Here is a 57,132-nt window from a genome sequence, read left to right on the forward strand (position 1 = left end):
CCGAAATCGAAGGCGAAATGGGCGACAGCCTGCCGGGTATGCAGGCCCGCCTGATGAGCCAGGCGCTGCGCAAGCTGACGGCTTCGATCTCGAAGTCGAACTGCATGGTGATCTTCATCAACCAGATCCGCATGAAGATCGGCGTCATGTTCGGTTCGCCGGAAACGACGACGGGCGGCAACGCGTTGAAATTCTACGCCTCGGTTCGCCTCGACATCCGCCGTATCGGTTCCGTCAAGGAGCGCGAAGAAGTCGTCGGCAACCAGACGCGCGTCAAGGTCGTCAAGAACAAGATGGCGCCTCCGTTCAAACAGGTCGAGTTCGACATCATGTATGGCGAAGGCGTCTCCAAGACCGGCGAACTTGTCGATCTCGGCGTCAAGGCCGGCATCGTCGAGAAGTCCGGTGCCTGGTTCTCCTATAACAGCCAGCGCCTCGGCCAGGGTCGCGAGAACGCCAAGACGTTCCTCAGGGACAATCCGGACCTGTCGCGCGAGATCGAGACGGCTCTGCGTCAGAACGCCGGCCTGATTGCCGACCGGTTCCTCGAGAATGGCGGCCCGGAAGCCGACGACGGCGACGACGCCGCCGAAGCATAATCAGCAAGCAAAGCTTTGAGCTTTCAAAAACCGGTCGCCCTCGTCGGCGGCCGGTTTTTTGCTGCCGTCTGGACAGCATGATACGCGAACGATAAAAGCCTGTGGTTCCGGCGACCGAGGGCGTTGGAGGGCGCAGCCGTCAGGGACGGCTGCGGGGTTGAAGGACAACGGCGAGTGGCGCGGCAAATGCCGGGGCTTGGGCCTGAATTGGTGCACAGATAGGACGCAAGATGAGCGGCGTGAATGAAATCCGGTCGACGTTTCTCGACTATTTCCGCAGGAATGGTCACGAGGTGGTGTCGTCGAGCCCGTTGGTGCCGCGCAACGACCCGACGCTGATGTTCACCAATGCCGGCATGGTGCAGTTCAAGAACGTCTTCACCGGGCTCGAGCAGCGTCCCTATTCGACGGCCGTAACCGCACAGAAATGCGTGCGCGCCGGCGGCAAGCACAACGACCTCGACAATGTCGGCTACACCGCGCGCCACCACACCTTCTTCGAGATGCTCGGCAACTTCTCCTTTGGCGATTACTTCAAGGAGAATGCCATCGAATTTGCCTGGAACCTGATCACCAAGGAATATGGCCTCGACGCCAAGCGCCTGCTGGTCACGGTCTATCACACCGACGACGAGGCTTTCGGCCTGTGGAAGAAGATCGCCGGCCTAACCGACGACCGCATCATCCGTATTCCGACCAGCGACAATTTCTGGGCCATGGGCGATACCGGCCCTTGCGGTCCTTGCTCGGAAATCTTCTACGACCACGGCGACAAGATCTGGGGCGGACCTCCGGGTTCTGCCGATGAGGACGGCGACCGCTTCATCGAGATCTGGAACCTCGTCTTCATGCAGTACGAGCAGATCACCAAGGAAGAGCGCGTCGACCTGCCGCGTCCGTCGATCGACACCGGCATGGGTCTCGAGCGCCTGGCAGCCGTGCTGCAGGGCCAGCACGACAACTACGATATCGATCTCTTCCGCGCGTTGATTGCCGCGTCTGAGGAAGCGACCGGCGTCAAGGCCGAAGGCGACCAGCGCGCCAGCCACCGCGTCATTGCCGACCATCTGCGCTCGTCCGCCTTCCTGATCGCCGATGGCGTGCTGCCGTCGAACGAGGGCCGCGGCTACGTCCTGCGCCGCATCATGCGTCGCGCCATGCGCCATGCCCAGTTGCTCGGCGCCCGCGATCCGCTGATGTGGAAGCTGCTGCCGGCGCTTGTCGGCCAGATGGGGCGCGCCTATCCGGAACTGATGCGCGCCGAAGCGCTGATCTCGGAAACGCTGAAGCTCGAGGAAACCCGTTTCCGCAAGACGCTGGAGCGCGGCCTCAACCTCCTGTCCGAAGCCTCGGCCGACCTTTCCGAAGGCGACCAGTTCAACGGCGAGACCGCCTTCAAGCTCTACGACACCTACGGCTTCCCGCTCGACCTGACCCAGGACGCCCTGCGCGCCAAGGGGATTTCCGTCGACACCGACGCCTTCACCTCCGCCATGGAGCGGCAGAAGGCCGAGGCCCGCGCCAATTGGGCCGGCTCCGGCGAAGCGGCAACCGAAACCATCTGGTTCGAGCTGCGCGAAAAGCACGGCGCGACCGAATTCCTCGGGTATGACACCGAGGTCGCCGAAGGCGTGATCCAGGCGATTGTCCGCGATGGTACTGTGGCTGCATCGGCCACCAAGGGTGAAACGGTCCAGATCGTCCTCAATCAGACGCCGTTCTATGGTGAATCGGGTGGCCAGATGGGCGATACCGGCACCATCACCACTGACGGCGGCAAGCTGACGGTCACCGACACGCAGAAGCGCGGTGAGGGCCTGTTCGTTCATTTCGGCGTGGTTGCCGAAGGCACGATCAAGACCGGCGACGCGGCTCAGCTCGAAGTCGACCACGCCCGCCGTTCGCGCCTTCGTGCCAACCATTCAGCCACCCACCTGCTGCACGAGGCGCTGCGCGAAGTGCTCGGCACTCATGTGGCGCAGAAGGGCTCGCTGGTTGCGCCTGAGCGTCTGCGCTTCGACGTATCGCATCCGAAGCCGATGACGGCCGAGGAGCTGAAGATCGTCGAGGAGATGGCAAACGAGATGATCGTTCAGAATACGCCGGTCACCACCCGTCTGATGAGCGTCGACGATGCGATCGCGGAAGGCGCCATGGCGCTGTTCGGCGAAAAGTACGGCGACGAAGTGCGCGTCGTGTCCATGGGCCAGGGCATTCACGGCTCCAAGGCCAACCGTCCGTATTCCGTCGAGCTCTGCGGCGGCACCCACGTTTCGGCGACCGGCGACATCGGTCTCGTCCGCGTCGTTTCTGAAAGTGCCGTTGGCGCCGGCGTGCGCCGCGTCGAAGCGCTGACGGGCGAGGCAGCCCGCGCCTACCTCAATGAGCAGGACGAGCGGGTAAAGACGCTTGCCAACACGCTCAAGGTTCAGCCAGGCGACGTGCTCGGCCGCGTCGAGGCGCTTCTCGACGAGCGCCGCAAGCTGGAGCGCGAACTGACTGAAGCCAAGAAGAAGCTGGCGCTCGGTGGCGGCGGTCAGGCGGGATCGAGCGATGCCGCGCGCGATATCGCCGGCATGCGTTTCCTCGGCAAGGTCGTTTCCGGTGTCGAACCGAAGGATCTGAAGAGCCTGGCCGACGACGGCAAGAAGAGCCTCGGATCCGGTGTGGTTGCCTTCGTCGGCGTTTCCGGCGATGGCAAGGCAAGTGCTGTCGTGGCCGTTACCGACGACCTGACGTCCAAGGTGAGCGCCGTCGATCTCGTGCGCATCGCCTCGGCGGCGCTGGGCGGCAAGGGTGGCGGCGGCCGCCCTGACATGGCGCAGGCCGGCGGCCCTGATGGCGAGCGGGCGGCGGAAGCGATCGAGGCCGTTGCCGTGGCATTGTCCGGTTAAGGCAACTGCATAATTCCTTAAATCGGATCCGATTTAAGGACAAAATCATGCAGCAAGTTTAGAGCGTTACGGCGCCGCGCGTCATATCTGACGCGCGGCGCCGTAGGCGCAGAAACGTAAAATTGAAAAGGGCGTCCGTTTCGGGCGCCTTTTTTTGTGGCTGCGATTGGCCTTCGGTCCGGCAGTCGCAAAACTCCGCAGGATTTGTCAAAGTCGTCTATGGTCTACCGACCCGTGAGCAAAACGCAAAAGGTTCGACATGGACGAGCAGGCGACCTGGGCAGCTTACGAAAGACGGCTGCACAGGGTGAGCGACTACATCTACGGCCATCTCAACGAGGAGCTCGATCTCGATCGGCTCGCAGAAATCGCCTGCCTGTCGCCGCACCACTGGCACCGGATCTACCGGGCCGTCCACGGCGAGACGCTGGCGGCAACGGTCAAGCGGCTTCGGCTACAGAAGGCCGCCGCCGATCTCGTGCAGTCCGATCTTCCTGTCGAAGCGATCGCGCAGCGCTCTGGCTACCCCAATATTCAATCCTTCAACCGCACCTTCAAGGCAGTCTACGGATTGCCGCCGGCGCGATATCGGAAGGAGGGCAGCCACAAAACCTTCGAAACCGCTTCATCGGAAGGAATTGCGGACATGTATGAAGTCACCCTCAAGGAGATCGATAGCTTCGATCTCGTCGGCGTCGCCCACACCGGTTCCTATATGGGCATCGGCAAGGCATTCGAGACACTCTACGGCACGCTGTTTTCGCGCAATCTTTTTCGCCCCGACATGGAGATGGTCGGCATCTACCAGGATGATCCGGAATTGGTGCCGGTGGACAAGCTGCGCTCCTTTGCCTGCGTCACGGCCAAGCAGACCCTGCCTGCCGAAGCGCCGCTGACACCCCAGACGCTCGACGGCGGCCGCTATGCCGTGCTGCGCCACAAGGGGCCTTATGCTGATATGCCCTTGGCCTATCAATGGCTCTACGGCACCTGGCTGCCACAATCGGGCCGCGAAGTGCGCGACAGCCTGATGTTCGAGAAATACCTCAACAACCCGCGCGACGTGCCGCCGACCGAGCTCTTGAGCGAGATCTACCTGCCGCTGAAATAGCCGGCCCTGGGGCGCAGCATGCAGAGAGCAAAAAGAAACCCGGCACGAGGCCGGGTTTCGCATTCAGTCCATGGCTGATGCCGGTCAGGCAGCCATTGCCTTCTTCAGGTTCTCGTCGATCTTGTCGAGGAAGCCGGTGGTCGAGAGCCACGGCTGATCGGGGCCGATCAGCAGCGCCAGGTCCTTGGTCATGAAGCCGGCTTCGACGGTGTCGACGCAGACCTTTTCGAGCGTTTCGGAGAATCGGGCGAGCTCGGCATTGCCGTCGAGCTTGGCGCGGTGTGCAAGGCCACGGGTCCAGGCGAAGATCGAAGCGATCGAGTTGGTCGAGGTTTCCTCGCCCTTCTCGTGCTGGCGGTAGTGACGGGTCACGGTGCCGTGGGCGGCTTCGGCTTCGACAGTCTTGCCATCCGGCGTCATCAGGACCGAGGTCATCAGACCGAGCGAGCCGAAGCCCTGGGCCACGATGTCGGACTGGACGTCGCCGTCATAGTTCTTGCACGCCCAGACGTAACCGCCGGACCACTTCAGCGCCGAAGCGACCATGTCGTCGATCAGGCGGTGTTCGTACCAGATCTTCAGTTCCTTGAACTTGTCGGCGAATTCTTCCTCGAAGACCTTCTGGAAGATGTCCTTGAAGCGGCCGTCATAGACCTTGAGGATGGTGTTCTTGGTCGAGAGGTAGACCGGAACCTTGCGCTGGATGCCGTAGTTGAACGAAGCGCGGGCGAATTCGGTGATCGAATCGTCGAGGTTGTACATGCCCATGGCAACGCCGGCCGACGGTGCGTCGAAGACGTCGTATTCGATTTCCTTGCCGTCCTCGCCGACGAACTTCATCGTCAGCTTGCCCTTGCCCGGGAACTTGAAGTCGGTGGCGCGGTACTGGTCGCCGAAGGCGTGACGGCCGACGATGATCGGCTTGGTCCAGCCCGGAACCAGGCGCGGAACGTTCTTGCAGATGATCGGCTCGCGGAAGATGACGCCGCCGAGGATGTTGCGGATGGTGCCGTTCGGCGACTTCCACATCTTCTTCAGCTTGAACTCTTCGACGCGGGCTTCGTCCGGGGTGATCGTGGCGCACTTGACGCCGACGCCATGCTTCTTGATGGCGTTGGCGGCATCGATCGTCACCTGGTCGTCGGTGGCGTCGCGGTTTTCCATGCCGAGGTCATAATACTCGAGATCGATGTCGAGGTAGGGATGGATCAGCTTGTCCTTGATGAACTGCCAGATGATGCGGGTCATCTCATCGCCGTCGAGTTCGACGACCGGATTGGCGACCTTGATCTTTGCCATGAATATGCCTCGTAGCTTAGCGGGACAGCGGGAGCGATGTCCCTTCCTCTTTAGAAAAATCCAGAGCCCTATAGCATTGTGAAACGGCAAGGCAAAGCATGCTTGGCTGAAACTTTGGGTGGAGACTCGATCGACCGGCGGGCAGGGGCCGAGGCCGCGTTTTTGATCGGTTCAAGCCGGCCGCCGCCTTGAAAAGATCGGGGGCAGCGTTAAGCAGGAAGGAGCAGTGAAGCGGCGCCGGTCGATGGTCGCCGCAGCAGGCAAAAGGCATCCGATGGAAATTCGCTCCCGCGTGCGCGATTGGCTCCTGGCCAACGATCCTGCCTTTTCCCGGCTGCGCCAGGCGACGCGCATCACCGCGACGATCGTTTCGTCGGTCTGCCTGCTAATGGCGTTCCACTTTCTCGTGGCGCCGCTGCCGCCGGCGGCCTACGGCCTTGCCGTTTCCCTCTCGATCCAAGGCGGCCTTGCCGTGCTCGATCGCACGCACGGCGAACAGCTGGTGACCCGCGCGATTGCCGTCATCGTCGGCGTCTCGATGGTTGCGCTGGCCTCGGTGCTGGAAGACCACCGCTATGTCTCGGATGTCGTCTTTTTGTCGATTATCTTCCTGGCGGTCTACTGCCGCTCGTTCGGAGCCAGATGGTTTGCCGTCGGCATGTTCGCCTTCATGTCCTATTTCATCGGAGCCTATCTCCGGCCGACGGTCGACCAGTTGCCTGCGCTGTTTTTCGGTGCTGCGGTTTCGGCATTGGTCGCTCACCTTGTCCGTACCGTGCTTCTGCCCGACAACCGCTACCGCGACCTCATGCGCGCGGCCGCCAGCGTCCAGCAGCGCGTCGACGAGATACTGGAGGAGCTGGCCGATATCGCGCGCAGGCCGGCGCTGCTCGAAACGGATCGCGCCCGGCTCCACCGGAGGGAGGAGCGCCTCAAGGAGGCGGTGCTGATGGCGGAAAGTTTCATTCCGACCGAAAAGCGACGCCCGGAACCCGAACCCGGCCTTGCCTCGTCGGATGTGGTGATCAACCTTTTCGACCTGCACCTGGCGGCCGAGAGCGTGATCGTTCTGAGCCTGCAGGCGATGCCGCCGGTTTCATTGATCGACGCAATGCTTGCGCGAAATTCCGCCCTTATCGAAGCGGAGTCGGCGCGCATCGACCGCACGAATGAGAGGCTTGTCGAGACCGTCAAGGCACTCTCATGGCTGCGCAATGTTCGGCAGCGCCTTGCCCAGAGCCTCGAAAAACTCGACGCAGACGATCTGGATGATCCGGTCGGACCAGCGATTGGCCAGCCGTCCGCACGTCCAAAGCTGACCGTGTCCAATCCGGCGCTCAAGGCGGCCATCCAGATCACGCTTGCCTCAGGCATCGCCATGGTCTTCGGGCTGATGCTGTCGCGCGACCGCTGGTTCTGGGCGGTACTGGCAGCCTTTCTGGTCTTCACCAACACCCGCTCACGCGGCGATACGGCGGTCAAGGCGCTGCAGCGCTCGGCCGGCACGCTGTTCGGCATCGTGGTTGGCATCGTCGTCGGCACGCTGGTCGCCGGGAACATCTACCTGGTGCTGCCACTGAGTGCGCTCTGTGTTTTTCTCGGCTTCTATTTCCTTGCGGTTTCCTATGCGGCGATGACCTTCTTCGTCTCTATCGTGCTCTCGCTACTTTACAGCCTCATGGGTGTGCTGACCCCACACCTGCTTCAGCTGCGCCTGGAGGAAACCCTGATCGGCTCCATCGCCGGTGCCGCGGTTGCCTTCGTGGTTTTCCCGACCCGCACGCGAACCTCGCTCGATCTGGCGATCAAGGCCTGGTGCGGTGAGCTGACAGGGCTTCTGCAAGCGGCGAAGGACGGCGGCTCGGGCATGGCGCTGATCATGCGGTCACAAGCCCTCGACCGCGCCTACCGTGATCTTGCCGCGGCGGCCAAGCCACTTGGCGTTTCCTGGCAGCTCGTCACGCGCCCCGGCCATGTGAGGCAGACGCTGGCGATTTTCATGGGCTGCACCTATTGGGCGCGCGTCTTTGCCCGCCGCGTCGTCGATGAGGCCGACGCGGTCGGCTCGACCTTTCATGGCGGCATCGACGACAATCTGGCGCTGGTTCGCTCGATCACGGCAAAGGGGGCCGGCTATTTCTACGACGTCGGCCGCGTCGCCGGGCCCGTCGATCGACATCTGCCGATATCGAAGGACGATGCGGAACTGGGGCTGGAGATGATCGGCATCTCCCTCAATCGTCTGCATCCGGCAAAACCGTGAAGCCCGCAGTCGCCGGAATGTCGGCCGGACTTTAATTTTCCGGGCTTTTGTGCGAGGGAAGCGCCGAACAGAAGGCGAAGGCGAAAGACATGGCAGGCACCAACAGCGAACGAGAACTCCTGACCGAAGGACCGGCGATCATTCTCGCCTATCCGCAGCTCGGCGAGAATATCGGCATGGTCGCCCGCGCCATGGCCAATTTCGGCCTGTCTGAACTGCGCCTCGTCAACCCGCGCGACGGCTGGCCGAACGAAAAGGCGCAATCTGCCGCCAGCCGTGCCGACCATGTCATCGAAGGCGCCAAGCTCTACGGCTCGCTGGAAGAGGCCATTGCCGACCTCAACTTCGTCTATGCGACGACGGCGCGCGACCGCTATGGCTACAAGCCGGTCCGCTCACCGATCGTGGCAGCGCGCACGCTCCGACAGCGCTTCCGCACCGGCGAGGCGACCGGCATCATCTTCGGCCGTGAGCGCACGGGCCTCACGAACGAGGAAGTCGCGCTTGCCGACGAGATCGTGACCTTCCCGGTCAATCCCGCCTTTGCCTCGCTGAACCTCGCCCAGGCCGTCCTGCTCATGTCCTATGAGTGGATGAAGACCGGCATGGAGAGCGAGGACGAGACGTCTTTCCAGGCGCTGGAGCAGCGTCCGGCGAAGAAGGACGATCTGCAGGGCCTGTTCGATCATCTCGAAGATGCGCTGGAAGCGCGCAACTATTTCCGCTCCGCCGACAAAAAGCCGAAATTGGTCGAAAATCTGCGCACTGTTCTGACCAGACCAGCCTTTACCGAAACGGAAATCCGGGTGCTGCGCGGCGTGATCTCGTCGCTGGATCGGTTTTCGCGCGAACATCCCCGGGGTTCCGGCGCTCCCGCTGATCACAGCAGGGCCGAGCACAACAAGAAAGTATCGGACAGCGGTGACAGCGACTGACCTGAAACCCATCCTCGTCTTCGACAGCGGCATTGGCGGGCTCACGGTTCTGCGTGAGGCGAGGGTGCTGATGCCGGAGCGGCATTTCATCTATATCGCCGACGATGCCGGCTTCCCCTATGGCGGCTGGGAGGAAGGGGCGCTGCGCGCACATATCATCGCGCTCTTTGGCCGGCTGCTGGCCGAGCACGATCCGGAAATCTGCGTGATTGCGTGCAATACTGCATTCACCCTGGTCGGTGCCGACCTGCGCGCCGTCTTTCCGGAGATGACCTTCGTTGGCACCGTGCCTGCGATCAAGCCGGCAGCCGAGCGCACGCGCTCGGGACTGGTTTCCGTTCTGGCAACGCCGGGCACGGTCAAGCGCGCCTATACGCGCGACCTCATCCAGTCCTTTGCCAGCCAATGCCATGTCCGCCTCGTCGGCTCGGAAAACCTCGCCAAGATGGCCGAGGCCTATATTCGCGGCGAGAAGCTGGACGATGCGGAGGTGTTGGCCGAGATCGCGCCTTGCTTCATCGAGATGGATGGCCGCAAGACCGACATCGTCGTTCTCGCCTGCACGCATTATCCCTTCATGGCCAATCTTTTCCGGAAACTGGCGCCGTGGCCGGTGGACTGGCTGGATCCGGCCGAAGCGATTGCCCGGCGTGCCCGTTCGCTGGTGCCGCTGCCCAACGGGTTCGAACCGTTGAACGGTGAGGACCCGGCGATCTTCACCTCGGGAAAACCGGATTTTTCGACGCGCCGGCTGATGCAGGGCTTTGGCCTGACAGTGCGGTAAACGAGCACTTCTTATCTGTGGGTTTCTCGCTTTGTACCGGGAAAACTTCGGGGAAGGGTGCTAGACCTCGGGGCTTGCGGGCGCTCGCCCGAAATCAGCTAAAGCATGTCCAGGAAAAGTGCGACGCGGTTTTCCGTCAGGAAATGCGTAAAAACTAAAGAGATAGAGCGCTTCTGCGACTCTGTCTGAACCAGAATCGCTCTAAAGGCAGGATGAGGTACGGATGAAAGTCGGCATCGACATGGGAGCGACGTCCGAAGGGACTTCGGCCTCTCTCGATATCGAGGAGCTTCTGGCGACCCGTCTCCTGGTGCAGGGCAATTCCGGCTCCGGCAAGTCGCACCTCCTGAGAAGGTTGCTCGAGCAATCTGCGCCGTGGGTGCAGCAATGCATCATCGACCCCGAGGGCGATTTCGTCACGCTTGCCGACAAGTTCGGCCATGTGGTCGTCGAGGGCGAACGCACCGACGCCGAGCTGATCGGTATTGCGACGCGCATTCGCCAGCATCGGGTTTCCTGCGTGCTGTCGCTCGAAGGCCTCGACATCGAACAGCAGATGCGTAGCGCCGGCGTGTTCCTCAACGCCATGTTCGATGCAGATCGGGAATACTGGTATCCCGTGCTCGTGGTGGTCGACGAGGCGCAGATGTTTGCGCCGTCTGTCGCCGGTGACGTCACCGAAGAGGTCCGCAAGATCTCGCTCGGCGCCATGACCAATCTCATGTGCCGCGGGCGAAAGCGTGGGCTTGCGGGCGTGATCGCCACCCAGCGCCTGGCAAAGCTTGCCAAGAACGTTGCGGCGGAAGCATCCAACTTCCTGATGGGCCGCACCTTCCTCGATATCGACATGCTGCGCGCCGCCGACCTGCTCGGCATGGACCGTCGCACAGCCGAAATGTTCCGCGATCTGAAGCGCGGTTCCTTCGTTGCCCTTGGCCCGGCACTGTCGCGCCGTCCGCTGAAAGTGACGATCGGCGCCGTCGAGACCTCGGCGCGCTCGACGAGCCCGAAGCTGATGCCGCTGCCGGAAGCGCCGCAGGATGTGGAAGATCTGATCTTCACTCCCGACGCCGACGAGCTGACACGGCCGATCACGCGCCGTGCCGCGCCACCGCCGCGCCCGGCGACCGATATTCTCGCCGAACTGTCGCGACCGCGTCCGGAGCCGATGGCTCCTGCGGAAGCCAAGCCGGCCCAACCGGAAATGTCGGCGGAAGAGCGGGGCGCACTGCTCGACAGCCTGTTTGCCGAGATCCTCGCCAATCCAGACGCCGCGTTCCGGCCGGATGCCGAGCTGTTCCAGGATTTTCTCGTGCGCTGCCGCATTCGCCGTGTGCCGGGCGCGGCACTCTCCCTGAACGCGTTCCGTCGCAAGATGGCAATCGCCCGCTCCGGCGTCGATGCCGAGACTGCGGCGACAGACGCCTGGGCGTCGGCGCTACGGCTTGCCGATCGCGTCACCGAGGATTTGCAGGGCGTGTTCCTGATGATGGCACAGGCGGCGGTGCGTGGCCTTGCCTGCCCGTCGGACGCGATTATCGCGCGCGCCTATGGTACGCACTCCGCGCGTCGCGCCAGACGTCTGCTCGGCTATTTCGAGGAGAATGGGCTCATCGTCGTCCATGCTGACTTCGCCGGCAAGCGTATAGTCGCATTCCCTGACCTCGGCCACGAGACTGCGCCGGGCGACGCCAACGGCCCCGACATTACCGATACGGGTCGCGCCGCAGCGGAGTAGCTGATATGCCGGAACGATATGCGGGCAAATCCCTGCATTTCCTGTCATATTCCGTTGACATTCCGTCATTCTCTCAGTAAACACCCGCCCAACGCCGGGCAGAAATGTCCGGTGTTTCATTTGACATGTCCCGTGGTTTCTCCGGCAGCGTGATCGTGAGAATCCTGTCAGAACTCTAAAAATGGGTTCAGAGGAGGGCGTGTTTCCTTGATCCGGTTTGGCAACAAACCGGTGTAACCGACTGAAAGGAAATGCGATGAGCAAGCGCGAATCGTCCAAGTACAAAATTGACCGCCGTATGGGCGAAAACATCTGGGGCCGTCCGAAGTCGCCGGTTAACCGCCGCGAATACGGCCCGGGCCAGCACGGCCAGCGTCGCAAGTCCAAGCTTTCGGACTTCGGTGTGCAGCTGCGCGCCAAGCAGAAGCTCAAGGGCTACTACGGCGACATCCGCGAAAAGCAGTTCCGTGCGATCTTCGCCGAAGCTGACCGCCGCAAGGGCGACACCCCGGAGAACCTGATCGGCCTGCTCGAATCGCGCCTCGACGCGATCGTCTACCGCGCAAAGTTCGTTCCGACCGTTTTCGCTGCACGTCAGTTCGTCAACCATGGCCACGTCAAGGTTAACGGCGTTCGCGTCAACATCGGTTCCTACCGTTGCAAGCCGGGCGACGTCATCGAAGTCAAGGAAAAGTCCAAGCAGCTCGTGACCGTTCTTGAATCGGTTCAGCTCGCTGAGCGCGACGTTCCTGACTACATCGAAGTCGACCACAACAAGATGGTTGCGACCTACGTCCGCGTTCCGGTTCTCTCCGACGTTCCTTACGCCGTCGTCATGGAACCGCACCTGGTCGTCGAATTCTATTCGCGTTAATCCGAGGCCCTGGCCTTGTGAACGATCGAAAGCCGCCCGGAGACGGGCGGTTTTTTTGTCTCTTCAGATATCTGGCTCTTTTGATCTGCCGCGCGACAGTACGGCTCTATGAGCCAGGCGCAGGCCGATGACTTGCGCGGTGAAAGGGAAGTCGCATGCCGGAGCAGAAGACGCCGCAGGACCTGCAGGCGATCATCGAGGACATTCACCGCGAACTGACGCCACGGCTCGGCGAGGGCAAGGTCGCGGATTACATCCCGCAGCTCGCGCGCGTCGATCCCAAACACTTCGGCATGGCGATCGTCACCACCGACGGGCAGGTGCACCGGGTCGGCGATGCCGAGGTGCCTTTCTCCATCCAGAGCGTCTCCAAGGTATTCACACTGACGCTGGCGCTCGGCAAACACGGCGAGAACATCTGGCATCGCGTCGGGCGCGAACCGTCAGGCTCTGCCTTCAACTCGATCGTCCAGCTCGAGCAGGAAGGCGGCAAGCCGCGCAATCCGTTCATCAATGCCGGCGCCATCACCATCAGCGACCTGATCCTTGCCGGCCACACGCCGCGGGAGCTGATCGGCGAAATCGTGCAGTTCGTCCGCTATCTCGCTGACGACGATGCCATCGTCATCGATCATGAGGTCGCCCGCTCCGAGACGGCGACGGGATACCGCAACTTCGCGCTTGCCAACTTCATGCGCGCGTTCGGGCGGCTTGATCATCCGGTCGAGCACGTGCTCGGCGTCTATTTCCACCATTGCGCGCTCGCGATGACCTGTGGTCAGCTCGCCAAGGCCGGCCTGTTCCTTGCAGCCGCCGGCACTAACCCGCTGACCGGACATTCGGTCGTGTCGCGGCAACGGGCCCGGCGCATCAATGCGCTGATGCTGACCTGCGGTCATTATGACGGCTCGGGTGATTTCGCCTATCGCGTCGGCCTGCCCGGCAAGAGCGGCGTCGGCGGCGGCATCCTTGCCGTTGCGCCCGGCAAAGCCTCCGTGGCCGTCTGGTCGCCCGGGTTGAACGAGAACGGCAATTCGCTGCTGGGATCGCTGGCGCTCGAGATGTTGGCCGCGCGCACCGGCTGGTCGGTGTTTGGCTCCTGATTTCGGTTGGAAGGCCGTTTTCCCTTGATCTTGCTGTGGGAACGGGGCAAGTGCTGGCCGTGACGTGCCGAGCGCTCATTTGTCCTGTGCCGGCCCCATTCCAGGATCGTTGCCATGGATCATTCGCCAGCCATTTCGCCTGACGCAATCGACATTGCCATTGAAGACAGCGACATCGAGACGGGTCTTCATCCGATCTTCGAACGCATGCCGTCGTCCGTCTCCTTCAACAAACTGCGCAAGCGGCTGCTGCGGCAGACGCGGCAGGCGCTGGACGATTTTGGCATGTTGAAGGGCGCCAAGCGCTGGCTGGTCGGGATCTCCGGCGGCAAGGACAGCTACAGCCTGCTGGCACTGCTGATGGACCTGCAGTGGCGCGGGCTGCTGCCCGTCGAGCTGGTCGCCTGCAATCTCGACCAGGGGCAGCCGAATTTTCCGAAGCATATCCTGCCGGAATATCTCGCCTCGATCGGCGTGAAGCATCGCATCGAATATCGCGATACCTATTCCATCGTGAAGGAGAAGGTACCGACGGGCGCCACCTACTGCTCGCTCTGTTCGCGTTTGCGCCGCGGCAATCTCTACCGGATCGCGCGCGAGGAGGGCTGCGACGCGCTGGTCCTCGGCCACCATCGGGAAGACATTCTCGAAACCTTCTTCATGAACTTCTTCCATGGCGGCAGGCTCGCCTCGATGCCGGCGAAGCTTCTGAACGACGAGGGCGACCTGATGCTGCTGCGGCCGCTGGCCTATGCGGCGGAAGACGATCTGGCGAAATTTGCCGCTGCCATGGAATTCCCGATCATTCCTTGCGACCTCTGCGGTTCGCAGGACGGGCTGGAACGCAACGCGATGAAGGCGATGCTTGCCGATCTCGAACGGCGCATGCCCGGCCGCAAGGATACGATGCTGCGGGCACTCGGCCACGTGAACCCGTCGCATCTGCTTGACCCCAAGCTTTTCGACTTCCAGTCCCTCTCACCGGAGCCCAAAGAATGAGCCATTCCGTCGACATCGCCGCCCTTGCCAATCTGCTGCAGGAGGCCGCGGTCAAAGAAATCCTGCCGCGGTTTCGCAATCTCGGTGCGGGCGATGTCCGGATGAAGTCGGAAGCGATCGATCTCGTCACCGAGGGCGACGAGGCGGCCGAGCGCCTGATCAAGGCGCGCATGGACGAGATTGCGCCGGGCGCCGTATTCATCGGCGAAGAATCCGTCGCTGCCGATCCGGCGCTGCTCGACAAGCTGGCTGATGCCGATCTCGCCGTCGTCGTCGATCCTATCGACGGCACTTTCAACTTCGCGGCCGGCCTGCCGCTGTTCGGCGTGATGGCGAGCGTCGTTTCCAAGGGCGAGACGGTTGCCGGCATCATCTACGATCCGCTCGGCAACGATTGGGTGATCGCCGAAAAGGGCTCGGGCGCCTGGATGTGCCGCCCTGACGGCTCGCAGGAGCGCATGTCGGTGACCGTAGGCGTTCCGCTTGAAAGCATGGTCGGCGGCGCCTCGACGGGCTTTTACAAGCAAGAGGCACGGCGCGAGGTCATGGCCAACATGGCCAAGGTCCGGATCGCCACCAGCTACCGTTGTGCGGCGCACGAATACCGCATCCTTGCCGGCGGCTACATCCACTTCCTGATGTACCAGAAGCTGATGCCCTGGGATCACCTGGCCGGCACGCTGATAGCGCTGGAGGCAGGCGCCTACGCCGCTCGCTTCGACGGTTCGCCCTATCTGCCTGCCCATCTCAATGGCGGCCTGCTGCTGGCCACCGACAAGGACAGTTGGGAAACGCTGCGCCGCGAAGTCTTCACCGTCTAACAAGACGAAATCATAGAAACACAAAGCCCGCCGGGATCGCTCCAGGCGGGCTTCTTGTTGGTCCGGTTTAAATCTACATATGGCCGCCGCCGTGGTCGAGCGAGACGTCCTTGTCGCCGGGATGGGTGAAGAGCTTGCCCTTCTCGGCCCAGAGCGTCGCCAGGACCGTCACGAGGCCGAAGACGGCGAAGCCCCCGAACAGCGGCTGCAGCGTGCCGTTGAACAGTTGGCCTACGGCGCCGCCGAGCAGCGCGCCGCCGGTTGTCGAGACGAAGCCGGTGATGGCGGTCGCCGTGCCGGCAAGGTGACCCATCGGCTCCAGGCTGATCGCGGTGAAGTTGGTCGCGATCACCGCGAAGAACATCAACAGCACAGAGAACATGAGGTAGCTGACGACGAAGGCCGGCGTACCCCAGAGCGACATGACAAAGCCGATCACCGAAAGCAGGGTGAACAGGATCATCGACACATGCGAGATGCGACGCATGCCGAAGCTGCGCACGAAGAAGCCGTTGGCGAAGTTTGCAACGGCGATGCCGCCGGCGGTGCCGGCAAAGGCGATCGGCAACCAGTCGCCGAGGCCATAGACCTCGCCGAAGATCTGCTGGACGGTGACGATGTAGGCGCAGATCACGGCGGTGAACAGCGTCATGCCGATCATGTAGCCGCAGGTGATGCGGTTGGTCAGCACAGTCTTGAAACCGGTTGCGACCGACGATACCGAAAGCGGCAGCCGCTCTTCCTTCGGCAGCGATTCCTTCATGCGGGCCAGTGCCCAGACGAAGAGGACTGCGCCGATGATCCCGATCAGGATGAAGATCCAGTGCCAGTTGGCATAGAGGATGACGAGTTGGCCGATGGAAGGCGCGACGATCGGAACGATCATGAAGACGATCATGACGTAGGACATCACCCGCGCCATCTCGCGACCGCCGAAGCAGTCGCGCACGATCGCCATGGTGGTAATGCGCACGGCGGCTGCACCAATACCCTGGACGAAGCGCAGGACGAGCAGCATTTCGAAGCTCTGCGTGAGGGCGGCGGCAAACATCGACACGGTGAAGAAGGCAAGGCCCCCGAGCAGCACGGTGCGCCGTCCGAATGTATCGGAAAGGCTACCGAAGAAGATCTGCGAAAGGCCGAAACCGAGGAAGAACACGCCGATGACGAGCTGGGTGTCGTTGGAGTTGGCGACGCTGAGCGACTGGCCAATGCTCGGCAAAGCCGGCAGCATACTGTCGATGGCAATCGCCACGCTCGCCGTCATGACGGCAATGGTGATGATGAACTCGAGGAGGCCCATGTTGAGGCGCGCTGCGCCCGAAACCCCGTCGACATGGTCGGATTGTGTGGTGATTGAGGTCATTGTGCGTACCCGTAAGAGCAGATCTGGGAGGAGAAATCCGGTTGGCAAGGCTGTTTGGCAGGCTGTGATCAGCCCGCCGGGTTGTGTGCCTTGAACAGCTTTCCGCGTTCGGCGATGAGAACGAACACGACACCGATCGCCGCAACGGTGAAATAACCGATCGCAAGCGGTGTCGCCGTGCCGTCGAAGGCCTGACCGATGATGGCACCGATGACGCCGCCGCCGATGGTCTGGGTAAAGCCGAGCACCGAGGAGGCGGTGCCGGCGACGTGGCCGAGCGGCTCCATCGCCATCGCGTTGAAGTTCGACGCGATCAGCCCGAACTGGAACATCGCAGCACCATAGAGAACCACGAAGAGCGGGAAGGGCACCGGGCCATAAAGCGACGCCACCATCCAGAGGAGGCTCGCCAGCATGAAGCCGAGCAGTGCGGCATGCGACAGCGCCCGCATGCCGAAACGCCGAACGAGCTGCGAATTGGTGAACGACGCGACCGCCATCATTCCTGCAAATGCCGCAAACACGACCGGGAACCACAGACCCAGCCCGTAGACCCCAACGAGGATCTGCTGGGCGGAGTTGATGAAGCCGAAGAGCGCACCGAGGATGACCGATGTCCCCAGCGTGTAGAATAGCGACAGACGGTTCGTCAGGACGATCTTGAAGCCGCTGAGGATGACCGCCGGCGTGAAGGCCCGGCGATGATCCGGGTTCAACGTCTCCTGGAGCCGGAACACGACGAGCGTTGCTATCGTGAAGGCAAAGAGCGCGATGACGACGAAGATCATGTGCCATTCGGCAAAGATCATGATCAGCTGTCCGACGCTTGGCGCTATGACCGGTACGATCATGAACACCATCATGATCAGCGACATCACTTCAGCCATGCGACGGCCACCATAGACGTCACGCACGATCGACACGGTGATGACGCGCGTGGCGGCGGCGCCGATGCCCTGGACAAAGCGAAGCGCGAGCAGGGCGCTGAAGGTCGGTACAATGGTGATTGCGACCGCGCAGACACCGTAGATACCGAGACCTGTGAGCAGCGGCGCCTTGCGGCCGAAACGATCTGACAGCGGGCCGAAGAACAGCTGCGCCACGCCCATGCCGATGAGATAGGCAGTGATGACATACTGCCGATGATTTTCATCGGTGACGCCGAGGCTGGCGCCGATCTGCTGCAGACCCGGCAACATAATGTCGATCGACAAGGCATTGACTGCCATCAGCATGGCCATCAGGGCGATGAACTGAAATTTGCTGAGGCCGGGAGCGGCCGCTTCGTCTGTCGTGCTCGTCATAGGCAAAATCCTTGCGGCGCGCCGGGCGCAACCGTAATAGGTCAAGACCGGAGTTTGTTCCGGAAAGAGGCGACGTCGGCTGGCAAAATGCCGGTCGGCATGTCGAGTGTCGTTTGAGAGGACGGGCCTGGTCCGGCAAAGCGGTGCAAGCGGCATCCGATGTGAAGCGAAAGGGACTTTCGGCGATGGGCAGCCGGGCCAAGCCGGAGCATGGGGACGGGCGAACGCCCTTTCAGGCTGCTTATGCCGATTTATCGCGACCGCTTCATGACAGAACGAGAATGTGTTCCACCTAGAAAAGAACAACGAAAATTAGACGATCCGGATTTATTTCCGGAATCAAAAAAGGCGGTCGCCCGCCTTTTCCGACCAGATCGGAGTTGGCGGCCTGACTTAGGCAGCAGCGCCCTTGACCGAAATTCCCTGTTCCTGCAGGTGCGACTGGAGTTCGCCAGCCTGGAACATTTCGCGGACAATGTCGCAACCGCCGACGAATTCACCCTTTACATAAAGCTGGGGAATGGTCGGCCAGTTCGAATAGTCCTTGATGCCCTGGCGCAGGTCCGCGTCGGCAAGAACGTTGATGCCCTTGTAGTCGACGCCGATGTAATCAAGAATCTGGACCACCTGGCCGGAGAAACCACATTGCGGGAACTGCGGCGTACCCTTCATGAAGAGTACCACGTCGTTGGTCTTGACTTCGTTCGCGATGAATTCGTGAATTCCGCTCATCTTTTCATCCTTCCTGCGCCGGTTTCAAGGACCGGATATCGATTGGGCCTTAGATAGCATGCATATCAGTGATTTTCATCACCCAAATGCAACAAATATTGATGGGCCTCAAGATGTGGTTTTAATACAACTGCTCAGGCCGAACGGCGGCGTGCCTTGCTGCGTGCGCTGGCGGTTCGCCGCCGGCTCACCTGTTTCTTGGCCGGCTTGCCGATGGCGGCTTCCAGGAGATCGCCCAGAATGCCGCCCGTCGCTGCCTTGCGTGTCCGGCGTTTGGTCCGCTTTGTCGCGGTCCGCTTGACGCCGGTCTTCTTCAGGATTTCCTTCAGCGCGCTGTCGACAACGCCACTGACCAGTTCCTTGATCAGATCGGCCATTGCCTGCTTACTCCGGCGCGCTGGTCTGAAGGGCGAGGGCGTGCAGAACGCCGCCCATGTTGCCCTTCAGCGCGTTGTAGACCATCTGGTGCTGCTGCACCCGGGTCTTGCCGCGAAACGCTTCGGCCACGACTTCGGCGGCATAGTGGTCGCCGTCACCGGCCAGATCGCGGATCGTGACCTTGGCGCCGGGAATTCCTGCCTTGATCATGTCTTCGATGTCGCCTGGTGTCATGGGCATGTTACGCCAACTCCTTGTTATTCTGCAGTGCCCGCAGCGTTGCCGACACTGTCCATACACTCAGGGAACCACGATTCAGGGGCGAAACGCAATTGCTGAATTGATCGCAACGGAAACTCACGCAGCCCTGCGCGTGCGGCAATTTCGAATTGCCGCCGCACCCGGCCGCCGTCGCGCAGTCTCAGTTTTCCGGTGCCAGGTCGCCCTGCATGAATTCCGGGAACCACGCCTCGTGGGCGGAGCGCAACTGCCCGATCGAGACCGCCTTGGCGTCGCCAAGTTTGACCGCATCGCCGCCGGTCTTGCCGATCGCCGGCAAGGAAACGCCAGCGGTTTTCGCTCGTGCGAGGACGGCATCGAGCGCGCCGGCAGCAACCGTCACGACGTAGCGGCCCTGATCTTCGCCGTAGAAGCTGGCGATCGGATCATGACCCGTGACCGCGCCGACCGTGGCGCCGATGCCCGATGCCATCGCCATCTCGGCGACCGCAAGAGCCAGGCCACCCGACGAGCAGTCATGAACGGCGGTCGCAAGGCCGTCGTGGATCAGGCCGCGGACGAAGTCGCCGACTTTGCGCTCATGCGCCAGATCGACATGCGGTGCCGGGCCGTCGGTGCGGCCATGGACGTCACGCATATAGACCGACTGGGCGATGTGCGAGCCGAGACCATCAGGCGCACCGGCAAGAAGGATCGTTTCGCCGGCAGCGGCAAAACGGATGCGCGCCATCTTCGACCAGTCCTTGATCAGGCCGACGCCGCCGATGGTCGGGGTCGGCAGGATTCCCTGGCCGTTGGTCTCGTTGTAGAGCGACACGTTGCCGGAAACGATCGGGAAGTCGAGCGCCGTGCAGGCTTCGCCGATGCCCTTAATGGCATGAACCAGCTGGCTCATGATTTCGGGGCGTTCCGGATTGCCGAAATTGAGATTGTCAGTGGCCGCCAGCGGCAGAGCGCCTGTCGCCGTCAGGTTGCGCCAGCATTCGGCAACCGCCTGCTTGCCGCCTTCGAACGGATCCGCCTCGACATAGCGCGGCGTCACGTCGGAGGAGAAGGCCAGCGCCTTGGTCGGGTGCCCCTCAACGCGCACCACGCCGGCGTCACCGCCCGGCAGCTGCAGCGAATTGCCCTGGATCAGAGTGTCGTACTGTTCGTAAACCCAGCGCCGCGAGGAATTGTTGGCCGAACCGACCAGTTGCACGAGCGCGTCGGCAACATCCGTCTGCGGAATGTCGTTGGTCGCAAGTGCCGTCGGAACCTTGGCCGGCGTCCAAGGGCGGTCATATTCCGGCGCTTCGTCGCCCAGTTCCTTGATCGGCAGGTTTGCGACTTCCTCGCCCTGATGCAGGATGCGGAAGCGCAGGTCGTCGGTGGTCTTGCCGACGATCGCAAAATCGAGACCCCACTTGACGAAAATCGCCTTGGCGACTTCTTCCTTGGCCGGCTCCAGCACCATGAGCATGCGCTCCTGGCTTTCCGAGAGCATCATCTCATAGGCGGTCATGCGTTCTTCGCGCACCGGCACGGTGTCGAGGTTGAGTTCGATACCGAGGTCGCCCTTGGCGCCCATTTCAACGGCCGAGCAGGTGAGACCGGCGGCACCCATGTCCTGGATGGCGATGACGGCGCCCGTCTGCATCAGCTCAAGGCAGGCTTCGAGCAGGCACTTTTCGGTGAAGGGGTCGCCGACCTGGACGGTCGGGCGTTTTTCCTCGATCGATTCGTCGAACTCGGCCGAGGCCATGGTTGCACCGCCCACGCCGTCACGACCCGTCTTGGCGCCGAGGTAAACGACCGGGAGACCGACGCCTTCAGCCTTGGAGTAGAAGATCGCATCGCTCTTGGCGAGACCGGCGGCGAAGGCGTTGACGAGGATGTTGCCGTTGTAGCGGGCATCAAACTCGACTTCGCCACCGACGGTCGGAACGCCGAAGGAATTGCCGTAGCCGCCGACGCCGGCAACGACGCCGGAAACGAGGTGGCGGGTCTTCGGATGATCGGGCGAACCGAAGCGCAGGGCGTTCATCGCCGCAACCGGGCGAGCGCCCATGGTGAAGACGTCGCGCAAAATGCCGCCGACGCCGGTCGCTGCCCCCTGGTAGGGCTCGATATAGGACGGATGGTTGTGGCTCTCCATCTTGAAGACGACGCAGTCGCCGTCATCGATGTCGACCACGCCGGCATTTTCGCCAGGCCCCTGGATGACGCGCGGACCCTTGGTCGGCAGCGTGCGAAGCCACTTCTTCGAAGACTTGTAGGAGCAGTGCTCGTTCCACATCGCCGAGAAGATGCCGAGCTCGGTAAAGGTCGGCTCGCGTCCGATCAGGCCGAGAATGCGCTCGTATTCATCGGGCTTGAGCCCGTGCGAGGCGATGAGTTCCGGGGTGATGGGGCGGGTGTTGGAAATCGTCATCGTCGACCGTCAAATCCTTCGGGCGGCGCGCAATCCTTCCACGGGATATGGCGCGTGCGAACCGCAACAGACACAGGGGGCGCTTTGCGGCTTCTTTAGCGTATGCTGCGGCGCGGCGCGACAGAAAAATACGGGCGATCAACAACGGTTGCCGCCCTTTTTCGAGGCGCCCCGGCGTCTCGCTGGTGCTGACCTGTCAGAACTTGTAGCCGAGCGCGAGGCCGGCGCGGGTCAAGCCGTCGTTGGGACCGTCGCAAAGCTCGGCATGCGAGGCATGCTCCACCGTCGCCGACAGGTTCCAATGCTCGTCGAACCTCAAGCCGGCCGCGGCATATTCGCGGAAGAGCAGGCGGCAGCCGAGCTTCGGCCCCAACGTGCCGTCAGCGTGCAATTCGCCGTCATGCACCGTTCCGCCGGCGCCAAGCTCGACGAAGAACCGCTTCGTCACATCGAAGGTCCAGCTCAAGCCGCCATAGACTTCGTTGACGCCTTCGGACGAGGTTGCGATGGCGGCCCCTGCATGAATGCGCGGTCGCAGCAGCTGCTCGCCAAGATCCTTGGCGCCGTCTGCATCGAGCGGATCGAGGAAGACTGTAACGGAAGGGAAGACGCCGTGTTCGCGCTTGTCGCCGTTGCTGATTGAAGCGGTCGTACCGAACCGCATCTCATCGAAGATGCCGTCTCCGGCGATCGCAGGAACACTGGGCAGTAGACTGGCGGAAAGAAGAGACAATGCCGCGAGGCGGCGCGACAAACGAAAAATAAGCAATGACGGCATCCCGAATCTCTGGAGCGAATCGATCTACGCAAGACTGCTAAAACATATGATGCTCAGCCTTGCGCGAAAGTCACCCCGCGGATCCGGGTTGTCAGTCGAAACTATCGTAGCCCGCTCGCCCGCTGTCGAGCAGCCGCCTCAGCGTCTGAAAGCCACGGCGCACTTCGGCACGGTCGGCCGGCGAGGAAAAGCCGATGCGAATGCGGTGGAAGACGCGGTCCGCCCGGCCGGCCTTGAACTCATCCTCATCGTCGACGAGCACGCCTTCCTGTAGTGCTGCCTGCTTGAACGTTCCGGAAAGCCAAGGCTCCGGCAGCTTCATCCAGAGGAAGGGAACGCTCGGATGCGAGCTGAACTCGATACCGTCGAACACTTCGCGCGCCATCGCCTCGCGCGCCCGGATCTCTTCGATACCCTTGCTTCGCAGAATGGTGGCCGAGCCAGAGAGAACAAGCCGCGCGCAAAGCTCCGCCAGGATGAACGGCAGGCCGCCGCTGACCATCTTGTGGGCAATGCGGATGCGCTGGCTGAAATGGGGAGGGCAGGCAACCCAGCCGCCGCGCACGCCAGCGGCGACGGACTTTGAAAGGCCGCCGACGAGAAAGGTTCGCTCGGGCGCAAGCTCCGCCAATGGCGGCGTCGGATCGCCGGTCATGGCACCATAAAGATCGTCTTCGACCAGCCAGACGCCGTATTTACGGGCGATATCGGCAATCGCCTGGCGCCGGGCAAGCGGCATGACGGCAACGGTCGGATTTTGCGCGCTCGGCATCAGGAAGGCGAGCTTGGGATGCTGCTGGGCACAAACCCGCTCGAAGTCCTCGGGAATCAGCCCGAATTCATCCGATTCCATCAGCGTCGTGCGACGCCCGATCAGGCCAGCGCTGCGGCTGACTTGGGAGTAGGTCAGCGTCTCGAAGGCGATACGATCGCCGGGCGAGGTCACGGCGGCGATTACGGCGATAACCGCGGCATGCGCACCCAGCGTCGGCACGATCGTTTCCGGCGAGGGACGAAAGCCGCCACGTGCCAGCCATTGGCATCCGGCCTCAAACCAATGATCCGGGAAGTTGCGGGCGTAGCTGGCAATATCGGCGTGGTGGTCGCGGCTGATCTCGCTCAGCAGTTCACTCAAGACATGGCCCTGGCCGATATCCGGTGCCGCGGTGCTGTCGAAGCGCAATTTTCCGGCGGGCGCAATCAGCGGCCGGGTGCCGGCCAAGGATGTGGTCAGTGGGTCGGCCTGCTCCGGCGGGCGGCTTTCCTGGTGGTCAAGCACATAGGTTCCGCGCCCGACCTCGCCGCTGACAAGACCGCGTTCGCGCACGATATTGTAGGCGCGTCCGATGGTGCCAATGGTGACACCAATGTCATAGGCGAGGTTGCGCTGCGGCGGCAATTTGGCGCCGACGGGCAGGGCGCCTTCGCCGATTGCCTGCTCGATCTGGTCTGCAATCCGCGCATAAAGCGGACCGTGACCCTGCTGAATGTCTGGGAGCCAATTTGTCATAGTGACAATTATCTAGATTACAGGGCGAAATATGTCAATTATCACCAGTGCAATGATGTCAATCGATGCATTGGAGCGCACAATGAGTACAATTGATACAATTTGCTCGACCGTCGTGGAAAAGGCCCCTCGCGCACGCCGCAAGGTCGGGTTCGACGTCGAATTTTCGGGGAGGGCGAAGAATGCGCTTCAGCGCCTCTGGCGGCTCTACTGCTTCCTGGCGGCCAAGAGGCGCAGCCGCTTGGCTCTCGAAGAGATGAGCGACTGGCAATTGAGGGATATCGGCGTCTGCGAGAAGGATGCCCGGCGGGAATCGTCGGTGCCGTTCTGGCGTTAACGCACGCGGCGCGAATTGTGTCGCGGTTTTGCAATAACGGCATGCGCAAAAATCAAAGCGCGGTAGACGATCCTAGAGATCGCGACGCGCATTGGCGAACGCTGAGGGTGCCGGCCCCGCAGCGTCCGAACTCTCAACCGGTGGCTTGATTAATTGCAGCCCTGGCCGCCAGCGGCCCAGCGGCGGATGTCTGCGCTCATGCGCGTGCCGACCGGTTCGCTCAGCAGCGGCCCGAACGCCTGCAGCCGGGCCGGCTTGCCTTCTGCCTGAACGACGGCCAGCGGCCGTGCTTCGGGCGACTTGCGCGGTACGATCAGGATACGGGGGCGTCCGGAGAAGGAGTTGAGTTCGGGCGCGAGCCGGTAGTTCTTGAAGGCCGGATCGCCCGATTTGAACCAGCAGCTGTTGGCGCCAAGCGCAACGCGCTCCATCGTCGGCAGGGCTGCCGAATTTGCTGTCGGCGCCGGTGGGCGCGGCGATTGGCAGGACGCCAGAAATGTCAGGGCGAATGCCGCGCAAGCAGGGGCGATCAGGCGTCCAGTGAAAGTTGAAGGCATCGACGGTCTCGCTTGCGTTAAGGGGATGGTCGAATGCCTTCTATCAGTGGGACGGTTAAGCGGCGATTACTTCGAGAGCCGAAGCGAAGATGCCGCGACCATCGGCGCCGCCGTGAGCCGCTTCGATCAGATTTTCCGGATGTGGCATCATGCCGAGTACGTTGCCGGCCTTGTTCATCACGCCGGCAATATCGCCCATCGAACCGTTCGGATTGGTGCCTTCGGCGTAACGGAACACGACCTGGCCATTGCCTTCGATCGACTCCAGGGTCTCAGCGTCAGCAAAATAGTTGCCGTCGTGGTGTGCGACGGGGCTGCGGATGATCTGCCCCTTGGAATAGGCGCGGGTAAAATCTGTGTCGGCGTTAACAACCTCAAGCTTGACTTCGCGGCAAACAAATTTCAGCGAAGCGTTGCGCATCAGCGCGCCCGGCAGGAGACCGGCCTCGACAAGGATCTGGAAGCCGTTGCAGACGCCAAGAACCTTGACGCCCTTTTCGGCTTTCGCCTTGATTGCCTGCATGACCGGCATGCGGGCCGCAATTGCGCCACAGCGCAGATAGTCGCCGTAGGAGAAGCCGCCGGGGATGACGATCAGGTCGACATCCGGGATCTCCGTTTCCGTCTGCCAGACGGTCACGGGCGCCTTGCCGGAGATTTTTGTAAGGGCAGCGATCATGTCGCGATCGCGGTTGAGGCCTGGAAGCTGGACGACGGCTGACTTCATGGTGCGGTTCAAACCCTGCCTGCGCCTCTTGAAGCTCATGCAATTCGAGGCGGTTTCCGATGCGGCCGAAGCGCAGTTCCGTGCGCTCGGGGCCGATGTTGGATGCACTGCGCATCCCTTCCACTTTAAAACCATCGAGCCGCGGGCAGAATGTCCCTTCGATGTCGCTTGGCTGATCTGCATGGGAAGGGCCCGTACTGCATGGGCCGCATCGTCATTTCCAGTTCACCCGAGCCGTCATGTCCGGCCATCCGCGGCGCTCCGCCGCCGTTAGGCGAGGGAGATGGTGTAGTTTTCGATCACCGTGTTGGCGAGTAGCTTTTCGCACATCGCCTTGAGGTCGGCCTCAGCCTTGGTCCTGTCGCCGGTCTCGATCTGCAGATCGAACACCTTGCCCTGGCGGACCTGGCCGATGCCGTCGAAGCCCAACGCGCCGAGCGCGCCTTCGATTGCCTTGCCCTGCGGATCGAGAACGCCATTCTTCAGCGTCACGGTTACACGTGCCTTGATCACTTTACACTTTCCCCGAACTAACTTGACCAGAAACTACTTGACCAGAACCGGGCCGGTGCCGCGCACGGGCTCGTTCTCGTTCATGATGCCGAGACGGCGGGCGACTTCCTGATAGGCCTCGACCAGGCCGCCCAAATCACGGCGGAAGCGGTCCTTGTCGAGCTTTTCCTTGGTCTCGATGTCCCACAGACGGCAGCTGTCCGGCGAGATTTCGTCCGCCAGAATGATGCGCATCATGTCACCTTCGAACAGGCGGCCGCACTCGATCTTGAAATCGACGAGCTGGATGCCAACGCCGAGGAACAGACCGGTCAGGAAGTCGTTGATGCGGATGGCAAGCGCCATGACGTCATCGAGTTCCTGCGGGCTTGCCCAGCCGAACGCAGTGATGTGCTCTTCGGAGACCATCGGGTCGTCCAAAGCATCGGCCTTGTAGTAGAATTCGATGATCGACCGGGGAAGGACGGTGCCTTCTTCGATGCCGAGGCGCTTTGCCAGCGAGCCAGCGGCAACGTTGCGCACGACGATCTCGAGCGGGATGATTTCGACTTCCTTGATCAACTGCTCGCGCATGTTGAGACGGCGGATGAAGTGCGTCGGAATGCCGATGCGGTTCAGATGCGTGAAGATATACTCGGAAATCCGGTTGTTCAGCACACCCTTGCCGTCGATGACGTCATGCTTTTTCTTGTTGAAGGCGGTCGCGTCGTCCTTGAAAAACTGGATCAGCGTGCCCGGCTCGGGACCCTCATAAAGGATCTTTGCCTTGCCCTCGTAGATACGGCGGCGACGATTCATGGATATTGTCTCTGTGGTTGTTGGCGCTCTTGGGTCGCGCTAGTGGAGTGTTCTTACGGGGTCCATAGCTGAAAAGAACGCATTTCACAATCGGCGTATCTTCCCTTCCCCTGATTTACCTAGAGCGTGTCGCGATCTCTAGGATCCGCTCCTCGCGCTTTGGATCTTTGATCTTTCGCATGCCATTATCGCAAAACCGCTGCGCACTTTTGCGCGACATGCTTAGGGTACCATGAAAGTCACGAAACAAGAAAACTTCGCATTGCACTTTGACCACTGGTTTGGTTTATGGCGATAACTATTTCCGGCATGGAATTCTCAAGGGAGATCAATTGATGACGACGATGCAGGATCGCGAAAAGGCCTTCGAAGCCAAGTTTGCGCTGGACGAGGAACTGCGGTTCAAGTCTGAGGCGCGCCGCAACAAGCTGCTCGGCCTTTGGGCTGCCGGCTTGCTCGGCAAGACCGACGCGGAAGCCTATGCCAAGGAAGTCGTTGCGGCCGATTTCGAAGAAGCTGGCCACGAGGACGTCGTGCGCAAGATCAAGGCAGACTTCGACGCTGCCGGCGTTGCCCAGAGCGAAGAGCAGATCCGTGTGCGCATGCTTGAGCTTCTCGGCGAAGCGATCGAGCAGATCCAGAGCAAGTAATTTCGGGTGGCCAGACGGCCCCGTGACATCGCCGCTCGGCTGAAAAGCCGGGCGGTTTTTATTTGGCCGCCTTGTAGCGACGTCCTTTTTCCGGCGCCGTTTCGGCGCCCGGAGACGGCTTCCAGCCACTTTTGATGCGCTGTTCGAAATCGAGGCGGCTCATCGGCTTTGCCAGCGCGTAGCCTTGCAGGATGTCGCAACCGAGATCCCTCAGGATCGCCGCGTGCTCCCAGGTCTCCACGCCTTCTGCCACCACCTTGATGTTGAGCGAGTGGCCGATGTCGATGATGGCGCGAACGAGCTTTGCCTGTTGGGCGCTTTCGGTGATGGGCCCCACGAGCGCCCGGTCAATTTTCAGGCGGGCCGGATTGAGGTTGAGCAGGCCGATGATCGAGGCGTGCCCAGTGCCGAAGTCGTCGATTTCAATCTCGATGCCGAGTCCGTTGAGCGCAGCGATCGTCTCGGCAATCTCATCTTCGAGATCGTCGAGGAATATGGATTCCAACAACTCGAAGGATAGAACCCCCGGCGGAATGCGCATCGCGCGGAGGTCGGAGATCAGGCTCTGATCACGCAGCCGCCGCGACGAGACGTTGACCGAGATCTTGGGCACTGTGAGACCGGCACGACGCCAGGCGGTAAAATCGGCATAGGCCATCTCGACGATGCTCCTGTCGATCGCGGGCAGGGCGTTGATCTCCTCGGCCACCTTCAGGAAATGTGTCGGAGCAAGGATGCCGCGTTCGGGATGGTCCCATCGCACCAGGGTTTCTACACCGGTGAGATCGAGCGAGCGGGCGTCGAATTGCGGCTGGTAGTAGGGCACGAACTGGCCCTCCTCGATCGCCTGACGGATATCGTCGCCGGTTCGCTTGGCACTGAGGATCTGGTTCTGGATCTGCTCGGAAAATACCTCGAATCGGTCACGGCCGAGGCTCTTGGCACGATAGAGTGCGATATCGGCATTCATCAGCAATTGCTTGGGATCGGTGTCGCCCTCGCCCCTCCAGGCGATGCCGATACTGGCGCCCAGCCGGCAAAGCTGCCCGTCGTAGGGAATAGGGCGGCGGAAGGCATGGACGATGCGCGCTGCGAGATCTCCCAGATCGCCAAGGCTGCGGCCACGACGGCAAAGAATGACGAATTCGTCGCCGCCGATGCGGGCGATGAAATCGTCCTGATCGGCATGACACCGCAGGATCGCGGCGGCATGCATTAGCATCGCATCGCCGGCCTGATGCCCGAGCGTGTCGTTGATCTGCTTGAAGCGATCGAGATCGAGGTGGAGGATGGCATTCAGCGTCGGATCGTCGGCGAGGATCTGATCGAGGTAGCGCCGATTCGGCAGGTCCGTCAGGTAGTCGTGCAACGCGTTGTATTCGATGCGGATGCGCGCTTCTTCAAGTTCACGGTTGCGGGCTTCGGTCGAAGCCTTGGCCTTGCGCAGCTCCTCCTGGAGCGCCACGTCTTCCGTGACGTCCCAGTTCGCGCCGATCAGTTTGCGGGTGCCGTCGCGGTCGACATAGAATGCCGTGTTGGCACGAATGTGCCGGATTTCGCCATCCGCCAGGATGATGCGGAACGCATTGGTGAAGGGGGCTCCTGCCGCAACGCCACCGTTGACGCGGGCGATCGCGATTTCCCGGTCGTCGGGATGCAACATGTCTTCCCAGTTGCGGCCACTCGGCGCGCCGGCCCCAGGATCAAGGCCATAGATGCCCAGAATGCGTTCGTCCCAAAGGGTCTCCTGAGTTTCGAGATTGTGGTCGAACACGCCGATCTTCGAGACGTCAAGCGCCAGCCGAAGACGCCGTGAGATTTCCTCAAGCCGCGTCTCGGCCTCCTTTCGCGGCGTAATATCCGTGTCGGTGCCGATAATGCGACTGGGCTTGCCGTCCTCTCCATAGGCGACGGATGCGCCGCGGCTTTCGATCCAGACCCAATGTCCGTCCGCGTGGCGTTCGCGATACTGGAACGTGTTGTAGGTGACCTCGCCTGAATCTTGGCGCCCGATCGAAGCCACCACATGGGCACGATCGTCCGGATGCACATTCTCGATCCAGGCATCGAGCGAGCCGTCGACCTCAGCGTCGTCAGGAAGGCCGCGCAGACGCTTCCACGTGGCGGAGTAGAAGAGATTGCCGGTCGAAAAATCGTGATCCCAGACGCCTTCGAGCGCACTTTCAAGCGCATACTTCCACCGCGTCTCATCGTTGCGAAGTCCCGCAATCTCGCAGATCAGATGATCGACCGGAAGCATCAGCAACAAGCGGTTGTCCGCCATTGCACAAGAGGAGCAAACCAGAGAAACGGTGTCGGCCGCGCCATGCAGGCGGATCGTCTGGGCGGATGCCGAAGGTTGCGACGTCCCATCGGGCGACAGCAGGTGTTGGTCGTCGGCATGAACAAGGTCATGGAGAGACCGATTGAGTAACTCGCACGACTGAAGGCGCAAAAGATCGCAGGCATAGGGGTTTGCCGAAACGATCGTCCCTGTTTCGTCGACAACGATCGCCCCGACCGGCAGCTGGTCCAGCGCCGATCGCATCACAATGTCTAGCTTCGCCGATGCACGGCGTTTGTTGTTGATGGGATCTTTCGGTCCGGTCACGTATCCCACGATCCAGCATTTGTTGCCGGTAGATGATGATCGCGGACCATGAACTTCGGATTAATGCCGAGTCGTCTTATTAGCAGGGCGATCAGGGCTGCAGGCGGCTGAGAAACTGCGCGAAGACCATCGTGCCCTCCGGCCACGGGCCGTGTCCGGACTCGGTGTTGAGATGGCCGGATTGCCCGGCGTCCACCAGCAGGGCCCCCCAGGATTTGGCGATCTCGTCGGCATGCTCATAGGAGCCAAACGGATCGTTGCGGCTTGCGACCATGAGCGACGGAAACGGCAGCGGATCGCGCGGATATGGCCCGAAGGTCATCAGGTGCTTCGGCCGGATCGCGGCATTGGCCACATCCGGCGGGGCGACCAGGAAGGCGCCGGCGATCTTCTTTTCGATGTGGGGCAGGGCATGGACCGCAGTCGCAACGCCGAGCGAGTGAGCGACGATGACGACCGGCTTTTCGGCGGCATTGACCTCCTCGATCATGCGCGCCACCCAATCCTCGCGCACTGGCTTGGCCCATTCGGCCTGCTCCACGCGGCGAGCCGTGGACATCTTTCTCTCCCAGCGGGACTGCCAATGGTTGGGACCAGAATTGGTGTAGCCGGGAACGATCAGGATATGGGCGTCGGAAAGTTTCATAATGGCCGCGATGTGGCGTCGAAACTCGTCGAAGTCAAGGCGTAGGCGACAGAGCCTGCATTTTATGTATAATCGCCAATGCAGGTCGCGGTCGATGCGGCTCGAGTTTTGCCGTTGTCGCTGGTCCGTGGCCGCTCTGTAGTGGTTGAGGAGTGTGAGCCATGACAACATTCCATGTTCTGTCGGGATCGGACGCGAGTGCCGCCCATCCCGGAATACGAAAGATCGGCCTGGCTGACGTGATGGACGCGTTACGCCTCGGGTTCAGCGACTTTCGCGAAAAGCCGTCTCACTATGTTTTTCTCTGCTTGATCTACCCCATCGCCGGCGCCGTCCTGATGACCTGGAGTGCAGGCGCCAACATGCTGCCGCTGCTTTATCCGCTCGCATCGGGCTTTGCCCTTGTCGGACCGGTTGCGGCCATCGGGCTTTATGAAATCAGCAGGCGTCGCGAACTCGGCATGGATACGTCCTGGCCTCACGCCTTCCGACTGCATCGTTCTCGGGCGCTGCCCTCCATCCTGGCCGTCGCGGCGATGCTGTTCTTCATCTTCATCGCCTGGCTGCTGGTGGCACAGGCTCTCTATGTCAGGATGTTCGGCGCCGAACCGCCGGCATCGATTGCCGCCTTCTGGAATGGCATCGTCAACACGGAACAGGGCTGGAACCTGATCCTGGTCGGCAATGCCGTAGGATTCGTTTTCGCCGTCATCGTGCTGTCGATCAGCGTGGTGTCGTTCCCGTTGCTGATCGATCGTGACGTCGGCGCCGTGGCCGCGGTCGAAACGTCGATCCGCGCAACACTCGTCAATCCGATACCGGTCGCCTTCTGGGGATTTATCATTGCCGCTGGCCTGCTGATCGGCTCTATCCCGGTCTTCGTTGGTCTCGCCGTGATCATGCCTATCCTCGGTCACGCGACGTGGCATATGTATCGCAAGATGATCGAGCCGGATCCACGCAGCCGCAGGCGATAACGACAAAACGGCCAGCCTTCGCGAGGCTGGCCGCTTCTTCTTGCAATGATCGCTCGAACTACTTGAAATACTTGTAGTAGGACGAAATCTGGGCAGCGGTGTTGGACGAAAGATTGAGCTTGATGCCGATCTTGTCACCGCGATACCAGCGCACCATTCCGGTCAGAAATCCGAGTTCTTCGCTGCGGATCGTTACTTCCTGTCCGGTGCGGGCGTTGATGTCGAAATAAAGCTGAAAGCAGATGCCTTCAGCGGAAAGATCCGTGACGATACCGTTGCTCGCGCCCGTCTTGCAGGTGACCGTCCCGGTAATCTTCGTCTGCGTGCGCGCAGCCGTGCGCTGAACACTGTCCTTGTAGGCCATGTGAACCCTCGATCTGAATTGCTCAGGATCGACCATCTCACGCAATGATTGAATTCCTTGCTAACAAAAATGCCCGCATTTGATCAGACTGCGTCAAATGCGGGCATTATGGAGCATTACAACAGAAACGTGCTTCGTTCTGGCACGAACCGGGCGGCTATCGCGCCCGGCTTTTATTTCTTGGGCATGTCGTCACCGCAAAACCGCCGCACACTTTTGCGCGACATGCTTAGCCAAAGACCCGGCTGAAGATCGTGTCGACGTGTTTGGTGTGGTAACCCAGATCGAACTTTTCGCGGATGTCAGCTTCCGACAGGGCCGCGCGAACCTCGGCATCGGCAAGCAACTCCTCCAGGAAGTCCTTGCCCTGTTCCCAGACCTTCATCGCGTTGCGCTGGACGAGGCGATAGGCATCCTCACGCGACACGCCGGCCTGCGTCAATGCGAGCAGGACGCGCTGCGAGTGAACGAGACCGCGGAACTTGTTCATGTTCTTGGTCATGTTGTCGGGATAGACGAGCAGCTTGTCGATTACGCCGGTCAAGCGGGCAAGCGCGAAGTCGAGCGTTACCGTCGCATCCGGGCCGATCATGCGCTCGACCGAGGAATGTGAGATATCGCGCTCGTGCCAGAGCGCGACGTTTTCCATCGCAGGAATGGCGAAAGCGCGGACCATGCGGGCAAGACCCGTGAGGTTTTCCGTCAGCACCGGATTGCGCTTGTGCGGCATGGCCGACGAGCCCTTCTGGCCCGGCGAGAAATATTCCTCAGCTTCGAGGACTTCCGTGCGCTGCAGGTGGCGGATTTCGGTGGCCAGGCGCTCGATCGACGAGGCGACGACGCCAAGGGTGGCGAAATACATCGCGTGGCGGTCGCGCGGGATCACCTGGGTGGAGACCGGCTCTGGCTTCAGCCCAAGCGCCTTGGCGACGTGTTCCTCGACGCGCGGGTCGATATTGGCGAAGGTGCCGACGGCGCCGGAGATAGCGCAGGTCGCAACTTCTTCGCGGGCTGCGATAAGACGCTGCTTGCAGCGATCGAACTCGGCATAGGCCAGCGCCAGCTTGACGCCGAAGGTCGTCGGTTCGGCGTGGATGCCGTGCGAGCGGCCGATCGTCACCGTATCCTTGTGTTCGAACGCGCGACGCTTCAGCGCTTCCAGCAGCTTGTCCATATCGGCAAGCAGAAGGTCGGTTGCCCGTACCAGCTGCACGTTGAAGCAGGTGTCGAGCACGTCGGAGGACGTCATGCCCTGGTGGATGAAGCGGCTGTCGGGGCCGACGAACTCTGCCAGATGCGTCAGGAACGCAATGACGTCGTGCTTGGTGACGGCTTCGATTTCGTCGATACGATCGACGTCGAACGTGGCGGCGCCACCCTTTTCCCAGATCGTCTTTGCGGCATCTTTCGGGATCACGCCGATTTCGGCCAGCGCATCGCAGGCATGGGCCTCGATCTCGAACCAGATGCGGAACTTGGTTTCCGGCGACCAGATGGCCACCATTTCCGGTCGGGAATAACGGGGGATCATGGGCTCTCAGCTTTCGTCATCAGTGGAGGATGGCTGTGCCTCTAGCAAAGATGCCCGCCAAGCTCAACGTTGTTGACGGCCCTCAGCCCTCGCAAGCCACAGGCTGACGGCCAGAAGTGCCACGCCGCCGACCGGAAGATAGAGCCGAATGCCCAGCACCAGGAACTGGTAGAAGGCGACAAGCGAGGTAAAGGCGAACTGGTAAAACCAGGCCCGGGTGCCGGTATCGGCGTGCCAGCGGGCGTAAAACACGCGATAATCGAGCGCGAACAGCATGGCCGTGACGGCGATCGTGCCGAGCGACAGGCACAAGAGATAGGCCGCAAACCGGGTTTCAGCAGGACGGCCAAGCGTGGCGAAACGTGCCAGGAACAGTGCAGGCGGCCAGGCCAGCATGGCACCGAGACCATACATCACGAGCAATTCCGCCAGGTGGAAGGTTAGGGTGCTCTCGCGAAGCCAGAGCGCAAACCAGGCGGAAGCGACCGTCACCAGCCCCCAGGCCGGCGCGCCCAACACAAGTTCAGGCGCGGACGGGAACGCCCGTACGAATCGCGAGCGCTTCAGGGCCGGCGCGGAAGCATAAGCTGATTTCGCCCCGGCGCCCGTTTCATTCATCTTGCGATCCGGGTCGGAACCGCAATCCATCGTCTGTCGGTCGTGCCCTCGAAGCCGAGCGATTTGACCAGCACCATCACGACATGGGTTTGCGTGCCATCATCGTTCATGTGCGTCACTGCGCCGCCGATGCGATAACCGGTCGGGCAACGGCGGCTTTCCGGCACACGAGCGTCGTCCTGCAGCACGTCACTTGCCGGCTTGCCAGCCTTCATCGTCATCGACAGGCGGAAGCCTTTGACCTCTTTCAGGAAATCTTTGCACAGCCCTTCCGGCTCGAAGCTTTTTTCCTCGAGTGTCAGGCCGTAGGTCTCACGGAAGGCATCGTCTGCGGCAAAGGCATCGTAGGTAAGGGCCAGCGGCGCTGCATTGGCTTCGGTAATCGGATTGTAGGCAGCGAGCAGTCCCGGCGCATCGGCAAGCCTGTAGGCATCGATCAAGGGCGCGGCGCGGCGATGCGCCTCGTGTCTCGTCCGGTGCAGCGGAGCGCCATCCTCGCGACCGACCGCGCGCACCGGCGCGCCCGGCAGAAACGTGTCGTTGCGCGTATCGACGACGTAGATCGTAGAATACGGGAAACCCGAGCCGTCCTGGACGCCATACTCCTCGAACGCAAAAACATTGCCGTCGGAGGAAAAGCCGATCGGCTGGAATGCAGCATAGTCACCGGCCGATGCCTGTGACGCCATAAGCGCAGCCACCCCGAGAAGCAGCCCTGACGTCGCCAGGTGCGCCATTAGCGGGCCTTTTCGGCGGGGGTGCGGATCGCCTGGATGGCAGAGCGATAGGCATCGACCGAACCACCCTTGAAGATTGCCGAACCGGCGACGAGCACATTTGCGCCGGCGCCGGCCGCAATCGCTGCCGTTTCAGGGGCGATGCCGCCGTCGACTTCGATCTCGATTGGCCGATCGCCGATCATCGCCTTGATCCGGCGGATCTTTTCCGCCGTCGCGTCGATGAATTTCTGGCCGCCGAAACCCGGGTTGACCGTCATCACCAGTACCAAGTCCACGGTGTCGAGCACATATTCGATGGCGCTTTCGGGCGTTGCCGGATTGAGCGAAACGCCGGCCTTCTTGCCGAGCGACCTGACGGTCTGCAGCGAACGGTGAAGGTGCGGCCCGGCTTCAGCGTGAACCGTCAGGATATCGCAACCGGCCTTGGCAAAGGCTTCAAGGAACCCGTCGGCGGGCGAGATCATCAGGTGGCAATCAAAGGTCGCCTCGGTATAGCGGCGCAACGACTTGATCACGTCGGGCCCAAACGTGATGTTCGGGACGAAATGCCCGTCCATGACATCGAGATGGATCCAATCCGCGCCGGCATCCACGACGTCGCGGACTTCCTGTCCGAGCTTCGAAAAATCGGCCGCCAGGATCGACGGTGCAATGCGAATGGGATGGGTCATGAGAGGCTCCGGCTGTTTCCCGCGCAATAGCACTCCGCAGCCGCGCAAACAACATGCGCGCTGCTAATCGTGGTTCAACCGCGGCTGGACCAGCACGGGACGGGATCGTTTTCGGCGGGTGTTGCGTCATGGACGCCGCGGGCGATCGCGCGCGCCATCGTCGCCGCGGCGGCTGCGCCGAGATCGAGGAAATCCGCGAGCTCCAATGTTCTGCCGCTTGCGCCGGTGGCAAGCGCGAAGATGAGGTCACCGTCAAGCGGCGTGTGCGCCGGCCATAGGGCCCGCGAGAAGCCATCATGCGCCGCGATTGCCAGGCGCTTGGCCTCGGCCTTGGTCAACACCGCATCCGTCGCGATCACCGCGATCGTGGTGTTGGCGGCTGCCGACAGGTTGGCAGCCAGTTTCGTGCGGATATCGGATGCGTCCGCCGGCAGGGGATGGGGCAGGCCAAGCCCACCGAACTCTTCCTGCTTCTCGAAGGGAGCGGCCCAGAAATGCCGGGTGCCGCCGACGGTCGCCGAGCCGAGTGCGTTGACGGCTACGAGCGCGCCGACGGTGATCCCGTTCGGCAGCACGATCGAGGCGGAGCCAAGGCCACCCTTGAAGGTCGCCGTCAAGGCGCCGGTGCCGGCGCCTGCCGAGCCCGTCGAAAAGCTCAGATCCGCTTTGCGCACAGCCTCGTAGCCAAGTTCGCGGTAGGGGGGGAACTGCCCCCAGTCCTTGTCGCCACCGTTGATCAGGTCGAACAGGATTGCAGCCGGCACGATCGGCACGCGGTGTGGCCCGATGGCAAAGCCGCGTCCCATCTCCTTGAGTGCTGCCTGCGCACCGGATGCAGCGTCCAGGCCAAAGGCCGAACCGCCGGACAGGATGATGGCATCGACGGTCTGCACGGTGTTGTGCGGTTCGAGCAAATCCGTTTCGCGCGCGCCGGGAGCACCGCCGAGCACCTGGACGGCGGCCGTTGCCGGCGGATCGCAGACGATTGCGGTCACGCCCGATTTCAAGCGATGGTCTTCGGCATTGCCGACGGAAAGGCCAGCGACATCGGTGATCAGGTTATGTGGCCCAGGTACCATCATTGCGCTCCGGCGGCGTCGGCAACGGGGACGAAGCGGCCCGCCTGCCATTGCATCAATCGATAGGGATTGCCGGCGCGCTCGTGCGCCGAGTTGAAAGCGATCGGGCCGAGGATCGTCTGGTAGGGCGCCTTGAGCAGCACCTCCGTCAACGGCTTTTCGTCCTTTTCAGCCTGATCCCTGGCCTGCTCCAGAACAGACATGGCGCCGAATGCCTGGAGCACATAACCTTCGGGCTCGATGCCGGCTGACCGCATGGCGTCGGCGACAGGCTTGCCCTCAGAAGACTGAGCCGCATCGGGCAACGTCAGCGCCAGAACACCGTCGGCCAGCGGTACGGTCGCGTCGGCTGCGTTCAGCGTGTCGCCGCCGAGCAAGGTCAGGCTTGCGCCTTCCTCCTGCGCATCGCGCGCGATCACGGCGGTATCCTGTCGGTCGCCGCCGGTGAAGACGTGCGTTGCGCCGCTCTTCACCAGGCGCCGCACGAGGTTGATCTGCTGCTCCTGGGCGGGGCGATAGGTGTCGGTAAAGACTGGTGTCAGTCCGATTTCGCCGAGCGCTGCGCGCACGCTCTCGACCAGTTCGCGGCTATGGATCGTGCCGTCGTCGATCAAGGCGATCGGCTTGTCCTTCCAACGCGCGGTAATGGCAGCAACGATGCCGGCCGATTCGGCCTTGCCGCTCGGGGCGAGGCGAAACAGCGGCCAGTTCTTCTTGAGCACGTCTTCCATCAGGATGTCAGAACGCACGCTCAGCGTCACCGCTGGTATATTGGCCTCGGCGAGCGCTGGCAGCGTCGCGGTGAGGCTCTCGGTGCAGAGGAAGCCGATGGCCGCCTCGGCGCCGGCCGCCAGAAGCGCCTTGGTCAGAGCTTCGGCACTAGCCGCGTCGCATGTTTCGGGGATGACGACGATTTCGCTGCCGCGATCGGCTGCCTGGAAGGTGGCGCCATCGATGATCTGCTTGCCGAGCAGGGCGAACGGCCCTTCAACGGGAGCAACAACAGCGACCTTGACGCCGGCAGCGGCGGCAGGTGCAGCTTGCGCCATTCCCGCTACGATGAGGCTCAAAACGATCGAACGAAGCATGCAATTCCCCGATACTGCATAATTCCCAAGGTCGGAATGGTTTCAAGGAGAGATTATGCAGCGAGTCTAAAAATGCTACCGCATTCCTTGGCGTGATCTCAATCATCCGCGGCGCTGTAGTGGCCGCATGTTTTAAGGATGTGGCCACCGGCGTCAAAGGAAAAGATGCAGGTGGAAACGACGGCCATCCGATCCGCGCCATGACCATGTCGCGGATCTGCAAGATTCTCCGGCCGGCGGGTTTCATATTTTCCGCCAGCGGCTATATGTGCCTGACATCGCCTGGAGAGAGATGTGTTGGAGAGAGCCCGACTGGACCCGATAAGTTATCGCGACGCGATGAGCCGCCTGGCCGGCCACGTGCAGCTCATCACCGCTGCCGATGGCGGCGAGCGACGCGGAGTCACGGTCACCGCCTCCTGCTCGGTTTCCGACAGCCCTCCAACCGTTCTCGTCTGCCTGAACGCTGCAAACCCGCGCAATGACATCTTCGTGCGGGGAGGCAGCTTTGCGCTGAACCTGCTCGGCGACGAGCATCGTGCGCTCGCCCACGCCTTTTCCGGTCGTGACCAGCTCGACATGGATCGCCGCTTCGCGCTCGGCCAATGGACGCAGCTGACGACCGGTTCGCCGATCCTCGTTGATGCAACCGCCGCTTTCGATTGCCGGCTGATCGAGGTCAAGACCATCGCGACCCATATCGTGCTGTTCGGCGAGGTCGTGGATGTCTCGCTCGGTCCGTCGCGCCCGCCGCTCATTTATGTAGACCGCGGATACCACTCGCTGTAGGTTTTCAAGACGGGCGATCCGTTCTCGCTGAGAACGTGAGAAAATGCCTGCAAGCAGCTGATATAAGACGTTTATATCAGATATCATGACGAATGACTGAAACTGGCCGTAGCGGAGGATGCATGGCGCCGGCGACAGGTGAATTGCCCCAATCCATCGATGAAACGATGGCGATGCTGGAGGCACAGGATTATCTCGCCGGCACGGCGCTTGCGACGGTGCTGTTTCTCGCGCTCCGGATGAAACGCCCGCTCTTTCTCGAAGGCGAGGCCGGTGTCGGCAAGACCGAGGTCGCCAAGGTGCTCGCCCGTGCCCTCGATCGGCCTTTGATCCGCCTGCAGTGCTACGAGGGGCTCGACGTCGCGTCTGCCGTTTACGAGTGGAACTATCCCGCGCAGATGCTGGAGATCCGGCTGTCGGAAGCGGCCGGCACGGTGGACCGACGCAGGGTCGAAAGCGACATCTTCTCGGAACGATTTCTCATTCGACGCCCGGTGCTTCAGGCCATTTCGGCTGAGAGCGGACGGGCACCGGTGTTCCTGATCGACGAACTCGACCGCACCGACGAAGCCTTCGAGGCGTTTCTGCTCGAGGTCCTGTCGGATTTCCAGGTGACCATTCCGGAACTGGGCACCATCCGCGCTGCCGAACCGCCGATTGTCATCATCACCACCAACCGCACGCGCGAGATCCACGATGCCTTGAAGCGGCGTTGCCTCTACCATTGGGTCGACTACCCCAAGGCGGCGCAGGAACTCGAAATCATCCGCCGCAAGGTTCCGGGCTGCAACACAGCCCTGTCGCGCGAAATCATCGCCTATGTGCAGCGGCTCCGCACGATCGATCTTTTCAAGAACCCGGGTGTTGCCGAGACGATCGACTGGGCGACGGCCCTGACCGAGCTCGACCGGCTCGCACTCGACCCCGAGACGATCGCCGATACGCTGGGCACTCTCCTAAAATACCAGGACGACATCGCCAGGATCGACGGAGCCGAGGGGCGCAAGCTGCTCGCCGAGGTCAAGGCCGAATTGCTGACGGCAGGTTGACGATGGAGCCGGGAGAACATCCGCCTGATGGTGCCATTCTCCCGCCGATGCCGCCCGGCGACGGAAAGCTGGCCGACAACATCGTGTTCTTTGCCCGCGCCTTGCGACGCGCCGGGATGAAGGTCGGCCCCGGAGCGATAGCCGACGCCATCGGCGCGGTCACCCTGATCGGCATCGGCACGCGCGACGAGTTCTACGCGGCACTTCAGTGCATCTTCGTCAAGCGCCACGAAGACCAGGCAGTCTTTGACGAGGCCTTTCGTCTATTCTGGCGTTCGCGCGGCCTCGTCGAGAAGATGATCGCGATGATGTCTCCGCTCGCGCCGGAACGCGGGAGCGAGCGCCAGCGCCGACGGGCCGGCGAGACGCGGGTCAGCGATGCGCTGATGTCTGGCCACGACGATGCCCGGCCGCCGCGCGACGAACCCGAGATCGAGGTCGACGCACGCTATACCGTCTCGGGCAGGGAGCTTTTCCGCAAGGCCGATTTCGCCCAGATGACGGCTGCTGAAATCACTGAGGCGAGGCGGGCGCTGTCGTCGCTGGTGCTGCCGCTCGACCGGGTGAGGACCCGCCGCTACCGCGCCTCTGCGCGGCAGATCCGGATCGATCCGCGCGCGACGATGCGCGACGCCATGCGCTTCGGCGGTGAATTGATCTTGCCGCGCTTTCGCGAACGGCGCCTCGTTCATCCGCCGCTGGTCGTGCTTGCGGATATTTCCGGGTCGATGAGCCAATACACACGCATCTTCCTGCATTTTCTCCACGCCCTGAGCGAAAAGCGCCAGCGCGTTCACACCTTCCTCTTCGGCACGCGGCTGACGAATGTTTCGCGGCCGATGCGAAACCGCGACCCTGATGTCGCGCTCGACGAATGCATCTCCGCGGTCAAGGACTGGTCCGGAGGCACGCGCATCGGCGAAACCCTGCATGAGTTCAACCGATGCTGGTCGCGACGCGTGCTGGGGCAGGGTGCCATCGTCCTTTTGATCACCGATGGCCTCGAGCGCGATGATACGGCAGAGCTGGAGCAGGAGATCGATCGCCTGCACCGCTCGTGCCGCCGGCTGATCTGGCTCAATCCGCTCTTGCGGTTCGACGGCTTCGAGGCGCGCGCCCGCGGCGTCAAAGCGATGCTTCCGCATGTTGACGAATTCCGGGCCGTGCACAATCTTGAGTCCGTGGGCGAGCTGGTCAAATCGCTGTCGGGTCAACGGTCTGGGGCGGCCGACCCACGACGGTTCATGAACGAGCATCGCGTAATGCTGGGAGGCCGCGCTGGGAGGTAGGTAACATGCAGGCATCAACCGACATCCTCGATCCGCTCGCCATCGCCGAAGCCTGGGTCGGCGAAGGGCGTCGGGTGGCGATTGCAACGGTGATCGAAACCTGGGGATCTGCGCCGCGGCCGGTCGGCAGCCACCTGGTGATCGACGGTGCCGGCAATTTCGAAGGTTCCGTTTCCGGCGGATGCGTCGAGGGCGCAGTCATCAGCGAAGCGGCCGATATTCTTGATACGGGAAAGCCGAGAATTCTTGAATTCGGCGTTGCCGACGAGACGGCATGGCGCGTCGGACTTTCCTGTGGCGGCCGGATCCGGGTGCTCGTCGAGCGGATTGATGGCTGAACCATGGATATCACAACCCTTCAGGCATTAAATGCGGCGCGCGCTGATAGACGAGCGGCTGTCGCCTTCACCGATCTTGCGACCGGCCAGAGCCATCTTTGCGTCGAAGGCGAACGCTGTCCAGACGAATGGGTTGACGCGATGGCATCTGCACTTCGCTCCGGTAAGGCCGGAATAATCGTCGCGGCTGAGCGGTCCTTCTTTCTCAATGTCTACCTGCCACCGCCGCGTATCCTCATTGTCGGCGCCGTCCATATCTCCCAGGCGCTTGCGCGCATGGCGCCCATCGCAGGCTTCGACCTCACCGTCGTCGATCCGCGCACTGCCTTCGCGACGGCCGAACGCTTTGCCGGCGTCGAGCTGATAGCGGAGTGGCCGGAGGACGTTCTGAAGGTCAGGCCGTTCGATCGGTTTACGGCCATGGTCGCAGTCACACACGATCCGAAGATCGATGACGAACCGATCCGGGCGGCACTTGCCAGCGGCTGTTTCTATGTCGGGGCGCTTGGCAGCAGAAAGACCCATGCAAGCCGCGTCGAACGACTGCGGCGCCTCGGACTGACCGATGACGCGATCGCGCGGGTCAAGGCGCCTATCGGGCTCGACATCGGCGCAGCGAGCCCAGCGGAGATCGCGGTTGCGATCCTCGCCGAAATCATCGAAGCGCTGCGGCGTCGGGATATCATGCACGGCAGCGAGGAGCGTCTATGAAATTTGGCGCCGTCAAGCTTTCAGCGGCCGAAGGCGTCTTGCTCGCGCATGCCGTCAAGGCCGGCGATCTGCGATTGCCGAAGGGGCACGTGCTCACCTCAGCCGATATCGCGGCACTTGCGCAGGCAGGGATCGCCGAGATTATCGTCGCCCAACCGGATCGGGGCGATCTGCTCGAGAATGAAGCGGCGGCCCGGATCGCCGCGGCGATCGCGCCTGACCATCTGCGGTTCTCGGCAGCGGCAACCGGCCGCGTGAACATCTATTCGCGGGTACACGGACTGTTCGTCGCCACCCGCGAAACCGTCGACAAGCTGAACCGCATCGACCCGGCCATCACGCTCGCCTGCCTTGCGGACCATGTGCCGGTCAAACCCGGCGACATGGTGGCAACCATCAAGATCATACCGCTTGCATTGGCAGGTTCACTCGTCGAGCAGGCCGAAACGCTGTTGCGTACTCATACTGCCTTCGAGGTCAAACCCTTCGCCGCACGCAACGCGGCACTGATAGCAACCGAGTTGCCATCATTGAAGCGCCAGGTCATGGACAAGACCCATGCGGTGCTGGCCGCGCGCCTGCGGCAATCCGCAAGCCAACTGACGACCGAGCGGCGCGTCGCCCATATGGAAGACGCCGTGGCTGCGGCCATCGACGATTTGAAGGCCGACCACGACCTCATCGTCGTCTTTGGTGCCTCGGCGGTTGCCGATTCGGACGATGTCATTCCGGCCGCCATCCGCCGTGCTGGCGGCACTGTCGATCATGTCGGCATGCCGGTCGATCCCGGCAATCTCATCGTGCTCGGCCGCGTCGGTAAGGTGCCGGTAATCGGAGCACCGGGCTGTGCGCGCAGCCCGCGCGAAAACGGCTTCGACTGGGTGCTCGACCGCATTCTCGCCGGCGAATGGCCAAGCCCGCATGACATTACGGGGCTCGGCGTCGGCGGCCTCTTGAAAGAGATACCAACCCGTCCGCAGCCGCGCGAACCTGCTGCGCCGAAGGCCTTGCGGCCGGTTGAAACCGTTGTGCTGGCCGCTGGCCGTGCCAGTCGCATGGGCCTCGGAGGCGGGCATAAGCTGCTGGCGACTTTCGATGGTGTGCCGCTCGTTCGCCGCAGCGTCGTCACCGCGCTTGCAGCCGATATCGGCCGCGTGATCGTCGTCACCGGACATCGTGAGGCCGAAATCCGCGCAGCGCTCGGCGGCCTGCCGGTGACGTTCGTCTCCAACCCCGATTATCTCTCCGGCATGGCGTCCTCGTTGACATCAGGGCTTGCTGCACTCGATCAGGGGGCGAGCGGCATGCTGGTGATGCTGGCCGACATGCCGGGGATAACGGCGGGCGACCTGCGCCGGCTCGTCGATACGTTTGCGGCAGAAGGCGGAAGCGCAGTGATCCGGGCCACGGCCGGTGGCCAGCGCGGCAACCCGGTTATCCTGCCGCGGCAGACCTTTGCCGCCATCGGCCGACTGGTTGGCGATGTTGGAGCTAGGCACATCGTCGAGGGATGTGGATTGCCGGTGATCGACGTCGAGCTGGGCGCCGCTGCGCGTCTTGACCTCGACACGCCGGAGCAGATCATCGCTGCCGGCGGAATTTTGGAGGAGTGAACGCGTGGACAATGCCGCAATCGAAGAGATGTTCGAAACGCTCGGGCCGGTGACCATCAAACGCATGTTCGGCGGCAAGGGCATCTATTTCGAAGGAATCATCTTCGCGCTTGAAGTCGACGGCGAAATTCTGCTGAAGGGCGATGACAAGACGGCCCCAGCCTTCGAGGCGGCCGGATCCCGGCAATGGGCCTATGACGGCAAGGGCAGGCCGGTGAAGATGCCCTACTGGAGCATCCCGGAAGAGGCGTATGACGATCCTGAGGAAATGGCGCGATGGGTCAGACTTGCCTATGAGGCGGCGTTGCGGGCCAAGAAATAGGCCGACCCATCGACTTCAAGCGAGATGGCGAAAGAGGTTCAGCCGGCGTCGACCAGAAACTTCGCCTGTGCTCGAATCGCACCGACGGCGTCGGCGGCAAACCGCGAAAGCGGCTGGGGCAGGGCATCGAGATCGTACCAGCCGATGTCGGACAGCTTGTCCGGCTCGGTCAGTTGCGGTTCGCCCGAAAAGTCGTCGGTCACGTAGATCATCGAGATCCAGTGCTGACGATCCGCCTCGATCAGTTGTTCGCTGAGGCAGAGAAAGCGGGTCGAACGGATCGACAGGCCGCTTTCCTCTTCGGCCTCACGGCGCGCGGCGAGCTCGCTGCGCTCCATGTGGTCGACCTTGCCGCCCACAATGTTCCAGTGGCCGGCTTCAGGCGCCTTCAGGCGCTTGCACAGCAACAGCTTGCTGTCGCGCATGATCGCTAGTCCGCAGCCGAGGCCCGGAAAGTCAATGCCCGGCCGACCCATCGGTTGGATCAGGCCTTGCCGGCAATCAGCATGAACGCGGGGATCTCGTCACCGAAACCGACAGGCGTCGGACCGTCGTCGTGGTCGCGACGGTGGCGATTGCGACGATCACGGTTGTCGTCATTGGCAGGGTTTGCCGCGCGGACCGGACGTTCCGGACGGTGGCCGTTGCCCTGCTTCGTCTCTGCGTTGCGTGCCGGTTTCACCGATTCTACCCTTTCGACGACTGCTTCGATTTCGGCCTCACTATCGGCACGAACCGTATCTGTTTTGTGATCGGAACGGCCTCTCGGCGCACGGTCCCCATCTTTTTTACGGTCCCTGCGGCCGTCGCGGCCGCGGTCACGGCGACCGGTGTCGTGGCTTTCCATCGGCTCGGGAAGGTTCGAGAGATCGCCGTTCAGCCACTCGACCTTCTGGCCGATCAGCTTCTCGATGGCGTCGGAGAACTTCGTGTCGCGCTTGGTCACCAGCGTGAACGATGCGCCGGAGCGGCCGGCACGGCCTGTACGGCCGATGCGGTGAACATAGTCTTCCGCATGGATCGGCACGTCGAAATTGAAGACGTGGCTGACATCGGGGATGTCAAGGCCGCGGGCAGCAACATCGGATGCGACCAGCAACTTGATGTTATTGTCCTTGAAATTGGCAAGCATGGTCATGCGCGAGCGCTGGTCCATGTCGCCATGCAGAGCGCCGACCGAGAAACCGTGACGGTCAAGCGACCGGAAGAGGTCGGCGACATCCTTCTTGCGATTGCAGAAGATGATGGCGTTCTTCAGCTCGTCCTGGGCGCGGATCAGGTCACGCAGCACGGCGCGCTTTTCATAATCTTTCGCGTGTGTCGCAACGAAGCGCTGCGTCACCGTCTGGGCCGTGGACGCCGGGCGGGCGACTTCGACCCGTTCCGGGTTCTGCAGGAAGCGGTCGGCAAGCTTCTGGATCTCCGGCGGCATGGTTGCCGAGAAGAACAGCGTCTGGCGCGTGAACGGGATCATCTTGGCGATGCGCTCGATATCCGGAATGAAGCCCATGTCGAGCATGCGGTCAGCTTCGTCGATGACCAGGATCTCGACGCCGCTCATCAGCAGCTTGCCACGCTCGAAATGGTCGAGCAGGCGGCCGGGCGTGCAAATCAGCACATCGGCGCCGCGCTCCAGCTTGCGATCCTGTTCGTCGAACGAGACGCCGCCGATCAGGAGTGCGATGTTGAGCTTGTGGTTCTTGCCGTACTTGTCGAAGTTCTCAGCGACCTGGGCAGCCAGTTCGCGCGTCGGCTCCAGAATCAGCGTGCGCGGCATGCGCGCTCGTGCACGACCCTTTTCGAGCAGGGTCAGCATCGGCAACACGAAGGAGGCCGTCTTGCCTGTTCCCGTCTGCGCGATGCCGAGAATATCGCGGCGCTGGAGTGCCGGGGGAATGGCACCAGCCTGGATCGGGGTCGGGATTGTGTAGCCCGCATCGGTAACTGCGGAGAGAACTTTTTGGCTAAGGCCAAGGTCAGCAAAATTGGTCAAAGGGAAATCTGTTTCCGTTCCGGTTCGATAAGAACACTGCTCGATCGGTGGAAAACACACCACCGCGTGGCCGGGCTCTTAAGCCGAATGCCGTCGAAAGTCAAGAAATCCAGCACGTTGAAGCGGGAAAAGGTGAACGGCAACGAATCTGTTGCGTTTCTTGTCAAGTAGCAGCGGCCGGGCAGGCCGGCGCAGCGCTCATTTCATATAGCTGGCGAGCTTGCTGCCAGCGTTGAGAAACCGCATGGGATCAACCGCCTGACCGTGCAGCCGGATCTCATAATGCAGGTGCGGGCCCGTCGAGCGCCCGGTGTTGCCGGATTTGGCGACGACATCACCGGCCTTGATCCTGTCACCGACCTTGACCAAAACCGTCGAGAGATGGGCGTAGCGGCTGGCAACGCCGTTGCCATGATCGATCTCGACCATGTTTCCATAGCCACCCGTCAGGCCGGCATTGGTGACGGTGCCCGGAGCCGCCGCACGGATGCGGGTGCCGACCGTGGCACGAAAGTCGATGCCTGCGTGCAGCGCCAAGCGGCCGAGAAAGGGATCGAGCCTGTTGCCGAAGTCGCTGGTGATATCGCTTGCCGGCGACGGGTTGCCGAATGGCAGTTCGCGGACCTGAGCCCGGGTCTGCTCAAGCTCGGCAAGGGCCGAGTCGAGCGCGGCAAGCGACCGGCCGAAGCCGTCGTCGTTCACGGGCTCGACGAAAGGGCCGCCAATTGCCGCATTCGTCGAAGCTGTGGCCTCATCGGAGGGCGCCAACTCCGTGACGTCATTCTCGGACAGGGCAACACCTGTGCGACCGACGATCTTGCGGATGGCTTCGGATGTTTTGGCTGCCCCATCCGTCAGTTGCTCAAGCCGCTCCATCTGGTCGCGCTCCACATCCTTCAGCGAGAGCGTCACTTTCGAAAAGAGCCGATCGGCGCGGTCGGAGGTGCTTTCGCCTGGCGCGGGCCGGGCATAGGCAAGGGCGGCGATACGGGCAGGCGCAGCACCTTGCACGCCGCTCAGCCCCATCAACTTTTCGATCGCCTGAACGCCGCCGGTAGCATCGGCACGTTTTTCGTGGGCGAGGGGTTCAACCTCTGCCGGCTGGGTGAAGTCGGTCGACAGGCCCGAGTTTTCCGCCCGTTCGATCAACGCACCAAGTTTGCCGTTGCGAGAGGAAAGCGCCTGTTGTTGCTGAAGCAGTTTTTCGACCTTCTCTTCGACCACCTGCTGATCAAGCAACTGTCGGCTCGTCACGCGATCGACCTGTGCCCGTAACGCAGTGATTCGGTCTTCGTATTCGTGCTGCATGCGTGCCTGACGGGCGATCGTGCCACCGATGAGGTCGTCGCGAAGAACGAGGTAGGATGTGGCGGCGAGGTAACCGATGCTGAAAACACCGGCTGCGGAAACGGCAAGGGCCGCCATCCACGGACGCACGGTCATATGGCGGACCTTGTCACCGCTCGCCAGGATCAAGACGTGATTCTGCGCGCGCTTTCCGAAGGTGCGATTTGCCGAACGTTCAGACACTCCACCACTCCCGCCATCTGCGAATTGTCTCGCACTGCTTGACGGGCATTACACTTCGTTAGGGTTAATATTTGGTTGAGTGCTCGCACTACGAGAGATTGGTCGACGCGGTCATCGAGCGGTAGAAGGATGGAGTGAGGCCGGCTTCCGCCCGGGCAATGTCGTTGAACGGCGCCTTGAGCGGGCCGCGAAAATTGGCGCGGACAAGCTGCTGAAACGTTGCCGCCGGATCCTTTCTTTCGCGCGCGCAGAGAAAGCGGAACCATTTGGCACCGACCGCCACATGGCCTTTCTCGTCCTCGTAGATGACGTCGAGCACCGCGGCCGTCTCAAAGTCTCCTGTCTCGCGCATGCGCGCCTGCAGGGCCGGTGTCACGTCGAGCCCGCGCGCCTCCAGGATCAGCGGGACGACGGCAAGCCTGGCGGTCAGGTCGTTGCGTGTGTCGTGCGCCGCCTGCCAAAGTCCGTCATGGGCAGGCAGGTCGCCATAGTCGGCGCCAAGGTCGTTCAGGCGCTGGCGAACCATGCGGAAGTGCTTGGCCTCTTCGAATGCAACCTTCATCCATCCATCGAAAAACGAGTTCGGCACTGTTTCGGACGCGAAGCGCGCGACGATATCGAGCGCGAGGTCGACGGCATTGAGTTCGATATGGGCAATCGAATGCAAGAGCGCGATCCGCCCCTTGAGCGAGCCGAGCGAGCGCTTCTTCACCTGCGTCGGTGGCGTCAGAACAGGCTTTTCCGGCCGACCCGGCCGCAGCGGAACCGGGCGGTCGAGCGGCGAACGCAGCGACAGGGTACGGCGCTGCCAGCGCCGGGCGGCTTCCTGCGCCAGCTCAGTCTTGACGGCGAGATCCGCAGCGCTGATCGCCTCGACAGCGGCGCCGCGCAGGCTGTGGAACGTGGGAAGCGTCGTCATCTCGGTCTCTTCGTTTTCACTCAGAGCTCCTTGGCGGCCTCGAGCACTTCGTTGGCGTGGCCATTAACCTTGACCTTTTCCCAGACGCGCGCGATCCGGCCGTCGGTGGCAATGAGGAAGGTGCTGCGTTCAACGCCCATATATTTGCGGCCGTAAAGGCTCTTTTCCACCCAGAGGCCGTAGGCGTTGATGACGGACTTCTCCTCGTCGGCAGCAAGCGTTACCGCCAAGTCATGTTTCTTGGCGAAGCGGTCGTGACGTTTCACCGAATCGGGTGATATCCCGATCAGCTCGACGCCTGCGGCGGCAAATTCCGGGGCAAGTGCGGTGAAGGAGATCGCCTCCAGCGTGCAACTTTTGGTGTCGTCCTTCGGGTAGAAGAACAACACGACTGGGCGTCCGCGCAGGGCCGAAAGCGCGATCGTACCGCCGCCGTTACGGGGAAGCGTGAAGTCGGGAGCGAGATCTCCGGGAGTAAGGCCTGCCATGAATAAACCTTCCTTGCGCCAAGTTTTGCGGACAATCGCCGGCTAGGGCATATCGAGAATCAGCGACCTCCGTCCAGCGGATTTGTGCTAGATTTGACAGGTTCCGGACGGGTTGCGTCGATAGGACCCTTTGCCCGGCATCCACACACGCGAAACCCGCGGATGTGTGAATGCTTTCCACAGCATGGTCGGTAAGACGTGATGACACCGTCCGGCCAGATGTGGTCTACGTGACGGTGAAAATGATCCGTCGACCCGTTGCCGCATGATGCATCGACGGGAGCGGCGGGCTTTCCCGTACTGAACCGGAGGGCGTCCGCGCCGATGAGTGAGATCCGCGGCGAAAAAGTCGGCTTTCGCAAGAAAGACATCGTCGCGTTGCATGCGTTGCCCTCAGCGCAGGCACACGAACCCGTCATCGTGCATGCGCCACACAAACGCGGGATCCTGGGTTTTCTCAGCAAGATTGCGGTTTGCGGCTTTCTGCTTGCCTTCATCATTGCAGCCAGCCTGATCGCCGTCGTCGAGAGCGGGGCTATCGACGGCACGCTCAATGCGCGCGCCCGCACGGCGCTGAACGCGGCGCTCGGCGGTGCCTATCGCGCCGAGGTCGGCAGCACCGTCGTTCGCATGACCTCAAACGGTGCCTTGGCGCTGAAGGCGCGGGAAGTGGCGCTGAGCGAAACCACATCCGGCCAGCCGGTTGCAAAATTGAGTTCGATATCCATTGCCCTCGACCCTCTGGCACTGTTGACGGGCCGGATCGCGGTTTCACGCCTTGAAGCGGAAGGCGGCGATTTCGACACAGGCCTCCTGCCACGCGGCGAGCCGATCGACCTGACAAAGATCAAAATCGCAGATGTCGGCGACGCGCTGGAGCAGCTTTTTGCCCATGTCGACCGCATGTCACAGATGGCGGCAGGACGCGGTGACCAGACGGTCTTGCTTTCCAATTTCTCCTTCACCGTCGCCGGCGCGCGTGACCGCGTCGTGCCGGTCGATGCAAAAGAACTGGAGTTCAATCGTGATGCCGATGGCTCGATGCACGTCAAAGGCAGCGTTGCCGTCGATGGTGTCGATGTCGATCTGAGCGCCAACGCTCTTGGTGCAAAAGGTCATGTGTCGGGTTTCGAAGCCGCGATTTCGAACGTTCCGTTGAAGCCCTTCTTCTATCACGGCCCCTTCGGCAAGGAGGCGGCCTTCGGCATCGACGCAACGGCGGGACTGACGCTGACAGCAACGCGCGCCGCTGAAGGCGCAAAGCCCGATCTTCGCGTGGCGGTCAGGACATCGGAGGGCGCGTTCCACGCCGGTGGACTGATGTCGACGATCAATCCATCGCAAATGGATATCGCCTATGATTTCGAGCGCGCTTCGGTCGAGATCCTGCCATCGACCGTCAATATCGGCCGCTCGATCTTCCCGTTTACCGGTGCAGTGAAGGACCTCGACAAGATCACAGGTGCAACCGACCAGGGCTTTGCCATCGATCTCCTGTTCAGGAATGCCAGCTCTGCGCCGGAGGACATTGCGGAGCGCCCTTTGATCTTCGACGCGAAGGCGAGCGGCCGCTTCACCTCTGATGCGCGCCACCGCCTGATCTTCGATCAGCTCGCCGTTTCCAGCCCGCTCGGTTCCATGTTCGGTTCGCTTTCGGTCGCCTTCGGCAAGACCTCGCCGCAGGTGAGCTTTGCCGCGGTCAGCGATCGCATGGAGCCGACCGCGGTCAAGCAGCTCTGGCCATGGTGGCTTGCCAAGGGCGCCCGCCGGTGGGCGATAGGCAACCTCTTCGGCGGCACAGTCACCGATGCGCGCATCGAAGTTTCGGTGGCAGAGGGGCGGATAGCCGAGAACGAAGGCGAGCTGAAGCTCGGCGAAAAAGAACTGAACATCACGTTCAACATCGACGATACGCGCGTCAATATTGCCGGCGAGATTCCACCGCTGCGCGACACGTCGGGCACGTTCAAGCTGAGCGGCCAGCGCATGGAAGTGGGCGTCAAGCAGGGAGCCGCCTACTTCCCCTCTGGCCGATCCGTCGCGCTCAATGGTGGCGATTTCATCATTCCCGATGTCTACACCAAACCGCTGATCGCTGAGATGAAGATCGAAGTTGGCGGTCAGGCCGACGCGATCGCCGAGCTCGTCACCTACAAGCCGATACAGGCGTTGCAAAAGACACCGTTCGTTCCCGGCGACTTTACCGGTCCGCTGACCGCACAGGTCGGAGCGCGCTTTGGCCTCGTCACCGACCAGCACCCACCGCCGCCTCTCTGGCAAGTGGAAATGCAACTCGATGACGTCACTGTCACGCGCCCGATCTCCGGGCGTGACGTCTCCAATCTTTCCGGCACGTTCCGGGTCGACAACGAGCAGGCGGTTCTCGATGCCAATGCGGTTGTTGAAGGCGCAAAGGTCAAGATCGCGCTCACCGAACCGGTCGACAGCAAATCGAAGGTCAAGCGCAAACGCGAAATCAGCGGCACACTCGATGATGCAGCCCGAGAGAAGCTGATGCCTGGCCTGTCGAAGATCATCTTCGGGCCGATGAACGTCGATCTGGTGATCGATGAAGCTGATATGCAGCATGCCACTATCGATCTGACCAGGGCAAAACTCTCGCTTCCGTGGATCGGCTGGAACAAAGGCGCAGGCATTCCTGCGGAGGTGCGCTTCACATCCGATATCAGCGACAGCGTCACAACCATCAAGGACTTTGCGATCGCCGGCGACGGTTTCGGCGCGCGCGGCACCCTGCAGGTCGATGACGCCGGCATAGTCAACGCAAAACTCAGCAATGTCCGCCTGGCGCAGGGCGACGATTTCAACGTTGTCATCGATCGCCGCAAGGGCATCCATGTCGTCACGCTGAGCGGCACTTCGGCCGACATTCGTCCGATCCTTGCCCAGATGAAGAGCGGCGCGAACGGCAACGGCGGCAGCGGTGACGACATCACCATCCAGGGCCAACTCGGTCGCGTCGCCGGCTTCAACGGCGAAGTGCTGTCGAATGTGAATCTGGTGTATTCGGAACGGGGCCAACAGATCGAAGACATCAACCTGTCGGCGGTGACCGGCAGCGGCCAGGCGGTGGTAGCGCGGCTAGCCAAATCGGGCGCCGACAACACGCTTGAGCTGACCACTGGCGACGCCGGTTCGCTTGCTCGCTTTGCAGATATCTACAGCAACATGCGCGGCGGTCTCTTGAACCTGAAGCTGCGCGATCGCGGCGGCCGGTCGTGGCGCGGCTCGGTCGACATCCGCAAGTTCTCGCTCGTCGGCGAACAACGCCTGCAGTCGATGGTTTCGACGCCGGCGGGACAGGACGGGCGAAGCCTCAATCAGGCAGTCCGCCGTGACATCGACGTCAGCACGGCACGCTTCGAACGCGGCTTCGCCCAGCTTGCGCTTGATCGCGGTGCCATCCGCGTCGATGGCGGCGTCCTCAGGGGGACCGATGTCGGCGCGACCTTCCAGGGAACCGTGCGCGACGGCAACGGCATCATGGACATGACGGGCACCTTCATGCCCGCCTACGGCTTGAACCGGATTTTCGGGGAGCTGCCGTTGATCGGCGTCCTGCTCGGCAATGGCCGTGACCGCGGCCTGCTCGGCATCACCTTCAAGCTCAATGGCCCGTTCAGCCAGCCGAAGTTGACGATCAATCCGCTTTCGATCATCGCGCCCGGGGTCTTCCGCAGCATTTTCGAGTTTCAATAAAAAGGCCGGCGCAATGGCCGGCCTTCGACATGGTCTGATTGACGCCTGACTTAAGCAGGGCGAATCAGGATGTGCTTCTTCTTGCCGAGCGACAGCTTGACGATGCCATCCGAGGTCACGTCACCGCTGCCAATCAGGCGGCGCTCATCGCTGACGGCCTCGTCATTGATGCGCACGGCACCCCCCTGAACGTGACGGCGGGCTTCGCCGTTCGATGAGGCAAGTCCTGCGCGCACGACGAGCGTCAGCAGGCCGATGCCGGCCTCGAGCTCGGATGCGGGCACATCGATCGACGGCAGGTTTTCCGAGACAGCACCTTCCTCGAAGGTCTTGCGGGCCGTCTCTGCCGCCTGCTCGGCAGCGGCGCGGCCGTGCAGCATGGCGGTGATCTCGGTGGCAAGGATCTTCTTGACCTCGTTGATCTCCGAGCCGCCGAGCTGCGAAAGCCGCGCGATCTCCGCCATCGGCAGCGTCGTGTAGAGCTTGAGGAAACGCGAAACGTCGGCGTCCTCGGTGTTGCGCCAGTACTGCCAGAAATCGTAGGCCGACAGCATGTCCGGGTTCAGCCAGATGGCGCCATTGACCGACTTGCCCATCTTCGCGCCCGACGATGTCGTTAACAGCGGCGAGGTGAGGGCGTAAAGCTGCGTCGTTCCCATGCGGTGGCCAAGGTCGAGACCGTTGACGATGTTGCCCCACTGATCGGACCCACCCATCTGCAGCCGGCAGCCGGTACGCTTGTGCAGTTCGACGAAATCGTAGGCCTGCAGGATCATGTAGTTGAACTCGAGGAACGACAGCGATTGCTCGCGATCAAGCCGCATCTTGACGCTGTCGAACGACAGCATGCGGTTGACCGAGAAGTGGCGGCCGACGTCGCGCAGGAATTCAAGGTAGTTGATGCCAAGCAGCCAGTCGGCGTTGTTGATCATCAGCGCGTCCTTGGGGCCGTCGCCGTAGGTGAGGTAGTTCGAAAACACCGTCTTGATGCTGGCAATATTGGCGTCGATCGTCGCCGGCGTCATCAGCTGGCGCGCCTCGTCCTTGAAGGAGGGGTCGCCAACCATGCCGGTGCCGCCGCCCATCAGCGAGATCGGCCGGTGACCGGTCGCCTGCAGCCAGTGCAGCATCATGATCTGAATGAGGCCGCCGGCGTGAAGGCTCGGCGCCGTCGGGTCAAAGCCGATATAGGCAGTCACGGTCTCCGTCCGGAACAACTGGTCGAGGCCGGCGTCATCCGAACTCTGATGGATGAAACCGCGCTCGCTGAGGGTGTGGAGGAAATCGGACTTGAACTCGGACATGACCTGTCTCTTTCGGCTGGGTAGAACGTCTGCGCGCGGCGTTTAGCACTGTTTGGGCAAAAGTGCACGTCTTTGCTTGGCCGATGATTTTGCTATGTAGACAGACAACGCCTTGGAGGAATGCATGGGCAAGATCATGACCGCGGTCGGCTTGATGAGCGGGACGAGCATGGACGGGATCGACGTGGCGCTGCTGCATACCGACGGCGACGCGATTGTCGAACGGGGGCCTTCGGCCGGATACGCCTACGACGCCCGCTTCCGCGACCGGCTGAAGCAGGGTCTCGAAGACGCAAAGTCGATCGCAAGCCGCGGGCAACGGCCAGGCATCCTGGCCGATCTCGAACGGGAACTGACACTCAGGCATGTCGAGGCGGTTCGAACCTTTCTCCAGCATAACAACATCTTGCACGAAAGTGTTGATGTCCTTGGCTTTCACGGTCAGACGGTGCTTCACCGGCCAGACGACGGCTTGACCGTCCAGATCGGCGACGGGGCGCTGCTCGCCCGCGAAACGGGCATCGATGTGGTCTATGACATGCGCGCCAACGACATGGAGCACGGCGGCCAGGGCGCACCGCTCATTCCTGCCTATCACGCGGCGCTTGCCCGAAGCGCCGCAGCGAATGGCGAACTGGTTGCGCCGGTCGTCTTCGTCAACATCGGCGGCATCTCCAATCTGACGTTCATCGGATCGGACGACGGACTGGTTGCCTACGACAGCGGCCCCGGCAACACGCTGATCGATCAATGGGTGGAGGCACATGCCGGCATTCCCTTTGACCAGGGCGGCATGATCGCCAGCGAAGGCAGCGTGTTGCCGGATCTCGCCGAACGCTATCTGCTCAATCCCTTCTTTTCGGCAGAAAAGCGCCGTTCGCTCGATCGCAACGATTTCGCGCCGCCACAGGGAAAAGACGCCAATCTCGAAGACGGTGCGCGCACGCTCGCCTACGTCACGGCCGCCGCGATCGTCAAATCGGCCGGTCACCTGCCTTCTGCGCCTGCAACCTACATCGTTTGCGGCGGCGGCAGGCTCAATCCGGTGATCATGCGGGATCTGGCATCCCAGGCGAAGATCCATGGTGCAGACGTGCTCGCGGCCGAGGCGATCGGCTTCAACGGCGATTCGATGGAAGCCGAGGCCTGGGCCTATCTTGCGGTTCGGTCGCACCGAGGGCTACCCCTGACCTATCCAGGCACGACCGGCGTGCGCCAACCGCTGACCGGTGGAAAATGGGCATCACATACGCCCGCGTGACAGCAGGAAGCGTCAGCGCCCCACATTTTGATCGATTAATCAATTTTTCGCCCGCCGCCGATAGTATCGTCCGGCGCTGTCACATGAGGCGGCACCAAGCGGCCTTGCCGTAGCAATAGACAATTCGGGTTCCGTCGATGGGTGGTGCGATTTCTCTGCTGGCTGTGAACTTCATCATCGCCCAGATATTCACTGCAGCATTTCTTGTGATAGCCGCGAAGAGCCGGTCCAGACGCGCCGCGCTCTATTGCGCGGGCGGGTTTGCCGTTGCGTCATTCGCGGCGGTGTTCGAAGCCGTCGTGCCGTTTACATCCTTCCCTCGTTTTTTCGCCATCAGTGCATTCGCGAGTGTGCTCGCCGGTTTCTGTCTGTTGCGCTTCGGCCTCGGTCTGTTCTATCGCGTGCCGGCCAACTGGCAGGTTCTTGTCGCGTTCTTCCTGGCCTCAGTGGCGCTCGACCTGGGCATATACGACCTGCCGAGAGGAACGCTGCAGCATGCGGCACTTTATCAGTTGCCGTTCTTCGTCATTCAGGCGTGCTCGGCATCAGTCGTCATCCGCTCCGAACGGCGCTCGGCGGCAGACTGGATCCTGCTCTCGCTGCTGGTACTGACCTCTTGCTACTATCTCCTGAAAGTCTATGCCGCTGTGGCAGCCGGCTCCGGGGCAACGGCTCAGGATTATGTATCGAGCCCGTTCGCGCTGATTTCCCAGGCGCTTGGCGCCATGCTGATCGTCAGCACCGGCCTTGCCATGCTCGGCGTCATGGTCAAGGAGATCGTCGACGACGCGCGTGCACGCTCGGAAATCGACCTGCTTTCCGGGCTCTACAACAGGCGCGGCTTCACCGAGCGTGTCATCCCAATGCTCCAACTGCGCGAAGGCCGCCTGCCGGGCACCTTGATTCTGGCCGACCTCGACCGTTTCAAACTGGTGAACGACAGCTACGGTCATCACACGGGCGACGAGGTGATCCGTCGGTTTGCGCGGGTCCTGAAGGATGTCATGCCCAACCGCGCGGTTGCCAGTCGTCTTGGCGGCGAAGAATTTGCAGTGTTCCTGCCGTCCACCGACCTGGAAGAGGCGCGGGTGGTCGCGCACGGAATGCGCGCTGCGATGATGTCGCAGAGGATCGACGGCCTTGCGGAGCAGGCGAGAGTGACCGCGAGCTTCGGTGTTGCGGCCGTTGCAAAGGCTGAACCGCTCGAACAGGCGATGCAGCGGGCAGACAAGGCGCTCTATGCAGCAAAGGAAAACGGGCGCAACCGGGTAGAATGCGCCGCGGTGCCGCAGAATGTGGTCAACCCAACGGTCCCACAATGGATCGGGCGGCCTTGAGAGCCGCCCGCATCGGCATCAGCGGATGCGCTTGGCAGCCGGTTCCGGCGTCAGTTCGCCGTTGAGGCGACGGTCGAGGTAATCCTCGCATTCCGCCATCAGGCCTTCGACCTGGCCATTGAAGAAGTGGTTGGCTCCCGGCACGGTCTTATGGGTGATGAGAATACCCTTCTGTGCCTTCAGCTTTTCGACAAGTCCGTTCACGTCCTTCTCTGGCGCCACCTTGTCCGAATCACCGTTGATGATCAGACCGGAAGACGGGCAGGGCGCCAGGAACGAGAAGTCATAGGTGTTGGGCTGCGGAGCGACGGCCATGAACCCTTCGATTTCCGGGCGGCGCATCAGGAGCTGCATGCCGATCCAGGCGCCGAAGGAATAGCCGGCAACCCAGCAGCTCTTCGAATCAGGATGCAGGCTCTGC

Annotated in this window: 53 protein-coding genes (2 of these 53 only partly in view); 24 read left to right on the forward strand and 29 right to left on the reverse strand. The window is 62.0% G+C overall.

Annotated features, from left to right (window positions below; translation table 11 throughout):
- The 3 genes from recA to BC360_RS08295 form a co-directional block, all read left to right on the forward strand.
- Positions 1-599: the 3' portion of a recombinase RecA gene (gene recA / locus BC360_RS08285; protein ID WP_065780144.1), read on the forward strand. 490 nt of this gene lie to the left of the window's left edge; the window shows 599 of its 1,089 coding nt (coding positions 491-1,089); its start codon lies off the left edge, out of view; its stop codon occupies positions 597-599.
- A 230-nt stretch (positions 600-829) separates the two neighbouring features.
- Complete coding sequence (alaS, locus tag BC360_RS08290) at positions 830-3,493, forward strand: alanine--tRNA ligase (protein ID WP_065794884.1); 2,664 nt, start codon at positions 830-832, stop codon at positions 3,491-3,493.
- A 259-nt stretch (positions 3,494-3,752) separates the two neighbouring features.
- Positions 3,753-4,604: an AraC family transcriptional regulator gene (locus BC360_RS08295; protein WP_065794885.1), complete on the forward strand. Its 852-nt coding sequence runs from the start codon at positions 3,753-3,755 to the stop codon at positions 4,602-4,604.
- A gap of 84 nt (positions 4,605-4,688) precedes the next feature.
- Here BC360_RS08295 and BC360_RS08300 read toward each other — a convergent pair whose 3' ends face one another.
- The gene (locus BC360_RS08300; protein ID WP_065780152.1) at positions 4,689-5,903 is read right to left on the reverse strand and encodes an NADP-dependent isocitrate dehydrogenase; all 1,215 of its coding nucleotides are present in this window, start codon (positions 5,901-5,903) and stop codon (positions 4,689-4,691) included.
- 274 nt (positions 5,904-6,177) lie between these two features.
- Between BC360_RS08300 and BC360_RS08305 the strand changes: the two genes are divergently transcribed.
- The 8 genes from BC360_RS08305 (at position 6,178) to BC360_RS08340 (ending at position 15,420) form a co-directional block, all read left to right on the forward strand.
- Positions 6,178-8,166: an FUSC family protein gene (locus tag BC360_RS08305; protein ID WP_065794928.1), complete on the forward strand. Its 1,989-nt coding sequence runs from the start codon at positions 6,178-6,180 to the stop codon at positions 8,164-8,166.
- 89 nt (positions 8,167-8,255) lie between these two features.
- Positions 8,256-9,101, forward strand: coding sequence for an RNA methyltransferase (locus BC360_RS08310; RefSeq protein ID WP_065794886.1), 846 nt, complete (start codon positions 8,256-8,258; stop codon positions 9,099-9,101).
- The gene (gene murI / locus BC360_RS08315) at positions 9,088-9,885 is read left to right on the forward strand and encodes a glutamate racemase (RefSeq protein ID WP_065794887.1); all 798 of its coding nucleotides are present in this window, start codon (positions 9,088-9,090) and stop codon (positions 9,883-9,885) included. The genes BC360_RS08310 and murI overlap by 14 nt, the downstream gene beginning before the upstream one ends.
- Before the next feature lie 223 nt (positions 9,886-10,108).
- The gene (locus BC360_RS08320) at positions 10,109-11,623 is read left to right on the forward strand and encodes an ATP-binding protein (RefSeq protein ID WP_065794888.1); all 1,515 of its coding nucleotides are present in this window, start codon (positions 10,109-10,111) and stop codon (positions 11,621-11,623) included.
- 256 nt (positions 11,624-11,879) lie between these two features.
- Entirely contained in the window at positions 11,880-12,497 is a 618-nt protein-coding gene (rpsD, locus tag BC360_RS08325; protein ID WP_065780161.1) for a 30S ribosomal protein S4, read from the forward strand.
- Between the two features lie 155 nt (positions 12,498-12,652).
- Entirely contained in the window at positions 12,653-13,600 is a 948-nt protein-coding gene (locus tag BC360_RS08330) for a glutaminase (RefSeq protein WP_065780163.1), read from the forward strand.
- A gap of 114 nt (positions 13,601-13,714) precedes the next feature.
- Entirely contained in the window at positions 13,715-14,599 is an 885-nt protein-coding gene (gene ttcA / locus BC360_RS08335) for a tRNA 2-thiocytidine(32) synthetase TtcA (RefSeq protein ID WP_065794889.1), read from the forward strand.
- Complete coding sequence (locus BC360_RS08340; RefSeq protein WP_065780167.1) at positions 14,596-15,420, forward strand: inositol monophosphatase family protein; 825 nt, start codon at positions 14,596-14,598, stop codon at positions 15,418-15,420. Before ttcA ends, BC360_RS08340 begins: the two co-directional genes overlap by 4 nt.
- Positions 15,421-15,493: 73 nt before the next feature.
- Here BC360_RS08340 and BC360_RS08345 read toward each other — a convergent pair whose 3' ends face one another.
- The 8 genes from BC360_RS08345 to BC360_RS08380 form a co-directional block, all read right to left on the reverse strand.
- Positions 15,494-16,723: a multidrug effflux MFS transporter gene (locus tag BC360_RS08345; RefSeq protein WP_413813732.1), complete on the reverse strand. Its 1,230-nt coding sequence runs from the start codon at positions 16,721-16,723 to the stop codon at positions 15,494-15,496.
- A gap of 131 nt (positions 16,724-16,854) precedes the next feature.
- Positions 16,855-18,090, reverse strand: a complete 1,236-nt coding sequence (locus BC360_RS08350) for a multidrug effflux MFS transporter (RefSeq protein ID WP_065780172.1) — start codon at positions 18,088-18,090, stop codon at positions 16,855-16,857.
- A 393-nt stretch (positions 18,091-18,483) separates the two neighbouring features.
- Positions 18,484-18,822: a Grx4 family monothiol glutaredoxin gene (gene grxD / locus BC360_RS08355; RefSeq protein ID WP_065780174.1), complete on the reverse strand. Its 339-nt coding sequence runs from the start codon at positions 18,820-18,822 to the stop codon at positions 18,484-18,486.
- Between the two features lie 134 nt (positions 18,823-18,956).
- The gene (locus BC360_RS08360; protein ID WP_065780176.1) at positions 18,957-19,199 is read right to left on the reverse strand and encodes a hypothetical protein; all 243 of its coding nucleotides are present in this window, start codon (positions 19,197-19,199) and stop codon (positions 18,957-18,959) included.
- A gap of 7 nt (positions 19,200-19,206) precedes the next feature.
- Complete coding sequence (locus BC360_RS08365; RefSeq protein WP_057248940.1) at positions 19,207-19,440, reverse strand: BolA family protein; 234 nt, start codon at positions 19,438-19,440, stop codon at positions 19,207-19,209.
- 181 nt (positions 19,441-19,621) lie between these two features.
- Complete coding sequence (gene purL / locus BC360_RS08370; RefSeq protein ID WP_065780178.1) at positions 19,622-21,853, reverse strand: phosphoribosylformylglycinamidine synthase subunit PurL; 2,232 nt, start codon at positions 21,851-21,853, stop codon at positions 19,622-19,624.
- A 196-nt stretch (positions 21,854-22,049) separates the two neighbouring features.
- Positions 22,050-22,622 carry an acyloxyacyl hydrolase gene (locus tag BC360_RS08375; protein WP_413813730.1) on the reverse strand — a complete coding sequence of 191 codons (573 nt, stop codon included), beginning with the start codon at positions 22,620-22,622 and terminating at the stop codon, positions 22,050-22,052.
- 100 nt (positions 22,623-22,722) lie between these two features.
- Complete coding sequence (locus tag BC360_RS08380) at positions 22,723-24,141, reverse strand: PLP-dependent aminotransferase family protein (protein ID WP_065794891.1); 1,419 nt, start codon at positions 24,139-24,141, stop codon at positions 22,723-22,725.
- Positions 24,142-24,223: 82 nt separating this feature from the next.
- On the opposite strand from BC360_RS08380, the gene BC360_RS08385 reads away from it, so the two are divergent.
- Complete coding sequence (locus BC360_RS08385; protein WP_065780366.1) at positions 24,224-24,478, forward strand: DUF1127 domain-containing protein; 255 nt, start codon at positions 24,224-24,226, stop codon at positions 24,476-24,478.
- 149 nt (positions 24,479-24,627) lie between these two features.
- On the opposite strand, the gene BC360_RS08390 is transcribed toward BC360_RS08385, so the two are convergent.
- The 4 genes from BC360_RS08390 to purC all read right to left on the reverse strand — a co-directional run bounded on the left by BC360_RS08390 (position 24,628) and on the right by purC (position 27,073).
- Positions 24,628-25,035 (reverse strand): hypothetical protein, encoded by a 408-nt coding sequence (locus BC360_RS08390; RefSeq protein WP_065794892.1) that lies wholly within the window; start codon positions 25,033-25,035, stop codon positions 24,628-24,630.
- Positions 25,036-25,090: 55 nt separating this feature from the next.
- Entirely contained in the window at positions 25,091-25,762 is a 672-nt protein-coding gene (gene purQ, locus BC360_RS08395; RefSeq protein WP_065780368.1) for a phosphoribosylformylglycinamidine synthase subunit PurQ, read from the reverse strand.
- 270 nt (positions 25,763-26,032) lie between these two features.
- Complete coding sequence (gene purS, locus BC360_RS08400) at positions 26,033-26,275, reverse strand: phosphoribosylformylglycinamidine synthase subunit PurS (protein WP_065780186.1); 243 nt, start codon at positions 26,273-26,275, stop codon at positions 26,033-26,035.
- Between the two features lie 33 nt (positions 26,276-26,308).
- Entirely contained in the window at positions 26,309-27,073 is a 765-nt protein-coding gene (purC, locus tag BC360_RS08405) for a phosphoribosylaminoimidazolesuccinocarboxamide synthase (protein ID WP_025427151.1), read from the reverse strand.
- 335 nt (positions 27,074-27,408) lie between these two features.
- Between purC and BC360_RS08410 the strand changes: the two genes are divergently transcribed.
- On the forward strand, positions 27,409-27,723 hold the full coding sequence (locus BC360_RS08410; RefSeq protein ID WP_065780188.1) for a DUF1476 domain-containing protein: 315 nt from the start codon (positions 27,409-27,411) through the stop codon (positions 27,721-27,723).
- A gap of 58 nt (positions 27,724-27,781) precedes the next feature.
- Here BC360_RS08410 and BC360_RS08415 read toward each other — a convergent pair whose 3' ends face one another.
- On the reverse strand, positions 27,782-30,271 hold the full coding sequence (locus BC360_RS08415) for an EAL domain-containing protein (RefSeq protein WP_139109961.1): 2,490 nt from the start codon (positions 30,269-30,271) through the stop codon (positions 27,782-27,784).
- 154 nt (positions 30,272-30,425) lie between these two features.
- Positions 30,426-30,980 (reverse strand): RBBP9/YdeN family alpha/beta hydrolase, encoded by a 555-nt coding sequence (locus tag BC360_RS08420; protein WP_065794894.1) that lies wholly within the window; start codon positions 30,978-30,980, stop codon positions 30,426-30,428.
- A gap of 161 nt (positions 30,981-31,141) precedes the next feature.
- Between BC360_RS08420 and BC360_RS08425 the strand changes: the two genes are divergently transcribed.
- Positions 31,142-31,957 (forward strand): DUF2189 domain-containing protein, encoded by an 816-nt coding sequence (locus tag BC360_RS08425; protein ID WP_065780194.1) that lies wholly within the window; start codon positions 31,142-31,144, stop codon positions 31,955-31,957.
- 58 nt (positions 31,958-32,015) lie between these two features.
- Here BC360_RS08425 and BC360_RS08430 read toward each other — a convergent pair whose 3' ends face one another.
- From BC360_RS08430 to BC360_RS08460, 7 genes are all read right to left on the reverse strand, one after another.
- Positions 32,016-32,321 carry a PilZ domain-containing protein gene (locus BC360_RS08430; RefSeq protein WP_053247501.1) on the reverse strand — a complete coding sequence of 102 codons (306 nt, stop codon included), beginning with the start codon at positions 32,319-32,321 and terminating at the stop codon, positions 32,016-32,018.
- A 229-nt stretch (positions 32,322-32,550) separates the two neighbouring features.
- Entirely contained in the window at positions 32,551-33,852 is a 1,302-nt protein-coding gene (gene purB / locus BC360_RS08435; RefSeq protein ID WP_053247500.1) for an adenylosuccinate lyase, read from the reverse strand.
- 63 nt (positions 33,853-33,915) lie between these two features.
- Positions 33,916-34,470 (reverse strand): hypothetical protein, encoded by a 555-nt coding sequence (locus tag BC360_RS08440; RefSeq protein WP_065794929.1) that lies wholly within the window; start codon positions 34,468-34,470, stop codon positions 33,916-33,918.
- Complete coding sequence (locus BC360_RS08445; RefSeq protein WP_065794895.1) at positions 34,467-35,207, reverse strand: DUF2259 domain-containing protein; 741 nt, start codon at positions 35,205-35,207, stop codon at positions 34,467-34,469. The genes BC360_RS08440 and BC360_RS08445 overlap by 4 nt, the downstream gene beginning before the upstream one ends.
- Positions 35,207-35,881 (reverse strand): ribulose-phosphate 3-epimerase, encoded by a 675-nt coding sequence (gene rpe / locus BC360_RS08450; protein WP_065780201.1) that lies wholly within the window; start codon positions 35,879-35,881, stop codon positions 35,207-35,209. The genes BC360_RS08445 and rpe overlap by 1 nt, the downstream gene beginning before the upstream one ends.
- A gap of 74 nt (positions 35,882-35,955) precedes the next feature.
- Entirely contained in the window at positions 35,956-36,963 is a 1,008-nt protein-coding gene (locus BC360_RS08455; protein WP_065794896.1) for a P1 family peptidase, read from the reverse strand.
- On the reverse strand, positions 36,960-38,048 hold the full coding sequence (locus BC360_RS08460; RefSeq protein ID WP_065794897.1) for a branched-chain amino acid ABC transporter substrate-binding protein: 1,089 nt from the start codon (positions 38,046-38,048) through the stop codon (positions 36,960-36,962). Before BC360_RS08460 ends, BC360_RS08455 begins: the two co-directional genes overlap by 4 nt.
- A gap of 339 nt (positions 38,049-38,387) precedes the next feature.
- On the opposite strand from BC360_RS08460, the gene BC360_RS08465 reads away from it, so the two are divergent.
- The 7 genes from BC360_RS08465 to BC360_RS08495 all read left to right on the forward strand — a co-directional run bounded on the left by BC360_RS08465 (position 38,388) and on the right by BC360_RS08495 (position 44,159).
- Positions 38,388-38,837: a flavin reductase family protein gene (locus BC360_RS08465; RefSeq protein ID WP_139109964.1), complete on the forward strand. Its 450-nt coding sequence runs from the start codon at positions 38,388-38,390 to the stop codon at positions 38,835-38,837.
- Between the two features lie 122 nt (positions 38,838-38,959).
- Complete coding sequence (locus tag BC360_RS08470) at positions 38,960-39,886, forward strand: AAA family ATPase (protein WP_065780209.1); 927 nt, start codon at positions 38,960-38,962, stop codon at positions 39,884-39,886.
- Positions 39,887-39,888: 2 nt separating this feature from the next.
- Positions 39,889-41,175 carry a vWA domain-containing protein gene (locus tag BC360_RS08475; RefSeq protein ID WP_167590812.1) on the forward strand — a complete coding sequence of 429 codons (1,287 nt, stop codon included), beginning with the start codon at positions 39,889-39,891 and terminating at the stop codon, positions 41,173-41,175.
- Between the two features lie 5 nt (positions 41,176-41,180).
- Positions 41,181-41,513, forward strand: coding sequence for an XdhC family protein (locus tag BC360_RS08480; protein ID WP_065780211.1), 333 nt, complete (start codon positions 41,181-41,183; stop codon positions 41,511-41,513).
- Between the two features lie 3 nt (positions 41,514-41,516).
- Entirely contained in the window at positions 41,517-42,224 is a 708-nt protein-coding gene (locus tag BC360_RS08485; protein WP_065794900.1) for an XdhC family protein, read from the forward strand.
- The gene (locus BC360_RS08490; protein WP_065794901.1) at positions 42,221-43,837 is read left to right on the forward strand and encodes an NTP transferase domain-containing protein; all 1,617 of its coding nucleotides are present in this window, start codon (positions 42,221-42,223) and stop codon (positions 43,835-43,837) included. Before BC360_RS08485 ends, BC360_RS08490 begins: the two co-directional genes overlap by 4 nt.
- A gap of 4 nt (positions 43,838-43,841) precedes the next feature.
- Positions 43,842-44,159 (forward strand): TfoX/Sxy family protein, encoded by a 318-nt coding sequence (locus tag BC360_RS08495; protein WP_065780217.1) that lies wholly within the window; start codon positions 43,842-43,844, stop codon positions 44,157-44,159.
- Between the two features lie 38 nt (positions 44,160-44,197).
- On the opposite strand, the gene BC360_RS08500 is transcribed toward BC360_RS08495, so the two are convergent.
- The 5 genes from BC360_RS08500 to BC360_RS08520 all read right to left on the reverse strand — a co-directional run bounded on the left by BC360_RS08500 (position 44,198) and on the right by BC360_RS08520 (position 49,089).
- Entirely contained in the window at positions 44,198-44,635 is a 438-nt protein-coding gene (locus BC360_RS08500; protein ID WP_065794902.1) for an NUDIX hydrolase, read from the reverse strand.
- An 8-nt stretch (positions 44,636-44,643) separates the two neighbouring features.
- Positions 44,644-46,152, reverse strand: coding sequence for a DEAD/DEAH box helicase (locus BC360_RS08505; RefSeq protein WP_065780222.1), 1,509 nt, complete (start codon positions 46,150-46,152; stop codon positions 44,644-44,646).
- A gap of 198 nt (positions 46,153-46,350) precedes the next feature.
- Entirely contained in the window at positions 46,351-47,682 is a 1,332-nt protein-coding gene (locus tag BC360_RS08510) for a M23 family metallopeptidase (protein WP_065794903.1), read from the reverse strand.
- 88 nt (positions 47,683-47,770) lie between these two features.
- The gene (locus BC360_RS08515) at positions 47,771-48,601 is read right to left on the reverse strand and encodes a ferritin-like domain-containing protein (RefSeq protein ID WP_065794904.1); all 831 of its coding nucleotides are present in this window, start codon (positions 48,599-48,601) and stop codon (positions 47,771-47,773) included.
- A gap of 20 nt (positions 48,602-48,621) precedes the next feature.
- Entirely contained in the window at positions 48,622-49,089 is a 468-nt protein-coding gene (locus tag BC360_RS08520) for a peroxiredoxin (RefSeq protein WP_065794905.1), read from the reverse strand.
- 324 nt (positions 49,090-49,413) lie between these two features.
- Between BC360_RS08520 and BC360_RS08525 the strand changes: the two genes are divergently transcribed.
- Positions 49,414-52,809, forward strand: coding sequence for a DUF3971 domain-containing protein (locus BC360_RS08525; protein WP_065794906.1), 3,396 nt, complete (start codon positions 49,414-49,416; stop codon positions 52,807-52,809).
- Between the two features lie 50 nt (positions 52,810-52,859).
- On the opposite strand, the gene tyrS is transcribed toward BC360_RS08525, so the two are convergent.
- Complete coding sequence (tyrS, locus tag BC360_RS08530) at positions 52,860-54,113, reverse strand: tyrosine--tRNA ligase (RefSeq protein ID WP_065794907.1); 1,254 nt, start codon at positions 54,111-54,113, stop codon at positions 52,860-52,862.
- Between the two features lie 124 nt (positions 54,114-54,237).
- On the opposite strand from tyrS, the gene BC360_RS08535 reads away from it, so the two are divergent.
- Entirely contained in the window at positions 54,238-55,374 is a 1,137-nt protein-coding gene (locus BC360_RS08535; protein WP_065794908.1) for an anhydro-N-acetylmuramic acid kinase, read from the forward strand.
- 137 nt (positions 55,375-55,511) lie between these two features.
- Positions 55,512-56,711, forward strand: coding sequence for a sensor domain-containing diguanylate cyclase (locus BC360_RS08540; protein ID WP_065794909.1), 1,200 nt, complete (start codon positions 55,512-55,514; stop codon positions 56,709-56,711).
- A gap of 18 nt (positions 56,712-56,729) precedes the next feature.
- Here the strand turns inward: BC360_RS08540 and BC360_RS08545 are convergent, their stop codons facing one another.
- On the reverse strand, positions 56,730-57,132 hold the 3' portion of the coding sequence (locus BC360_RS08545) for an alpha/beta hydrolase (protein WP_025427123.1). 275 nt of this gene lie beyond the right edge of the window; only the last 403 of its 678 coding nucleotides appear in the window; its start codon lies beyond the right edge, outside the window; its stop codon occupies positions 56,730-56,732.

The sequence above is a fragment of the Ensifer sp. LC163 genome (genome assembly GCF_001695855.1).
GTDB lineage: Bacteria > Pseudomonadota > Alphaproteobacteria > Rhizobiales > Rhizobiaceae > Ensifer.

What these genes read in the sequence shown, in the direction of transcription:
- BC360_RS08430 (WP_053247501.1), bottom strand. Translation starts at nt 32,321, where the DNA reads ATGGCCTACAAGGACAGTGTTCAGCGCACGGCTGCGCGCACGCAGACG.
- BC360_RS08500 (WP_065794902.1), bottom strand. Translation starts at nt 44,635, where the DNA reads ATGGGTCGGCCGGGCATTGACTTTCCGGGCCTCGGCTGCGGACTAGCG.
- BC360_RS08360 (WP_065780176.1), bottom strand. Translation starts at nt 19,199, where the DNA reads ATGGCCGATCTGATCAAGGAACTGGTCAGTGGCGTTGTCGACAGCGCG.
- alaS (WP_065794884.1), top strand. Translation starts at nt 830, where the DNA reads ATGAGCGGCGTGAATGAAATCCGGTCGACGTTTCTCGACTATTTCCGC.
- BC360_RS08330 (WP_065780163.1), top strand. Translation starts at nt 12,653, where the DNA reads ATGCCGGAGCAGAAGACGCCGCAGGACCTGCAGGCGATCATCGAGGAC.
- purL (WP_065780178.1), bottom strand. Translation starts at nt 21,853, where the DNA reads ATGACGATTTCCAACACCCGCCCCATCACCCCGGAACTCATCGCCTCG.
- rpe (WP_065780201.1), bottom strand. Translation starts at nt 35,881, where the DNA reads ATGACCCATCCCATTCGCATTGCACCGTCGATCCTGGCGGCCGATTTT.
- purQ (WP_065780368.1), bottom strand. Translation starts at nt 25,762, where the DNA reads ATGAAGTCAGCCGTCGTCCAGCTTCCAGGCCTCAACCGCGATCGCGAC.
- grxD (WP_065780174.1), bottom strand. Translation starts at nt 18,822, where the DNA reads ATGAGCGGAATTCACGAATTCATCGCGAACGAAGTCAAGACCAACGAC.
- BC360_RS08445 (WP_065794895.1), bottom strand. Translation starts at nt 35,207, where the DNA reads ATGGCGCACCTGGCGACGTCAGGGCTGCTTCTCGGGGTGGCTGCGCTT.
- BC360_RS08420 (WP_065794894.1), bottom strand. Translation starts at nt 30,980, where the DNA reads ATGAAACTTTCCGACGCCCATATCCTGATCGTTCCCGGCTACACCAAT.
- BC360_RS08490 (WP_065794901.1), top strand. Translation starts at nt 42,221, where the DNA reads ATGAAATTTGGCGCCGTCAAGCTTTCAGCGGCCGAAGGCGTCTTGCTC.
- rpsD (WP_065780161.1), top strand. Translation starts at nt 11,880, where the DNA reads ATGAGCAAGCGCGAATCGTCCAAGTACAAAATTGACCGCCGTATGGGC.
- BC360_RS08540 (WP_065794909.1), top strand. Translation starts at nt 55,512, where the DNA reads ATGGGTGGTGCGATTTCTCTGCTGGCTGTGAACTTCATCATCGCCCAG.
- BC360_RS08485 (WP_065794900.1), top strand. Translation starts at nt 41,517, where the DNA reads ATGGATATCACAACCCTTCAGGCATTAAATGCGGCGCGCGCTGATAGA.
- BC360_RS08390 (WP_065794892.1), bottom strand. Translation starts at nt 25,035, where the DNA reads ATGCCTTCAACTTTCACTGGACGCCTGATCGCCCCTGCTTGCGCGGCA.
- BC360_RS08460 (WP_065794897.1), bottom strand. Translation starts at nt 38,048, where the DNA reads ATGCTTCGTTCGATCGTTTTGAGCCTCATCGTAGCGGGAATGGCGCAA.
- BC360_RS08350 (WP_065780172.1), bottom strand. Translation starts at nt 18,090, where the DNA reads ATGACGAGCACGACAGACGAAGCGGCCGCTCCCGGCCTCAGCAAATTT.
- purC (WP_025427151.1), bottom strand. Translation starts at nt 27,073, where the DNA reads ATGAATCGTCGCCGCCGTATCTACGAGGGCAAGGCAAAGATCCTTTAT.
- BC360_RS08520 (WP_065794905.1), bottom strand. Translation starts at nt 49,089, where the DNA reads ATGGCAGGCCTTACTCCCGGAGATCTCGCTCCCGACTTCACGCTTCCC.
- ttcA (WP_065794889.1), top strand. Translation starts at nt 13,715, where the DNA reads ATGGATCATTCGCCAGCCATTTCGCCTGACGCAATCGACATTGCCATT.
- BC360_RS08480 (WP_065780211.1), top strand. Translation starts at nt 41,181, where the DNA reads ATGCAGGCATCAACCGACATCCTCGATCCGCTCGCCATCGCCGAAGCC.
- BC360_RS08455 (WP_065794896.1), bottom strand. Translation starts at nt 36,963, where the DNA reads ATGATGGTACCTGGGCCACATAACCTGATCACCGATGTCGCTGGCCTT.
- BC360_RS08385 (WP_065780366.1), top strand. Translation starts at nt 24,224, where the DNA reads ATGAGTACAATTGATACAATTTGCTCGACCGTCGTGGAAAAGGCCCCT.
- purB (WP_053247500.1), bottom strand. Translation starts at nt 33,852, where the DNA reads ATGATCCCCCGTTATTCCCGACCGGAAATGGTGGCCATCTGGTCGCCG.
- tyrS (WP_065794907.1), bottom strand. Translation starts at nt 54,113, where the DNA reads ATGTCCGAGTTCAAGTCCGATTTCCTCCACACCCTCAGCGAGCGCGGT.
- BC360_RS08300 (WP_065780152.1), bottom strand. Translation starts at nt 5,903, where the DNA reads ATGGCAAAGATCAAGGTCGCCAATCCGGTCGTCGAACTCGACGGCGAT.
- BC360_RS08440 (WP_065794929.1), bottom strand. Translation starts at nt 34,470, where the DNA reads ATGAATGAAACGGGCGCCGGGGCGAAATCAGCTTATGCTTCCGCGCCG.
- BC360_RS08340 (WP_065780167.1), top strand. Translation starts at nt 14,596, where the DNA reads ATGAGCCATTCCGTCGACATCGCCGCCCTTGCCAATCTGCTGCAGGAG.
- BC360_RS08465 (WP_139109964.1), top strand. Translation starts at nt 38,388, where the DNA reads ATGAGCCGCCTGGCCGGCCACGTGCAGCTCATCACCGCTGCCGATGGC.
- BC360_RS08345 (WP_413813732.1), bottom strand. Translation starts at nt 16,723, where the DNA reads ATGGGCCTCCTCGAGTTCATCATCACCATTGCCGTCATGACGGCGAGC.
- BC360_RS08305 (WP_065794928.1), top strand. Translation starts at nt 6,178, where the DNA reads ATGGAAATTCGCTCCCGCGTGCGCGATTGGCTCCTGGCCAACGATCCT.
- BC360_RS08380 (WP_065794891.1), bottom strand. Translation starts at nt 24,141, where the DNA reads ATGACAAATTGGCTCCCAGACATTCAGCAGGGTCACGGTCCGCTTTAT.
- BC360_RS08425 (WP_065780194.1), top strand. Translation starts at nt 31,142, where the DNA reads ATGACAACATTCCATGTTCTGTCGGGATCGGACGCGAGTGCCGCCCAT.
- BC360_RS08525 (WP_065794906.1), top strand. Translation starts at nt 49,414, where the DNA reads ATGAGTGAGATCCGCGGCGAAAAAGTCGGCTTTCGCAAGAAAGACATC.
- BC360_RS08475 (WP_167590812.1), top strand. Translation starts at nt 39,889, where the DNA reads ATGGAGCCGGGAGAACATCCGCCTGATGGTGCCATTCTCCCGCCGATG.
- BC360_RS08515 (WP_065794904.1), bottom strand. Translation starts at nt 48,601, where the DNA reads ATGACGACGCTTCCCACGTTCCACAGCCTGCGCGGCGCCGCTGTCGAG.
- BC360_RS08310 (WP_065794886.1), top strand. Translation starts at nt 8,256, where the DNA reads ATGGCAGGCACCAACAGCGAACGAGAACTCCTGACCGAAGGACCGGCG.
- BC360_RS08365 (WP_057248940.1), bottom strand. Translation starts at nt 19,440, where the DNA reads ATGCCCATGACACCAGGCGACATCGAAGACATGATCAAGGCAGGAATT.
- BC360_RS08535 (WP_065794908.1), top strand. Translation starts at nt 54,238, where the DNA reads ATGGGCAAGATCATGACCGCGGTCGGCTTGATGAGCGGGACGAGCATG.
- BC360_RS08295 (WP_065794885.1), top strand. Translation starts at nt 3,753, where the DNA reads ATGGACGAGCAGGCGACCTGGGCAGCTTACGAAAGACGGCTGCACAGG.
- BC360_RS08410 (WP_065780188.1), top strand. Translation starts at nt 27,409, where the DNA reads ATGACGACGATGCAGGATCGCGAAAAGGCCTTCGAAGCCAAGTTTGCG.
- BC360_RS08415 (WP_139109961.1), bottom strand. Translation starts at nt 30,271, where the DNA reads ATGCGATCGGCGCTGGACCAGCTGCCGGTCGGGGCGATCGTTGTCGAC.
- BC360_RS08470 (WP_065780209.1), top strand. Translation starts at nt 38,960, where the DNA reads ATGGCGCCGGCGACAGGTGAATTGCCCCAATCCATCGATGAAACGATG.
- BC360_RS08320 (WP_065794888.1), top strand. Translation starts at nt 10,109, where the DNA reads ATGAAAGTCGGCATCGACATGGGAGCGACGTCCGAAGGGACTTCGGCC.